The organism is Phragmitibacter flavus, assembly GCF_005780165.1.
Taxonomy (GTDB): domain Bacteria; phylum Verrucomicrobiota; class Verrucomicrobiia; order Verrucomicrobiales; family Verrucomicrobiaceae; genus Phragmitibacter; species Phragmitibacter flavus.
Window position 1 is genome coordinate 1 of sequence record NZ_VAUV01000011.1, and the last position, 57,671, is coordinate 57,671.

At 56.4% G+C, this 57,671-nt stretch carries 53 protein-coding genes and 1 tRNA gene (1 of these 54 running past the window's edge); 23 read left to right on the top strand and 31 right to left on the bottom strand.

The annotated features are described in order from the left end of the window. Positions 1-97: 97 nt before the first annotated feature. Positions 98-412, bottom strand: a complete 315-nt coding sequence (locus FEM03_RS15265) for a hypothetical protein (RefSeq protein ID WP_138087154.1) — start codon at positions 410-412, stop codon at positions 98-100. A gap of 440 nt (positions 413-852) precedes the next feature. Between FEM03_RS15265 and FEM03_RS15270 the strand changes: the two genes are divergently transcribed. Then, positions 853-1,065, top strand: coding sequence for a hypothetical protein (locus tag FEM03_RS15270; RefSeq protein WP_206171030.1), 213 nt, complete (start codon positions 853-855; stop codon positions 1,063-1,065). Positions 1,066-1,404: 339 nt separating this feature from the next. Here FEM03_RS15270 and FEM03_RS25245 read toward each other — a convergent pair whose 3' ends face one another. Then, positions 1,405-4,146, bottom strand: coding sequence for a sulfatase-like hydrolase/transferase (locus tag FEM03_RS25245; protein WP_138087156.1), 2,742 nt, complete (start codon positions 4,144-4,146; stop codon positions 1,405-1,407). 194 nt (positions 4,147-4,340) lie between these two features. Here FEM03_RS25245 and FEM03_RS15280 point away from each other — a divergent pair, with 194 nt between their 5' ends. From FEM03_RS15280 to FEM03_RS15290, 3 genes are all read left to right on the top strand, one after another. Then, positions 4,341-5,600 (top strand): mandelate racemase/muconate lactonizing enzyme family protein, encoded by a 1,260-nt coding sequence (locus FEM03_RS15280; RefSeq protein ID WP_138087157.1) that lies wholly within the window; start codon positions 4,341-4,343, stop codon positions 5,598-5,600. Positions 5,601-5,743: 143 nt separating this feature from the next. Then, positions 5,744-6,355 (top strand): FMN-binding negative transcriptional regulator, encoded by a 612-nt coding sequence (locus FEM03_RS15285; RefSeq protein WP_138087158.1) that lies wholly within the window; start codon positions 5,744-5,746, stop codon positions 6,353-6,355. Between the two features lie 275 nt (positions 6,356-6,630). Next, positions 6,631-7,686, top strand: coding sequence for a cytochrome P450 (locus FEM03_RS15290; protein ID WP_206171031.1), 1,056 nt, complete (start codon positions 6,631-6,633; stop codon positions 7,684-7,686). Positions 7,687-7,830: 144 nt separating this feature from the next. Here the strand turns inward: FEM03_RS15290 and FEM03_RS15295 are convergent, their stop codons facing one another. Both FEM03_RS15295 and FEM03_RS15300 read right to left on the bottom strand, forming a co-directional pair. After that, positions 7,831-8,118 carry a P-II family nitrogen regulator gene (locus tag FEM03_RS15295; RefSeq protein WP_138087159.1) on the bottom strand — a complete coding sequence of 96 codons (288 nt, stop codon included), beginning with the start codon at positions 8,116-8,118 and terminating at the stop codon, positions 7,831-7,833. Between the two features lie 25 nt (positions 8,119-8,143). Then, positions 8,144-9,124: a sodium-dependent bicarbonate transport family permease gene (locus FEM03_RS15300; RefSeq protein WP_138087160.1), complete on the bottom strand. Its 981-nt coding sequence runs from the start codon at positions 9,122-9,124 to the stop codon at positions 8,144-8,146. Positions 9,125-9,205: 81 nt separating this feature from the next. On the opposite strand from FEM03_RS15300, the gene FEM03_RS15305 reads away from it, so the two are divergent. Next, positions 9,206-10,090: a LysR family transcriptional regulator gene (locus tag FEM03_RS15305; protein ID WP_138087161.1), complete on the top strand. Its 885-nt coding sequence runs from the start codon at positions 9,206-9,208 to the stop codon at positions 10,088-10,090. Between the two features lie 178 nt (positions 10,091-10,268). Continuing rightward, positions 10,269-11,495 carry a glycoside hydrolase family 88 protein gene (locus tag FEM03_RS15310; RefSeq protein WP_138087162.1) on the top strand — a complete coding sequence of 409 codons (1,227 nt, stop codon included), beginning with the start codon at positions 10,269-10,271 and terminating at the stop codon, positions 11,493-11,495. A 373-nt stretch (positions 11,496-11,868) separates the two neighbouring features. Here the strand turns inward: FEM03_RS15310 and FEM03_RS15315 are convergent, their stop codons facing one another. Continuing rightward, positions 11,869-12,084: a DUF1501 domain-containing protein gene (locus FEM03_RS15315; protein ID WP_240772797.1), complete on the bottom strand. Its 216-nt coding sequence runs from the start codon at positions 12,082-12,084 to the stop codon at positions 11,869-11,871. Here FEM03_RS15315 and FEM03_RS15320 point away from each other — a divergent pair. Then, the gene (locus tag FEM03_RS15320) at positions 12,068-12,910 is read left to right on the top strand and encodes an autotransporter-associated beta strand repeat-containing protein (protein WP_138087163.1); all 843 of its coding nucleotides are present in this window, start codon (positions 12,068-12,070) and stop codon (positions 12,908-12,910) included. The two genes, FEM03_RS15315 and FEM03_RS15320, sit on opposite strands and share 17 nt — an antisense overlap. Positions 12,911-13,420: 510 nt before the next feature. On the opposite strand, the gene FEM03_RS24485 is transcribed toward FEM03_RS15320, so the two are convergent. Continuing rightward, on the bottom strand, positions 13,421-13,582 hold the full coding sequence (locus tag FEM03_RS24485; protein WP_166442891.1) for a hypothetical protein: 162 nt from the start codon (positions 13,580-13,582) through the stop codon (positions 13,421-13,423). A gap of 1,061 nt (positions 13,583-14,643) precedes the next feature. Beyond that, positions 14,644-14,718, bottom strand: a tRNA-Arg gene (locus FEM03_RS15325). 210 nt (positions 14,719-14,928) lie between these two features. On the opposite strand from FEM03_RS15325, the gene FEM03_RS15330 reads away from it, so the two are divergent. Continuing rightward, on the top strand, positions 14,929-15,708 hold the full coding sequence (locus FEM03_RS15330; RefSeq protein WP_138087164.1) for a transglutaminase family protein: 780 nt from the start codon (positions 14,929-14,931) through the stop codon (positions 15,706-15,708). 5 nt (positions 15,709-15,713) lie between these two features. Here the strand turns inward: FEM03_RS15330 and FEM03_RS15335 are convergent, their stop codons facing one another. From FEM03_RS15335 to FEM03_RS15355, 5 genes are all read right to left on the bottom strand, one after another. Next, positions 15,714-17,573: an ABC transporter ATP-binding protein gene (locus tag FEM03_RS15335; RefSeq protein ID WP_138087334.1), complete on the bottom strand. Its 1,860-nt coding sequence runs from the start codon at positions 17,571-17,573 to the stop codon at positions 15,714-15,716. A 2-nt stretch (positions 17,574-17,575) separates the two neighbouring features. Next, on the bottom strand, positions 17,576-19,423 hold the full coding sequence (locus tag FEM03_RS15340; protein WP_206171032.1) for an ABC transporter ATP-binding protein: 1,848 nt from the start codon (positions 19,421-19,423) through the stop codon (positions 17,576-17,578). 278 nt (positions 19,424-19,701) lie between these two features. Further along, entirely contained in the window at positions 19,702-21,711 is a 2,010-nt protein-coding gene (locus FEM03_RS15345; RefSeq protein ID WP_138087165.1) for an ATP-binding response regulator, read from the bottom strand. Continuing rightward, positions 21,711-23,210, bottom strand: a complete 1,500-nt coding sequence (locus FEM03_RS15350; protein ID WP_240772799.1) for an ATPase domain-containing protein — start codon at positions 23,208-23,210, stop codon at positions 21,711-21,713. The genes FEM03_RS15345 and FEM03_RS15350 overlap by 1 nt, the downstream gene beginning before the upstream one ends. Positions 23,211-23,318: 108 nt before the next feature. Further along, positions 23,319-23,687 carry a CoA-binding protein gene (locus FEM03_RS15355; RefSeq protein WP_138087166.1) on the bottom strand — a complete coding sequence of 123 codons (369 nt, stop codon included), beginning with the start codon at positions 23,685-23,687 and terminating at the stop codon, positions 23,319-23,321. Between the two features lie 74 nt (positions 23,688-23,761). On the opposite strand from FEM03_RS15355, the gene FEM03_RS15360 reads away from it, so the two are divergent. After that, positions 23,762-24,901: an AAA family ATPase gene (locus FEM03_RS15360; RefSeq protein WP_138087167.1), complete on the top strand. Its 1,140-nt coding sequence runs from the start codon at positions 23,762-23,764 to the stop codon at positions 24,899-24,901. A gap of 2 nt (positions 24,902-24,903) precedes the next feature. On the opposite strand, the gene FEM03_RS15365 is transcribed toward FEM03_RS15360, so the two are convergent. Next, positions 24,904-25,107 carry a hypothetical protein gene (locus FEM03_RS15365; RefSeq protein WP_138087168.1) on the bottom strand — a complete coding sequence of 68 codons (204 nt, stop codon included), beginning with the start codon at positions 25,105-25,107 and terminating at the stop codon, positions 24,904-24,906. A 228-nt stretch (positions 25,108-25,335) separates the two neighbouring features. Here FEM03_RS15365 and FEM03_RS15370 point away from each other — a divergent pair, with 228 nt between their 5' ends. The 3 genes from FEM03_RS15370 (at position 25,336) to FEM03_RS15380 (ending at position 28,507) form a co-directional block, all read left to right on the top strand. After that, on the top strand, positions 25,336-25,869 hold the full coding sequence (locus tag FEM03_RS15370) for an RNA polymerase sigma factor (RefSeq protein ID WP_138087169.1): 534 nt from the start codon (positions 25,336-25,338) through the stop codon (positions 25,867-25,869). 37 nt (positions 25,870-25,906) lie between these two features. Further along, positions 25,907-27,343 (top strand): YfbK domain-containing protein, encoded by a 1,437-nt coding sequence (locus FEM03_RS15375; protein ID WP_138087170.1) that lies wholly within the window; start codon positions 25,907-25,909, stop codon positions 27,341-27,343. A 120-nt stretch (positions 27,344-27,463) separates the two neighbouring features. Next, positions 27,464-28,507 carry an aldo/keto reductase gene (locus tag FEM03_RS15380; protein ID WP_138087171.1) on the top strand — a complete coding sequence of 348 codons (1,044 nt, stop codon included), beginning with the start codon at positions 27,464-27,466 and terminating at the stop codon, positions 28,505-28,507. A 78-nt stretch (positions 28,508-28,585) separates the two neighbouring features. On the opposite strand, the gene FEM03_RS15385 is transcribed toward FEM03_RS15380, so the two are convergent. The 5 genes from FEM03_RS15385 to plsY all read right to left on the bottom strand — a co-directional run bounded on the left by FEM03_RS15385 (position 28,586) and on the right by plsY (position 34,002). Further along, the gene (locus FEM03_RS15385) at positions 28,586-29,713 is read right to left on the bottom strand and encodes a hypothetical protein (protein WP_138087172.1); all 1,128 of its coding nucleotides are present in this window, start codon (positions 29,711-29,713) and stop codon (positions 28,586-28,588) included. Between the two features lie 29 nt (positions 29,714-29,742). Then, the gene (locus FEM03_RS15390) at positions 29,743-30,675 is read right to left on the bottom strand and encodes a hypothetical protein (RefSeq protein ID WP_138087173.1); all 933 of its coding nucleotides are present in this window, start codon (positions 30,673-30,675) and stop codon (positions 29,743-29,745) included. A gap of 93 nt (positions 30,676-30,768) precedes the next feature. Beyond that, positions 30,769-32,067 (bottom strand): MotA/TolQ/ExbB proton channel family protein, encoded by a 1,299-nt coding sequence (locus FEM03_RS15395; protein WP_206171033.1) that lies wholly within the window; start codon positions 32,065-32,067, stop codon positions 30,769-30,771. A 283-nt stretch (positions 32,068-32,350) separates the two neighbouring features. Next, positions 32,351-33,352 carry an NAD(P)H-dependent glycerol-3-phosphate dehydrogenase gene (locus FEM03_RS15400; protein ID WP_138087175.1) on the bottom strand — a complete coding sequence of 334 codons (1,002 nt, stop codon included), beginning with the start codon at positions 33,350-33,352 and terminating at the stop codon, positions 32,351-32,353. Continuing rightward, positions 33,349-34,002, bottom strand: a complete 654-nt coding sequence (gene plsY, locus FEM03_RS15405; protein WP_138087176.1) for a glycerol-3-phosphate 1-O-acyltransferase PlsY — start codon at positions 34,000-34,002, stop codon at positions 33,349-33,351. Before plsY ends, FEM03_RS15400 begins: the two co-directional genes overlap by 4 nt. 218 nt (positions 34,003-34,220) lie before the next feature. Between plsY and FEM03_RS15410 the strand changes: the two genes are divergently transcribed. After that, entirely contained in the window at positions 34,221-35,069 is an 849-nt protein-coding gene (locus FEM03_RS15410; RefSeq protein ID WP_138087177.1) for an LptA/OstA family protein, read from the top strand. A gap of 88 nt (positions 35,070-35,157) precedes the next feature. Further along, the gene (locus FEM03_RS15415; protein ID WP_138087178.1) at positions 35,158-35,526 is read left to right on the top strand and encodes a hypothetical protein; all 369 of its coding nucleotides are present in this window, start codon (positions 35,158-35,160) and stop codon (positions 35,524-35,526) included. A 7-nt stretch (positions 35,527-35,533) separates the two neighbouring features. Here the strand turns inward: FEM03_RS15415 and FEM03_RS15420 are convergent, their stop codons facing one another. From FEM03_RS15420 to FEM03_RS15450, 7 genes are all read right to left on the bottom strand, one after another. Continuing rightward, positions 35,534-36,373, bottom strand: a complete 840-nt coding sequence (locus tag FEM03_RS15420; protein ID WP_166442893.1) for a DUF502 domain-containing protein — start codon at positions 36,371-36,373, stop codon at positions 35,534-35,536. A 101-nt stretch (positions 36,374-36,474) separates the two neighbouring features. After that, entirely contained in the window at positions 36,475-36,786 is a 312-nt protein-coding gene (locus tag FEM03_RS15425; RefSeq protein WP_138087180.1) for a hypothetical protein, read from the bottom strand. Positions 36,787-36,792: 6 nt separating this feature from the next. Then, positions 36,793-37,884 carry a hypothetical protein gene (locus FEM03_RS15430; RefSeq protein ID WP_138087181.1) on the bottom strand — a complete coding sequence of 364 codons (1,092 nt, stop codon included), beginning with the start codon at positions 37,882-37,884 and terminating at the stop codon, positions 36,793-36,795. 18 nt (positions 37,885-37,902) lie between these two features. Next, the gene (locus FEM03_RS15435; protein ID WP_138087182.1) at positions 37,903-38,544 is read right to left on the bottom strand and encodes a hypothetical protein; all 642 of its coding nucleotides are present in this window, start codon (positions 38,542-38,544) and stop codon (positions 37,903-37,905) included. Positions 38,545-38,572: 28 nt separating this feature from the next. Next, positions 38,573-39,325, bottom strand: coding sequence for an RDD family protein (locus tag FEM03_RS15440; RefSeq protein WP_166442894.1), 753 nt, complete (start codon positions 39,323-39,325; stop codon positions 38,573-38,575). A 71-nt stretch (positions 39,326-39,396) separates the two neighbouring features. Further along, positions 39,397-39,801 (bottom strand): DUF4339 domain-containing protein, encoded by a 405-nt coding sequence (locus FEM03_RS15445; protein WP_138087184.1) that lies wholly within the window; start codon positions 39,799-39,801, stop codon positions 39,397-39,399. A gap of 60 nt (positions 39,802-39,861) precedes the next feature. After that, on the bottom strand, positions 39,862-40,620 hold the full coding sequence (locus tag FEM03_RS15450; RefSeq protein ID WP_206171034.1) for a SanA/YdcF family protein: 759 nt from the start codon (positions 40,618-40,620) through the stop codon (positions 39,862-39,864). A 109-nt stretch (positions 40,621-40,729) separates the two neighbouring features. On the opposite strand from FEM03_RS15450, the gene dtd reads away from it, so the two are divergent. Continuing rightward, on the top strand, positions 40,730-41,182 hold the full coding sequence (gene dtd, locus FEM03_RS15455) for a D-aminoacyl-tRNA deacylase (protein WP_138087185.1): 453 nt from the start codon (positions 40,730-40,732) through the stop codon (positions 41,180-41,182). A gap of 118 nt (positions 41,183-41,300) precedes the next feature. Continuing rightward, on the top strand, positions 41,301-43,001 hold the full coding sequence (locus FEM03_RS15460) for an N-acetylmuramoyl-L-alanine amidase family protein (RefSeq protein WP_206171035.1): 1,701 nt from the start codon (positions 41,301-41,303) through the stop codon (positions 42,999-43,001). A 12-nt stretch (positions 43,002-43,013) separates the two neighbouring features. Here the strand turns inward: FEM03_RS15460 and cutA are convergent, their stop codons facing one another. After that, entirely contained in the window at positions 43,014-43,337 is a 324-nt protein-coding gene (gene cutA, locus FEM03_RS15465; RefSeq protein ID WP_138087187.1) for a divalent-cation tolerance protein CutA, read from the bottom strand. Between the two features lie 12 nt (positions 43,338-43,349). On the opposite strand from cutA, the gene FEM03_RS15470 reads away from it, so the two are divergent. From FEM03_RS15470 to FEM03_RS15490, 5 genes are all read left to right on the top strand, one after another. Next, complete coding sequence (locus FEM03_RS15470; protein WP_138087188.1) at positions 43,350-44,483, top strand: two-component system sensor histidine kinase NtrB; 1,134 nt, start codon at positions 43,350-43,352, stop codon at positions 44,481-44,483. Between the two features lie 35 nt (positions 44,484-44,518). Next, the gene (locus FEM03_RS15475) at positions 44,519-45,913 is read left to right on the top strand and encodes a sigma-54-dependent transcriptional regulator (protein ID WP_138087189.1); all 1,395 of its coding nucleotides are present in this window, start codon (positions 44,519-44,521) and stop codon (positions 45,911-45,913) included. Positions 45,914-46,238: 325 nt separating this feature from the next. Further along, positions 46,239-46,610, top strand: coding sequence for a DciA family protein (locus FEM03_RS15480; RefSeq protein ID WP_138087190.1), 372 nt, complete (start codon positions 46,239-46,241; stop codon positions 46,608-46,610). Positions 46,611-46,678: 68 nt separating this feature from the next. Then, positions 46,679-48,055 carry a DUF2868 domain-containing protein gene (locus FEM03_RS15485; protein WP_138087191.1) on the top strand — a complete coding sequence of 459 codons (1,377 nt, stop codon included), beginning with the start codon at positions 46,679-46,681 and terminating at the stop codon, positions 48,053-48,055. Between the two features lie 26 nt (positions 48,056-48,081). Next, positions 48,082-48,588, top strand: coding sequence for a hypothetical protein (locus tag FEM03_RS15490; protein WP_138087192.1), 507 nt, complete (start codon positions 48,082-48,084; stop codon positions 48,586-48,588). A 450-nt stretch (positions 48,589-49,038) separates the two neighbouring features. Here the strand turns inward: FEM03_RS15490 and FEM03_RS15495 are convergent, their stop codons facing one another. The 3 genes from FEM03_RS15495 to guaA form a co-directional block, all read right to left on the bottom strand. Continuing rightward, positions 49,039-50,655 carry a trypsin-like peptidase domain-containing protein gene (locus FEM03_RS15495; RefSeq protein ID WP_138087193.1) on the bottom strand — a complete coding sequence of 539 codons (1,617 nt, stop codon included), beginning with the start codon at positions 50,653-50,655 and terminating at the stop codon, positions 49,039-49,041. 188 nt (positions 50,656-50,843) lie between these two features. Then, positions 50,844-53,846, bottom strand: coding sequence for a tetratricopeptide repeat protein (locus tag FEM03_RS15500; RefSeq protein ID WP_138087194.1), 3,003 nt, complete (start codon positions 53,844-53,846; stop codon positions 50,844-50,846). Positions 53,847-53,994: 148 nt separating this feature from the next. Continuing rightward, positions 53,995-55,524 carry a glutamine-hydrolyzing GMP synthase gene (gene guaA / locus FEM03_RS15505; RefSeq protein WP_138087338.1) on the bottom strand — a complete coding sequence of 510 codons (1,530 nt, stop codon included), beginning with the start codon at positions 55,522-55,524 and terminating at the stop codon, positions 53,995-53,997. A gap of 125 nt (positions 55,525-55,649) precedes the next feature. Between guaA and FEM03_RS15510 the strand changes: the two genes are divergently transcribed. Together FEM03_RS15510 and FEM03_RS15515 are read left to right on the top strand one after the other, a co-directional pair. Next, the gene (locus tag FEM03_RS15510) at positions 55,650-56,543 is read left to right on the top strand and encodes a ParA family protein (protein ID WP_138087195.1); all 894 of its coding nucleotides are present in this window, start codon (positions 55,650-55,652) and stop codon (positions 56,541-56,543) included. Beyond that, on the top strand, positions 56,540-57,166 hold the full coding sequence (locus FEM03_RS15515; protein ID WP_138087196.1) for a hypothetical protein: 627 nt from the start codon (positions 56,540-56,542) through the stop codon (positions 57,164-57,166). Before FEM03_RS15510 ends, FEM03_RS15515 begins: the two co-directional genes overlap by 4 nt. 83 nt (positions 57,167-57,249) lie before the next feature. Here FEM03_RS15515 and FEM03_RS15520 read toward each other — a convergent pair whose 3' ends face one another. Together FEM03_RS15520 and FEM03_RS15525 are read right to left on the bottom strand one after the other, a co-directional pair. After that, positions 57,250-57,666, bottom strand: coding sequence for a YraN family protein (locus FEM03_RS15520; RefSeq protein WP_166442895.1), 417 nt, complete (start codon positions 57,664-57,666; stop codon positions 57,250-57,252). Continuing rightward, positions 57,653-57,671, bottom strand: partial view of a ribonuclease HII gene (locus FEM03_RS15525; RefSeq protein ID WP_240772801.1) — the 3' portion only. It continues 632 nt past the right edge of the window; the window shows 19 of its 651 coding nt (coding positions 633-651); the start codon falls outside the window, past its right edge; its stop codon occupies positions 57,653-57,655. Before FEM03_RS15525 ends, FEM03_RS15520 begins: the two co-directional genes overlap by 14 nt.

A 57,671-nucleotide genomic window follows, 5' to 3' on the forward strand; every position in this document is an offset into this window, starting at 1 on the left:
AACGCCCCAGGTATTGGCAACCCATCATCATTAAGGGCTGAAGGCCCGCCCTATCGATCGATCATGAGTATCAGGAGACAGATAGATAGTCCGCCAATCAATATGAAGAGAGTTGGTCCAAAAACACCTCAAACTGCATTTCTCCATTTTTGGCCGAAACATCCCAAGGACGTTCGGTGTCAATAATGCAACGACTCCTCCCATTTTCATCAATCCACTCTCGAACCACCTCACAAGCGACAACACCCGGTAGTGGGTAGCAACTCTTTGCATCCAGAATCTCAGGCGTGAACACCGCATCTTTATCGATAAATGACCACTGATGCCCAAATGCATCGATAAGGACGCATTCGACAACACTCGGCTGGTGTTCCTCAACGAATCGGACAATCTGAACAGGAACGGTGTGCATGATTGTCCTACTGGTTGGTCGCAAACTAATGATTTGAACTCATTTGTTTTGAAACGACACATACACAATAACTCCGAAGGCCAGAGCAGAGGCCAGCAACGAGACGCCAGACGGCGCCATCGTGAAAGACTGGACGATCCCAATTACACCGACTGCGAAACAGCCGAAAACGGCCATTCCGGGAACCGCCGATAACTTGACTGATGGTTTTTGATCGCTGGACATAAATGATGCGGGCTCAACGTCCTTGTCTTGTTTCTGTGAACTCTGAATGGTTTGTAGCAACCAGTATAAATGGTAAGCCTATCGAAGATCAACGAATTAATCCCACCCGCCACTATCGCCTGTTGCCTCAAAAATTCTGACACCGGGGGCGGGTTGGGTGGGCGGAGGAAAAAATGTCGCTGACTCAAAAAGGATGACACCGGCACCCCATACTCATGCCGATGAGTCAAAAAGTGCAAAGCCGCAACCCCGCCGCCGCTTCATGGACCGACCTCGGCACCGACATGTTCAGCCCCTTCGTCGACACCCGTCCCATCGAAACCCCCGGTCAGCCCCAGGTCCTCGAATACCGCGCCTGCTACCTCGTCTCCGACCAGCCCACCCTCGAATGGAGCAGCGTCCTCGTCGTCACCGTAAGCCCTTCGTGATGTCAAACCACGCAAAACGCGTCATGTCGCGTCCCCCCCATCTGCGGTAGGGATGCGCTGCGTCGCGTCCCAAAAATCCCGGGGGCGGAGGCGGCACGTTAGGGACAGGATGAATGCAGGACATCCACGCCTCCTCCGCTCAATCCCATTTCGGACGCGACGCAGCGCATCCCTACCGTAACCAAAATCCGTCCACGGAAAAACATTTCACGGATTACAATTAGGCCCGATATCTAGAATCTGGACGTAACGCTTCACTTCTGCTGATATCGACCAAACATTTTCCCAGGTAACCGATGCCATGGCCCAATAATATCGCACCAAGAATCTACTGGTTCATCAATCAGGCTGACCCCAAACTTTGGGTGTAACATAACCACCAGGTTTGTCTGCCGATTTTGGAGGCACTGCCTGTTTCGCCAATTCATCGTAACGCGCCTGGAGATCCGCCAGCTTTTCTGGATTTTCAGCAGCGAGGTTCTTATTCTCGCCAACATCTTCCGCCAAATGAAAAAGCTCTACCCCTGCTAAGGTCCGCCTTGCCTTGCGACCCCTCTGCCCTGGTTCATTCACCACCAGTTTCCAATCGCCGACTCTGATGGCTCCCCCTTGCGGGCTGGTGTTTAAAAGGATCTGTTCATGTGGGGAAGCTGCCCCTTCCGTCAGCACCGCCAATACATTCCTGCCATCCACCGGCAGCTTTTGGTCCAATGACGCCCCGCCAATTTTCAGCAGGGTCGGATAGAGATCCATAATATGAATGGGCTCCTCGATCACCGATTGCTCCTTGATCTTCCCTGGCCAGCTGGCAAAGGCCGAGACCCGCACACCCCCTTCATACACCGTTCCCTTTCCGGCCCGGAGCGGCCCATTGTCGGTCAGTTCACCAGGATTCGGACCACCATTGTCACTGGTAAAAATCACCAGCGTGTTGTCGCCAATGCCCGCATCACTTAGTGCCTCGCTGATCTTGCCCACTGCTGCATCCAGTGACGCCACCATGCCTGCATAGGTCCGGCGCTTGGGCTTCAAGTGGGCATACGGCTCCTCAAAATGCGCGGGCACTTGCAGCGGAGCATGAACCCCATTGAAGGGCACATAAAGAAACAGTGGCTTGCCAACATCGCGCTCCTTGATCCTGCGCACAGCCTCCTCAGCAATCAAATCGGTGCTGTAACCTTCGTCATGACTTACTTGATCATTGCGATGCCAGTCAAAACCACCTTCGCGATCATGCGTAAAATAATCGATCGCCCCATTGTAATGTCCGTATTGGTGATCAAATCCTCGCTTCGTAGGCAGATAGGCGGGCTCAAAATGACCAAGATGCCACTTGCCTGAAATCGCGGTTTCATATCCCGCCTCCTGCAAACCTTCAGAAAGCAGTCTTTCTTCCAACGGCAATCCATACTGGGCCCAAGGTCTCACCACCCCAACCTGGAAGCCATAACGAAAGGGATAACGCCCTGTTAGAAGTGCAGCCCGTGTTGGAGAGCAGACCGGCTGAACATAAAACTGGTTCAGCTGCGCCCCGGAACGGGCCAGCTTGTCGAGGTTCGGTGTTTTGATTTCACTGCCTCTCCAACCCACGTCATACGACCCCAGATCATCGGCCACCATCACCACGATGTTCGGTCGGGCTTCATGGTTGGGTGAAGGAGCTGCAGAATCTTTTGCCGCTGCCTTCGTCTTGTTTTTGTTCTTTCTTGTCTGCCCCTGCGGTTTGGCCGGTATCTCCTCGGCATCGTTGCCCGGCAAATGGGCAGCAAGCTGTGCTTTGATCCCTGCATGCTCAGGATCGTCAGCAAGATTGGTCCACTCATAAGGATCCTTTTTCTCATCATAGAGTTCCTCATCGCCATTTTGATAACGGATGTATCGCCAATCCTCCGAACGCACGGAGTGGTTGCCTCGAAGATAAGTGGTGATCGCCGGTTTGTCCCATTTGGCTGCGGGATCGGCGAGCAGTGGACGGATGCTGTCCCCTTCCACATGTGCAGGTTTTTCGATTCCGGCAAGATCGGTCAGTGTTGGATAAATGCTCATCAAATCCACGGTTCTCTCTGACACGCCACCCGCCTTGGTCAGCCCCGGAACCACCCAAATCAAAGGCGTCCTGGTCGACTCTTCCCACAGGGCAAACTTCCGCCAGTGACTCTTCTCGCCGAGGTGCCAGCCGTGATCGCCCCACAACACGATGATCGTGTTGTCCGCGTAGGCCGATCTGTCCAGGGCCTCCAACAAACGACCGATCTGCGCGTCCGCATACGACACCGTCGCGAGGTAAGCCTGCACCGCCTCCTTCCATCGACCCGATTCCAGCATGCTCTTGTGATCGCCCAGAGGTTTTGCCATTTTCAAACCTGCAGGAGGCACATCATCCAAATCACCCTCTTTGGTGGGTGGCAGCTCAATCTGATCCAGTGGATGCAGATCAAAATACTTCTTCGGCACATACCACGGCATGTGTGGCTTGTGCAGACCAATGGTCAACAAGAACGGCTTGTCATGCTTCCTGCCGAGTTGCTCGATCCCGTAATTGACGATGCCGTAGTCCTCAATGTCCTCATCTTTGGCATCCACTGCTCCGAATTTGATCCCCCCGACCCCGTCACTTCCTTCAGGCACCGGTTGTTTGCCCTTTTTGCCCTTCAAATAATCATCCCACTCTTCCTGCCGGTCAAAAGCGCCATGATAAATTTTTCCCGCACCGAGGGCTACATATCCCGACTTGCGAAAAGTGCTGACCAGCGTCTTGTCAGCATCAATGAACGGCCTCCAGTCATTGCGATTTTCATAAACGCCGGTTGTCGAAGGGCGCATGCCCGACATCAATGCCGCCCGCGACGGATTGCAGGAAGGTGATGCCGTGTAACTGTGCTTAAAACTCACCCCACGGGCAGCCAGTTTATCAATGTTTGGCGTGATGGTTTGTTTGTTTCTTCCCAAATAACCCACCCAATGATTCAAGTCGTCCACCGCAATGAACAGCACGTTGGGTTTTTGCGCACCAACCCCCTCCGCAAATAGCGGGAGGCCGATCAACAAGAAAAAAATGGCGGAGAGGAATCGAAAGCGCATGGCGGCTGAATAACGATCAAAAACCAAACATCCTTCATCACAATGGAGCATTGTGAGAATTCGGATCGGCCTGGCCAACCCCCGCATTCGCCGACGCCTGTGCAGTGACATTGCTTGCAAGACTCTCCAAACCATAGCCTCACGTTTTCTTTCGTGCTAGTGATGGCCAATCCATCACAGAACAACCGAATCACATGCCTGCCTCCTTTTCACTCACCCGCCGCGCTGCCCTGGCTGGACTCTTCACGGCTGCCGCGACTCCAGGTTCGATGCTGCATGCGGCTGAGGTTGCGGCGACCATGGATGAACTGGCAAAGATTGCGGATGCACCGGTGTTGCAGCTCGATTTCATCAAGCAACCAGTGGTGGTGGAGTCCATCGAACTGCTGCGGAATGGCAAACACTGGCTGCTGCGCACGCGCTCGAAGGACGGACTGGAGGTCATCACGGTGCCACATCAAGATAAAATGGCGCTCGCGTGGCCGCTGCTTCTCAAAACGGTGATTCCCGCGTTTATCGGCAAGGATGCGCGGAAACTTGAGGAACTGCAATGGCAGGCCTACCGCTCGGGCAGCAGCTACAAGATGCAGGGCATGTTGTTGTGGATCGCCCACATGGCCGTCGAGACGGCGCTGCTCGAACTGATGGGACGCGCCAGCGGCAGGCCGGTGGCCGATTTTTTTGGCGGCAGGAAGCAAAGCGACATCGCGGTGTATTATGCCAGCGGGAACCGCGGCAACACGCCCGCCCAGGAGATTGAGCACCTGCAGAAACTCGTCGCTGATTCCGGCGTCAAGGCGCTCAAGTTTCGACTGGGTGCCCGCATGAGCCGCAATGCGGATGCACCGCCGAATCGCAGCGAGCAGCTCATCCCGCTGGTGCGCGAGAGTTTTGGCGATGCTTTCACGCTCTATGCCGATGCCAACAGCAGCTATCGCGACGCGAAAGAGGCCATCCGCATTGGCCGCATCATGGAGGAACATCGCTATGCTTTCTTCGAGGAGCCCTGCGAGTTTGACGATCTCTGGAGCACCAAGCAGGTCGCCGATGCCCTCACCATGCCGGTCGCCATTGGTGAGCAGGAGTATTCCATGCATCGCTGGCGTTGGTGCATCGCCCATCGCGCCGCCGACATCATGCAGCCCGACCTGCACTACGGCGGCGGTTTTATCCGGGCAACAAAGGTTGCGCGCATGGCCGCTGCAGCGGGCATGACCGTCGTTCCGCACATGAGCGGTGGTGGCCTGGGCTATCTCGATCTTGTCCATTTCGCCAGCTTCACGCCGAACATCGGCCCGCACATGGAGTTCAAAGGCAACACCGACCTCCCCGTCGTCTGCTCCACCTCCAGCTTGAAGTGTGAAAACGGCTTTGTCCGCTGCCCCGATGGTCCCGGCTTCGGAGTAGACATCGATCCCGCCTTCATCGCCAAAGCCAAGGTGGTGAATCCATAAACTCCACGGACATTGTTCTCTATGTCGGTTCGGTGCCGAGGAGGGTGCCTACGCAGATTTGGATGGTGTGCGGGCATTCGTTCCGGGTGATTTGTCGAAGTCGCTGAAACTTTCCACCCTTCATCACTTTACTTTACTGCGCTGTGTATTCCCCACCATCCTTCAAAGTTGATGATCTTGCCACGCTGCACGCCTTCATGCGGCGGCACAGCTTTGCGACGATTGTCACTCATGATGGTGAAATTCCACACGCCACGCACATGCCGGTGTTGTTGGATGCCACCGGAGCCACCCTCGTATCCCACATGGCGAGGGCAAATCCGCAATGGCAGCACTTCGCGGACGGGCACGAGGTGCTCGTCATTTTCACCGGTCCCCATGCCTACGTATCTCCCGCCTGGTATGCCACTGCTCCCGCCGTGCCGACGTGGAACTACACCGCCGTCCATGCTTATGGCCGTCCACGCATCGTGACTGATCACGAGTGCTTCGCAAAGATGCTGCATGATTTGATTGAGCGATATGAGAGTGGTCGGGAGAATCGCTGGCGGGGCGAATTGCCCGTCGACTTCCGCGACAAACTCATGCGCGGCATCGTTGGCATCGAGATCGAGATCACCCGTCTCGAAGGCAAATTTAAGCTCAGCCAGAACCGGCCTGAAGATGCGCCTGGTGTTATCAAGGCTCTCTCGGCGAGCACCGACCCCATGGACCGTGAAGTGTCTGAATTGATGCAGGCTCTCGTAAAATTTTAAGTTCCCCCGGATTGGTTTCCAAACGCCACGGCCCAATTTTCTTCACTCATCGCCATCATTCATGAAATTCGTCCGCGCCCCCTTTGTCTTGTCCACGAGCTTTCAGAGCGGCACGGGCGGATGCATGTTGGGCGGACTTTTTACCCCTTCTGTTTAAAGCCTGGCAGACTCTTGCTTCCATGAACCATCGCATCACTGACGAACCAGACCCTTTTCGCGAAGCGCGGAAGGCATCGCCCACTCTGCTATGTCCGTTTCAAGGAGAGACGATCCCCATGATCCTGCGACACGAGGATGTGCGACGCGCGGCGAAGGATTATTCGACTTATAGCTCGGATGCGCCCTGCCGAGTGCCGATTCCATCGGAGGAGGATGTGCGCTCGATGCGGCAGTTACCCCTGGAGATTGATCCGCCCGAACACGCTGAATATCGTGAACTTGTGGAGCCGTTCTTCCGTCGCGCCAAAGAACCGGCGGTTGCGGCGAAAGTGGAAGCTTTGATTGCGGACGCGCTGGATGACGCCCTTTGTCGCGAGTCCATTGAAGTCGTGCGCGAGTTTGCGTTGCCCGTGCAGTCGCGGGCGCTTACCCATCTCCTCAATGTGCCTGAGGCGGAGGCCGAAACGTGGATCAGTTGGGGCACCCATGTGTTCCGCGATGGCGAAGGCAAACAAAAGGGCGCCGCACTCGAAGCTTATCTCCAGGCGCAATTCGACCTCGCCCTTGCACATCCCGGAGACGATTTTTTCAGCGCGCTGACGCGTTCCACTTTCCGCGGGCGGCCTCTTACTCGCGAGGAGATGATGGGTTTTGGCAATCTCACTTTTGCCGGTGGACGCGACACCATTCTCAGTTCCATTTCGGGCGTCATTGGCTACATCGCCAGAAACCCAGATGCCCTGGAATTTCTGCGTGCCGATCCGAAGCGCATCATCGGCGCGAGCGAGGAGTTTTTCCGCGCCATCACCCCGCTCACGCACATCGCCCGTGTGTGTCCTTCGCACTCGGATGTCCACGGCGCAACGGTTGCAGCAGGCCAACGCGTCTCATTGGGCTGGGCCTCGGCCAATTACGACGAAACCGTTTTTGATCAACCCAACGAAGTCCGGCTCGACCGCAAACCCAACCCGCATGTCGCGTTTGGCTTCGGCACGCATCTGTGCCTCGGCGCACCGCACGCGCGATTGATCGTCCGCAGCCTGTTGAAGCTCCTCTGCGAACGGGTGGACACGATCACCGTGCTGCACGCCACTGAACATTTGGAAAACGAAGCCCGCTATCAGCGCGCAGTGGGGTTCGAGTCTCTGACAGTGGCGTTCACCAGTGTCTGACACTGCTGACTCGACCTGGTGATGCTCATTACCGTTGCGTGAATGTCCTTTTCCGTGGGATGTTCACACTGAGGAGCAGGGCAGCCATGCCGACGTTTTGTTCCAACCACACTGAATCAGCACGACCTACCGAACATCACCCGATTAAAACTTATCGGGCCGCAGCACCCGCACATCACTTTCGTAGGCGACCATGGCGTATTGCTGGAACAGTTCGCCCTGAAGCCGGGCGAGCACCGTTTCCGCGACGGCAGGTTTGACGATCACTTGAAGTTGCACGTTGGCCGTTTCGGAGATGTCGGCATGGCGCTCTCCCTGACCTCCGCTGCCGTGGACCGGAAAGGCGGTGTGACCATGGGCCCCGGCCTCCCGGAGCAGTTCCACCACGCGCTCTTCGAGGATCGCCTCACACACAATGGTGACCAGTTTCATGGGATGCATGTTCATGTCAATTGAATCAGGATTGAAGAAGTTTGGCCATTTCAAAAAACAGCGGAATACCGGCGGTGATGTTGAAAGGAAAGGTGATCGCAAGTGCTGCCGTCAATGAGTAAGTGGGGTTCGCCTCAGGAAGGGACAGTCGCACCGCCGCAGGTGCCGCAATGTAACTGGCACTACCGGCAAGCACCCCCAACAGCGTGGCACCACCAACACTCAAACCAACCCAGGTGCCGAGCAGCACCCCGGCACTGCCATGAACGATCGGTGCCGTGATCCCAAAGATCAAAAGGAAGACGCCCACCTTTCTCAGATCCCCCAACCGCCTTCCGGCAACCATGCCCATCTCCAGGAGAAAAAGCGCCAGCACCCCCTGAAAAGGCGTCACAAAAAATCCTTCCACCGAGTCCATTCCGCGCTTCCCACAGAGCGTCCCGATAATCATTGCACCAATGAGCAACAGCACCCCCTTCCCCAGCACGGCATCGCGCAGCGCATGACGCATGCTCTGGTCGGAGAAAGAAAACTTGCCGCTTAAAGCTCCCTTGCCGAGCATGACACCGACGATGATCGCGGGCGATTCCATCACCGCGAGAAATGCCGTTGCATAACTTTCGTATGGTTGATTGATGCTCTTCAGAAAGTTTGTCGCTGCGATGAAAGTCACCGCACTCACGCTCCCATAATGGGCAGCGATGGCCCCTGAATCCGCCATGCTCAGTTTCCCCAGCTTGCGCAACGCCGGATACGTCCACAAGGGAATCAGTCCACCCAAAATCATTGCCGCCAACGCTGGCAACCAAACGGCCCCGATCCCCGCCTCCTGGATCGCCACTCCCCCCTTGAAGCCAATGGCCGTGAGCAGATAGATCGTCAGTGTCGAATACAATGCTTCTGGAAACTTGAGATCACTTTTGGAGACCGCTGCAAAAACTCCGAGAACAAAAAACAACACCGGGGGGCTCAGCAGGTTCGATTGAATGGCGGCAATAAATTCCATGATGAACTGATTTGCGCCGGAAGTTCGATTCACTCCAATTCATGTTTTGTCATTGATCGTTCGTTCTGCTAAAAGCATGGCGTGGCTTTTTTGAACTACCATCACCTCCGCTATTTCCGGGCGATCGCCACGGAGGGCAGCCTTACCAGGGCAGCACAACACCTCAAACTCTCGCAGTCCGCACTCAGCGTGCAGCTTCGCCGTCTTGAGGAAAGTCTCGGACAGGCGTTGTTTGAACGGAAGCACAAGGCGCTCGTGCTTACCGAGGCAGGCCGCATTGCCCTGGAATATGCGAATTCCATCTTCCGCAGCGGCGAGGAACTCACCGACCTGATGCAAAACCGCGCGGGCCGCAGCCGCAGCTTTCTTCGCGTCGGCGCATCCTCCAACCTCTCACGGAATTTCCAACTGAACTTTGTTCGTCCTCTCATCACGCGGGATCATGTGGAACTGGTCCTTCACTCGGGCACCTTGCGTGAACTCCTGGCACAACTTCACAACCACACGCTTGACGTGGTGCTGTCCAACACACCGGCGCGCAACGACGCCGACACTGGATGGCGCAATCATTTGCTCGATGAACAGTCGGTGAGCCTGGTCGGACGCAAAAGACGCGGCTTGAAGCCCTTTCGATTTCCTGAGGATCTGCGCACCACGCCCGTCGTGCTCCCGAGCCTGGAAAGCAGCATCCGGGCGGCGTTTGATGTGCTCATGGATCAATCCGGCATCCACCCGATCATTGCCGCCGAAGTGGACGACATGGCCATGCTGCGTCTCATGGCCCGTGAATCGAACGGGGTAACACTGGTGCCACCGGTGGTCGTCAAGGACGAGCTTGAAAGCGGTGCCCTGGTGGAGCGACATCGATTCCCGCAGATCAAGGAATGCTTCTACGCCATCACCCCCAACCGGCGTTTTCCCAATGCCATTTTGCGGGAGCTGATGACGAAGAAAAAGCTGGCATGACGGCTTCGATCAGCCAGGGACGGTTGCAGTATGGCCGCTTGTATTGACCTAAAAAGCACGCTTCGACACGGAGTTTAGCAACCGGCGCTACTGGCCAGTGTTTACCAGCACGCCCATGATCGCCCGACTTCAATTCCACATGCGGAACCTCCTCACTCCCTGTTCCCTCCTGATGCTCATGAGCGCTGCAACCCCCTTGAGTGCCGATGATCCACGTGCGGCATTGCAGGCCGCCATGCTCGACGAAGATCTCGCCGCCATCAAAGCTGCCGTTGGGAAAGGCCGCGAACTTTTGGGAGATCAGGCGGGCGTTCCTGAAGCAACCGATGACCATCGTCCCGTGCCTGACAGCGCCCGACGCCTCACCGCTGACGAGGCTCGTTTGGCAGCACAAAAAAGTTTCTCCAAACTGGATCAAATGGCGTTTTGGAAGATCGGTGTTGATCCCACCAGACTCACGTCACCATTGCGTGCTCCGGCGAGTGTCGTGGCTTGCATGATCGCCTTTCATCGCGCGAAGCTCGGTGACGACACGAAGGCCCTGCAGCGCGCCACCAATGCGGCGGATTTCCTCATCTGGGCACAAGAACAGGCAGGCGCAGGTTGCTTCCCCTTCCCCGCCGCGAAAAACACCTCGCAAGATCGCGCCATGCAGGTTGCCACGCGATTTCTTGAACGTGCCGGGGAGGCCGGAAAGCTCGACGAGACCGTTCGCAACGGCTGGGCCTACGAAGATCACGGTGACGGCGGACTGCAGTTCGACAACGGTGAATGCGGCGTCGCCTTGCTGGAGCTTTATGAGGTCACACAGGATCAGCGATACCTCGACTCCGCCCTCAAAGCCGCCGACTGGACCATCACACGTCCATTATGCACCAACTGGAACTACAACAGCTTCAGCGTCCATTTGCTCGCCAAGGCGCATCAGGTCACCAAACAGCCCAAATACCTCGAAGCCGCTTTGAAAAAAGCACTGCTGGGAGTCATTCCCGGCCAGCTCACTGATGGTCCCCAGGCAGGACGTTGGATGGACCCACACAATGCCCGCCCCGCTTATCATTATGTCATGATGAGTTCTCTCGCCCGTCTTGCCAGCGAGCTTCGCGAGGATCATCCCGACTTCCCCGTCGTAATGAAATCCCTCCGCCTCGGCCTCTCCTCCCGCAACCACGAAATCCTCACCTTGGGAGTGATGAACAAGGACAAGTCAGCCGAGTGCCTCACTCTGGTGAAAAATCTTTTCGCTGCCGACGAGAGCTTCCTCGTCGAAACCCACACCGTCGGAGCACTGGACATGGTCCATCGCCTGGCCTCAGAGGAATTCAGACGCGGCAAGTTCCCCCTCGGCCCGCGCGGCTGGGGCGAGCTCCTGGAGAAATGTGCGACCGTTGACAGCCTGCATTGAAATCGCCCAACGGCCAGCAGAAGATGTCGCAGCAACGCGACGAAGACGTCGATGGAATAACCGTGCAATTTTTCGATCAAACTGCACTTGGCGTTGCGCCCCACCGAGCCAATCAGTTGATCTGAATCCTTTATCCGCAGCTTTGAAAAAAGCCTTCATGCTGGAGCATAATCGTGTATTTACGTAACAAGTTGATGCATCAAAAAACTGGGCGTTATTGAATCAACAGCAAGAATTTCTTCGCGACTTTGGGCATCTCGGCGATTTTTCAATCTCAACGCTATTCACTCAGTCCGTCGCAAGCCGCCCTCCGACGATTCAGGTGGTGAAACTTCTCGGATGAACACCGTATGCAGCGATCAACATTGGCCAGCTATGCCATGATCTTCTTGATTACTTTTGCTCCGTCCACGCCGGTGAGGCGGGCGTCAAGGCCCTGAAATTTGTGACTCAGCCGGCTGTGATCGATGCCAAGGCGATTTAGCATGGTAGCGTGCAGATCGTAAACGCTCACCGGTGGCGGGGCTACCACCAGCACCATCAACGTGACCAAAGCCGGGCAAACGCTCAGCATGAGCGGTGCCTTCACCAGTGGCAGTGGCACGGGAGGCTGGACGTTCGGTGGCGCAGGCAATCTGGCCTTGTCGGGTGCCATCAGTAACAGTGGTGGAACCTCAGTCACCAAGACCGGCGCTGGTAAGCTGACGCTCTCCAACGCATCCAATGCCTATGCTGGAGCCACCACCGTGACCGGCGGGAGTCTTCAAGTCGGCAGTGCTGGCGTAGGTGCCACGGGCACCGGCGCGGTGACGGTCCAGAACGGCGGCACCCTTCTTGGCACAGGCACCGTGAAGGGCAGCAGCTTTACCGCGCAGAGTGGCTCCACCGTGCATGCTGGTGACTCGATTGGCACCTCAGTGGCAGGCGGGGACATCCTTACTCCGGGGAGCTTTGGCAATCTGAATTTTGCTCCAGTGTCAGGTGGCGGGAATTTTGATTTCCAGTCGGGCAGCATGATTCTCTTGGGGATCAATCCTGGCGGTGTTGGTGACTCGTTAAGTTTCGATGGTCTCTCAACGGTAAATTTGAAATTGAATGGCAACATGACCGTCCAGGCTGACGGCTATACCCCGATCGGTGTCGATACCTTCAATTTGATCGAGTGGGTTAATGTCCCGTTAGCAGAATTTGACTCACGCTACAGCGCCGCTTCCTACAGCGGATATCTCTATGGGAATGGTGACGACAATCTTGGTTTTGATCTCCCGAACATCAGCGGATCCGGCTATGCTTGGGACATAAGCACGTTTACCACTGATGGGAAAATTAGAACCGTGCTGGCGGTTCCAGAGCCCAGCTGCTCACTGCTCATTTTTTCCGGGATGTTGGCCCTGGCGATACGTCGTCGCCGGTAGTTCGCCCTTGGAATCTCAAAGCTACAACCTTCCGGGATGTCTTGTTGTGTCGAGTTCCTCGTGGCGAAGAACCTTGGATCCACCGACTCCTCAGGGGCTGCGAGAGTAGTCGTGGTCCTTCGCTCGCGAGCATCTTTGCTAATCCACGACTTGCGCTGGCTCCCGGGCGACGACTGGTCAAACTGGATTGATGGGCACCGGAAGCAGTGGGCGAGTTGTGCGAGCCCTATGAGGGCGAACTGGACACCTGCAAAGTCACTCCGCAAATGAACAATGGGCGCTTCGAAGATCCAGAGGCGGCGGAGCCGTTTCGCGAGGTCTTGTGAGGCTTGGATCAACAACGGATGATAATTTTGAGAGCTTCATAAAGATGATGGCCGACTTATGCCGACACTGTTGTTTTTGATGTCAAAGTGCGAACCAAACCGGCCACCGCCACCCGGTGAAAACAACGGGCTGGGTGGAAGGTATGGCTCTCTGCGGGGAAAGGTGACGCCAAGGAATGCATTGTTACCAGGCGTTGAACTTATCGTCGATGGAGACGAGTTCGGCCAGGTGGTTGACCGGCATTCCTTCGGCGTCGGTGATGGCCCACAGCGCTGCGATGTCAGCAGCACGACGGGCGGCGGTAAGGATGTCAACGGCTTCGGCGGTGCCGGTGATTTTAATCACGGTGACGGCGCTGGAGCTGCCTGCAAAATTCGGGGCAATGACGACGGCTGTGTGAATGAAAAGTCAAGGACGCAGGAACTCGGTCAACCGGCGTTTCAGATCGAGATCGATTTCGATCGGGGAAGTCTTCGCATGCTGCAGCAATGCTTCAGCAGCGGTGTGTCCGGCGGCGTTCGCGGTGTCGGAGAAGCACCTGAGACGCTTCCGACGGAGTCGTGGATTTTTTCAGCCAGACAATCCCGTCGACTATGTCAATCCGAGGAGTTTTTATTCTAATGAGGTCGGTCCACCCAGCGAATGAAAGCAGACGCAACGGAAGCCACCAAGAATACGGCTAAGAGCGCGACAGACGCGTAGGCGAGTGATGCTGTGACACCTCGGAAACTGATAACACCCCGAGAGAGTCCGAGCACCGCAAATAGGAGTGTGATTCCGTAGGAGGCGAATGTTGCCATAAGCAGGCCAAACGTGGCGCGGCCGAGCTGGCGATAGAGTGCGTCGAATGTCGTATTCATAATTCTATCGGTGTTGATTTGTGCTGGGACCGGCCCAGGTGGCGGAACTGGAAGGTTCAAGCGTTATCAAGACCATGATCCCTGATTGGCGTGAACAAACAAGAAAAATCCACTGCTCTGAGTTGCGGTCCACGATCCACATTCCGCACACCACCCCATTCCTACAAACATCCGGTGGCGAATTAGTCTTTCTATATCGCTCCGGCAGGGCAGAGAATCCACCCTGAAAGCTGCTGATTTCACCGGTTGAACGCCGAGCCAGCACCATGCAGGATTTCAGAGAGGCGAATCAAATGGCGATCAGTTCACAGCTTCAACTTTTATTGCAGCGGATCGTCAGTGGCATTGCGAAAACTTTGGTTGCTTAATCAGCCTACTTCAGCTTCTGCGAGCAAGGCGCCTACCAGTTTCAATATACAATCAACGATTTCCTGCATTAAAAACCTAAGCAGTTTTTGATTCAATTATGCGCATTTTGGCGCAATTCCGCGCATTTCGAGGACTCCTAGAATTAGACACGAACCGTTCATTATCAACACTTTAACCTGGCGTCCCCGGCGGTAATCGAAACCACATCTAAGGTTTAGGAAACCCTTGTTCTATCCGTTGAACTACGGGGACAATTTTAACCAACTGCTCGCGGTGGTCGCCAGTCAAAATCTCAACCAGGTCGATCGCGGACGGTTACTATGTTCAAGGACGGCAGTTTGGCAAGAAGAGCCTTTCATCAAATGGCTGGCACGTTGCACAGAGCAAAAAACGCAGAGTTTTGCTCATTCTGACGCGACCAAATGGTTTCCGCGCTCCGTTAGAGAAATAAAATTCAAAGACATGATTCTCAACGCTGGCTGCAAAATCGAACTCACGGCAATGTCGACCGCCCCATTGGTGTTGATGCTCCGCCCCCTTTCCGGCGGTGCGCAACAGGTGAATGCAAGTTTTGTGCAGGTCGAACCACCCACCTCACTGCGAGATTACACCGACACTTTCGGCAACAGTTGCCAACGGCTGATTCTTGAAGCGGGACCTTCCACCATCACCGCCACCTGCACGGTTGCGGTCGCCGACATGATCGACGCCGACCCGCAAGCGGGACTGATGCTGGTGTCGGGTCTCCCCGATGAGGTCCTCCAATACCTTCTGCCCAGCCGATATTGCCCGTCGGACATGATGCTTGCTGACGCGCAAAAGATCGTCGGTCAGGCTCTGCCCGGATACGGCCAGGTGGACGCGATCAACCAGTGGATTAAACGCAAAGTGCGCTACAAATACGGCGTCAGCAATGCCTCGACCACCGCATTGGAAACGCTGAAAAAGCGCAAAGGCGTTTGCCGCGATTTCGCGCATCTGGGCATCTCGTTGTGCCGGTCGCTGGGCATGCCGGCGCGCATGGTCTCCGGGTTTCTCTATGAACTTGATCCCATGGACCTTCACGCCTGGTTTGAGGTTTATGTTGGCGGACGCTGGTTCACCATTGATCCCACTCAAAAAGAGCCACGCGGCAACCGCATCGTGCTCGCCTATGGACGCGACGCGGCTGACATCGCCTTCTTGAGCGAGTATGGTCCCATCCAGATGGGAAGTTTGCAAGCGTGGGTGAATCTCGCGTAATACAATCAGCTCCCGACGGGCAACCTTTCCAACAGGCTGTCCGCCTGCTCACTCTGGAACTGTCGGGTGTAGAGCGCGTAATAATGGCCCTGCGCTGCCATCAATGCCTGATGCGTTCCGCTTTCCAGGATGCGTCCTTTTTCGATCACCAAAATACGATCGGCCGTGCGGATCGTTGAAAGCCGGTGAGCAATCACGAAACTGATCCGGCCACGAAAAATCGCCTGGAGCCCCTGCTGGATCAGCTGCTCCGTCTCGGTATCGATCGATGACGTTGCTTCATCCATGATGAAGATTCGTGGATCCGCCAACAAGGCACGGGCAAAGGAAATGAGCTGCTTTTGTCCTGTCGACAAACGGTTGCCGCCCTCACCCACATCGGTGTCATAGCCGTTCTCCAATGCGCGGATAAACCCATCCGCGTTCACACTGCGCGCGGCCATTTCCACCTCATCATCGCTCGCATCCAAACGCCCGTATCGAATGTTCTCACGCACGCTGCCGCTGAACAAGTGTGGCCCCTGCAACACGATGCCAAGATTCGATTGATACCATTCGAGACTGCGGTCTTTCAGATCCCGGCCATTCACCAAAATCCGCCCGCCGGTCGGTTCATAAAAACGCGCCGCAAGGTTCACGATGGTGCTTTTCCCACCACCACTCGCGCCCACCAGCGCAATCGTCTGACCGGACTGCACCTCAAGATTAAAATCCTTCAACACCGGCTCGCCGGTTTCATAAGAAAAGTCGACATTCTCGAAAGTGATGCTCTCAATGTCACGCGCATCCCCATCCGGTGCCAAGTCCGCCGCGCGATCCGGCCTGTCCCACTCCGCAAGACGCGCACGCACCGCTTCGCTATCACGGATGGTCGGCACGGTGGCGAGCAGGCTGAGCACCCGTTCACCGGCTGCCTGGGCACCCTGCATTTGCACCAGCACCTGCGCGATCTGGTTGATCGGATTGAAAAACTGACCGGCATAAAAGATGAAAGCTACCAGGGTTCCCAGGCTCAGACTTCCATCCAATACCACCACGCCTCCACGCCACAATGCAATGCCCGCGGCCACACTACCCAAGGTCAAAACGATGGGGATATAGACCGCCGACTGCAACGCATTGCGGATCGACACCTCATACATTTGCGAGGACAAATTCTGGAATTCACGCAGGTTGTCTTCCTCTCTGACCAATGACTTGGTGGTGCGCAATCCTTGCAGCGACTCGGCAAACGAGGCGGTGATCATCGAGTTGAACTTGCGAGTCTCGCGTGAGCTCAACAGCATCTTCTTCTGGAAAATCGCGCTGATAAAAATGAGCGGTGGCACCACGGAAAGCACCAGCAGTCCGAGCACCGGTTGCATCACCACCAACACTACCGAAATGACCAGCACCAAGCAAACCGCCCACACCAGATCAAGGCTTCCCCATGCGATGATGCGGGCAAGTTTGTCGCAATCGGACGTCAATCGCGAGATCAACCAGCCCGTCGGACGGTAATCAAAATAAGCAAACTCAAGCTCCTGCAATCTTTTGAAACACGCTGCGCGGATGTCGTGGCTCATGTTGTTGGAAAGTCCGCCTGCCGAGTTGATGAACACCCAGACCCCGATCGACAACGCCAGCGTCAATCCCGTGTAAACCAGGATGAACGGCCACAGATTGATCTCGGTTTTGCCCGCAACCGAATCCACCGCCCAGCGCGTCACCAGTGCGAAGCTCGCATCACAAAGCGCAATCACCACCGCAGCGACCGCCAGCGGCACCAGCAACCGACGGTGAGGCAGCGCATGTCGAAACACCCGCGACCACAAGCTCAGATCAAGCCGTTCGCTGAATACATCCTCCTGGGGTTCGTCTTTCATCATCAGTCGGCGTTCGTAAGTTCCTGTTGTGAGGCATTTTGAATCGTCCAAAGCCTCTGATAAAGACCTTCACGACTCAGCAATTCCGCATGCGTGCCTTCTTGAATGATCCGACCTTTGTCGAGAACGATCACCCGGTCCGCATGCGCCAGCGTGGAAAGACGATGGGCAATCACCAGCGTCGTCCGCCGGCCATGACGACTCCGCAACGCCTGCAAAATGTTCATCTCCGTTTCCGCATCCACTGCGCTCAACGCATCGTCCAACAACAGCACCGGCGTCTCGCGCAGCAAAGCCCTTGCAAGCGCGACCCGCTGACGTTGACCTCCCGACAACGTCACTCCACGTTCGCCCACCAGGGTTGCATAGTCAGAAGGAAACCCACTGATCGTATCGTGAATATCCGCCAGACGGGCTGCATCACGAATCGCCTCATTGGCCGCACCATTGCTGCCGAGACGAATGTTTTCACCAATGGTTTTGGAGAACAAAAACGGCTCCTGCATCACCACGCTGAACTGCGAGCGAACCCACTGCCGGTCCAGCTCATTCAACTCGCGTCCGTCCAGCCGGATCGAACCCGATTCGTAATCATACAGCCTCAACAGCAGATGCATCAGCGTGGATTTACCCGAACCGGATGGACCCAGTATCGCCAACGTTTCTCCGGGCTCCACTTTGAACGAAATGCCGTTCAGCGCAGCGCCTTGCGGTCCGTGACCAAACACCAGATCGGTCACTTCAATCCGTCCTTCAAACTTGAAAGGCATCTCCGTCTGATCCTTTGATTCCGGCTTGCTCTCCTCCGCCTCGGCAAGAATTTCGCCCATGCGATTGAGCGCGACGATGGATTTGCCCAAGTCGGTCAATGTCCGCCCCATCTGGCGCACCGGCCACAACAGCATGTTAAGGAACATCACAAACGCGAACAAAGTCCCCACCGTCATCGTGCCTTGAGAGATGAACCAGGCACCCGCAAACAACACCAGACCCTGCTGCATCAGCACAATGAAATCCGACGACGACCAATACCACGACATCAATCGCAGCAGTTTCAAACTGCGATCCCGATAGAGCCGGTTCGGTGCCGCAAATTTGTCGATCTCAAAGCTCTGTCTGGCGAAGGCACGAACCACCCGCAAACCCGTCAGGTTCTCCTGCACCACCCGGGTCACCTGCCCTTCCGCCTCGTCCACCTCACGGAACAAATGCTTCACCCGGCCAATGTAAAAATATCCAAACAGAATGATCGGCACCACCAAAGTAAAGGAGATCAGCGTCATCCGGCCATCCAACAAAACCATCACGGGCACTGCCGTAATCAGCAGCAACACCGCGTTGCTGATGTCGACCACTTGGGTGGAAAGTGCCAGCCGCAAAGTTTCCACATCCGACGTGCATCTTTGGATCAAATCTCCCGTTTCTGCACGGTCATGATACTTGGCGGGAAGCCGCTGCAAATGATCATAAAGCCGGTCCTTCAGACGACGCGCAATGCCATCCGAAGCCTTCGCCGCGAAGCGTCCCTTCAGGTAACTGAACCCTCCCGAAACAATCGTCAGCGCCACCATGATCAAGGCAGGCCACCACAAGTGATTCTTCACATACTCGGCCCCACCGATCCACGCAATAAGATGCGGCATCAGCATTCCCCCCTGCGGTTCCTGAGATAGAGCGAAGTCAATGGTCGCACTTGCCACCAACGGCGTCAGGTAGTTGATTGCTGTAACGATCAGCAGCGAGCCAATGGCCAGTCCATACAGACGGCGAAAACCGCGCATGAGCTGCCACAACAGCACGCTGGGTTTGGGTTGATCAGATTCAGGATCAGATGGAGGAAGGTTTCCCATGGGAAGATGAAGAATTGGAGAAAAAAGACCGCTTGTTGCGGGCGACTTCCAAAACTCATCTGGTGCTCAGCCCGCTTTTTGATTTCGGGGCTGGCAGGACTGGCTTTCACCCATCAGTCAGCACCCACTCCTGCAACCCAGGAGAAACGCATGCGATTGTGGTGAAGGACGTTCATGAAACGAAGTGGGCTTGAATTGGTTGCGAGCGCCAGATATAGCAGCGGCCTCACGATCTAGGCAAGCAAATAATTTGGCGATCTACCGTTGAAGCAAAAAAATCATTCTACCAACGAAGGCATTGGCTCTCCACGAATGAGTCGTTTGAGCTCGTCAATGTTGACCGGTTTCACCAAGTGATGATGACAGCCGGCATTGATTGCCCGTCGACGATCTTTTGGCTGACCATAACCCGTGACCGCAATGATGACGCATTTTTCGCAACTCGGTTCGAGGCGCATCCGCCTGGCCACTTCAAACCCATCCATGCCCGGAAGCCCAATGTCCAACAATACGATCTCGGGTAAATGCTGCCGCGCTTTTTCGAGGGCCTGGGGACCGTCATACGCGACTTCAACCCCATGGCCAACCCGCTTCAGAAGACGCGCCATGCTGTTGGCCGTGTCCACGTTGTCATCCACAATCAGCACCCGACGTGTCGAGGTTTGACCATTCACTGGACGCTCAGTCTGCTGGACAAAAGGTGCCGCCACCATCGGAAGATGAATCACAAAAGAACTTCCTTGATTGAGTCCCTCGCTTAGCGCTTCGATCCTGCCACCGTGCATCTCCACCAGACGTTGCACAATGGTAAGTCCAATGCCCAAGCCGCCTTCACTACGGGCAATCGAGCGTTCCCCTTGTGCAAAAAGCTTGAACATCTCCGGCAACAAGTGCGACGCAATCCCCACTCCATTGTCTTTGACCACCACCCTCACCTCTCCTTCGACTTTGCTCGCCATCAATTCAATGCGACCACCTGAAGGCGTGTATTTTGCTGCATTGGTAAGCAGGTTGAGGGCGATCTGCTCCATTCGCGTTGGGTCGGCCTTGATCCATAACTTGCCCGTTTCATATTTCTTGATGAGCTGATGCCCCCGCTCATGGATCAAAAGGTGGGCACCCTCACAAGCGCGATCCAGAACCAACGCCACATCAAGGACCTCCTCACGCAGTCGTATCTTGCCAACCGTAATCCGCGACACGTCCAGCAGATCATCAATGAGATGCGTTAGTTGACCGTTCTGTCTTGTGATCACATCCGCTGCCCAGCTTCGGTCCTCAAGATTCGGACTTTCCAGCAGCGCCGCCGCGTTGGTCACTGCTGCGAGAGGATTGCGCAGTTCATGCGCCAGCATGGCCAGAAACTCATCCTTGCGACGATCCGCCTCCCGTAACGCCTCCTCATTTCGACGTCTCTCCGATGTGTCCCGCGTCGAGGCCGCGACAACCTCAACCTCACCGTCATTGCCCAACACCGGAGTAAAGATATACTCATAATAACCCGTTCTCCCAGCCGGATTGGTGTAGGCCGTTTCATCCCTCAATATTTCGCCCGTTTGGAACACATGCTCAATCTGCCGTTCAAGACGAACGGCCAGGCCGCGCGGATAAGGCAGTTCCGAAAAAGTCTTACCCACCACATCTTTCAACTCCAATCCCAACAACTCCAGCGTGGCACGATTCGCATAAATGAAGCGCAGCGAGCGGTCAAAGATATAAGTGAAGTCAGAAATGGAAGACAGCGTGGTGTCAAACACCCTGGCCTGCTGCTGAATCTGCAGCATCATCCCCTCCAGCTTGCTCAACAGATCCCGCACCTGATACTGCCGTCTTCGGGATCGCAGGGCGACCTCACAAGAACTGACCAGTGTTTCCGGCCGCACCGGGCGCTCAATCATCGAAACGTTCCCCATCTCCCCAAGCGCCGTGATCTGTCTGGCACGAGTTTGCGGCGTCACCCCCGAGGCAGTTATCAGCATCAAAGGCAAGTCGGACCACGAAGGTTGTTCTTCGAGAATCTCAATCAACTTGTTTCCCGCGCCATTAACCAGAGCCTCTTCTGCCAGCAGCATCGCCCCGCAGCCAGCGCGAGACTGATCACAAAGGTCGTCGACACTGGGACAGATCTTTGCTGTAAATCCCGCCTTCTCAAGAAAGCGCGCCGTCAGACTCGCATCATTGCTGGTCGGCGCAAGAATCAACACCCCCAAACCGTCCTCGGTCCTGGGCGCAGCCTGCTCGTCCCCTTCGTCAAATGGTGACGGCGTAAATGGTGGAGACGCTTCCATCACAAATCGGCATCCTCCTCATCCGCCTTGCCATCGACAAATTCAGGAACACCTGTCAGCACTCCCTGAAGATTCCGCAATGGTTTGCCCAGCGAAATACCGTTTTTGCCCAGCCACATCTCACGGATGGTCCGCTCATGGTTTCCGCTCCGCTTCTTAATCACCGAGAGCGCCCTCTTCACCTCACCTCGCGATTCATAAAACCGCGAGAGCACCACCATGTCGGCAAGATAGGTGAGATCCACGGTAGACTTCATCAGTCCAATCAATCCCTGCTGGGCCAGCACCATGATGGTGACAATCCCCTGCTGGTTGAGATAGGCAAGCAACTCGTGCAACTGAAGGGTGAGATATCTCGCTTCAGGCATCGCGTTGAGATAACCATTGATGCTGTCGATCACCACCATCTTCACCCCCTCCTCGGAAACACACTGGCGGATGCGATGAACCATTTCGCCGGGAGATATCTCAGCCGGATCGATCTGTTGTATCTGGATAAGTCCATTTTCCTCATGCTTCTCCAGATCAAGACCCACCTGCGCCGCCCGGTTTTTGAGCGTTCCAGTGGTCTCGTCAAAAATAAACATCATCGACTTTTCCCCACGCTCCGCCGCAGAGATCGCAAACTGCAACGCCAGCGTTGATTTACCAGTTCCTGGAGGGCCCATGAACATGTTGCTGGTGCCCCGGCCCAGCCCCCCACCCATCAAGGCATCCAGTTCCTTGTTGCCACTGGCGAAATCCTCCCGGACGAAATCACTGTGATGCTCCCCTGCGACAAGACGAGGAAAAACCATCAGGCCGCCCCGGCGCAAAACAAAGTCGTGCGTTCCCTCGCGGTATTCTGATCCGCGTATCTTCAGCACCCTCAACTGCCGGCGCGACACGCCATATTCCGGCGACTCACTCGTCAGACAGAGCACCCCATGGGCAATGCTTTCAACCTGAAGGTCATGCTTGCCAGAAGACCGGTCATCCAAAAAAATCACCGTGCAATTCCGTCCGGCGAAAAACTGCTTCAATTGCAGAATTTGCCGACGATACCGCAGCGGCGTGTCCGCCAGCATGCGCATTTCCGAAAGCGAATCAAATACGACACGAACGGGATTTACCCGTTCCACTTCCGCGATCAACGCGCCAATGGTGCGATTCAGTTCCACTTCGGAAGGATGAAAAAAGGTGCTCTCGCTGTCACCCCGAATTTGTTCTTCGATGGTGGAGAGTTCATACAATTGGATTTGCGACAGATCCCAGCCATGCGACCGCGCAACAATCTCAATCTCCTCGCGTGTTTCGGACAAGGTTACATAAAGCCCCGATTCACCCTTGCGCACCCCTTCGAGCAAAAATTGCATGGCAAGCGTTGTCTTGCCCACTCCGGGATCACCCTGGACCAGATACAACCGCCTTGATGGCAATCCACCATCCAATACCGCATCCAGCCCTGGAACCCCCATGGAACTCCGTTCAACATCCTTTGAAGCTGCTAAAGCACTCATCACCCATTAAATCGTAAATTCCTCGCGAATGGATCGCACAAATTTTCATCTTTGGACCTGCATGCGTCGAAAAGTCTGCCCCACCTCCCGTCGGGTCTGTGGACGCAATTAAAAAGTCCCCGTGCGCAACATCACCAAGGTGCAGCCATGAACCACCTCGATGCCCGCCGATTCGGCCTGCCGGGCAAGCTCCTCGTTTTCTGCCCCGGGATTCATCACAACTCGCTGCGGTTTCGCCGCGAGAATTTCGTCAATCAACGGCGACGAGCGCGCAGCTCCCAGATACAAAGTCACCGTATGAATTGGACCCGGAACTTCGGCAATGCTGGCAAAACACTTCTCACCCAGAACCTCTTCAAACGCCGGATTCACCGGCACCGCATGCTCGCCATGCTCCATGAGCTGGTGCATCGCCATGTTTGCGTAACGATCTTCCTTGGGCGAAGCCCCCAGCACGACAATGGTTCTCCCGGACATAACAAGAGTTACGCTCGTCATTTTGTTTTTTGAATTGCAATGCTGAGCATCCACACGTTTTTGCTTCTACTCCGATGCTGAAAACCCTGCACATCCGCCATTGCCGATCCCTGCTCGATTTGCGACTCAGATTGGGACGAGTCACAGTCATCACTGGCGAGAACGGTGTTGGCAAATCCAACGTCTACCGCTCACTCGCCATGCTGCAAAGACTGGCCGCCGGACGATTTGCTGAAGCCATTGCCCAGGAGGGCGGCATGCCGAGCCTGCTGTGGTCGGGCAAACGAGACCTCAAGAAGCCTCTGCGTGTCAGTTGGAAGATCGAACACGACTTCTTTCTCTACGAAATGGAGTGTGGCCTGGTCCCCAACGCGCCCGGTGACATCACCAAGTTCCGCACCGATCCCGATGTAAAACTGGAAACCCTGCAACTTCATCAGCGCGGAAAAAGCCACGTCATTGCGAAGCGCAAGGGCCCGATGATCGATCTGCGCGATGCCGACGGTCGCTTCGAGACCGCTCCGTTTCCTCTTCACTCACCGGAATCGATGTTGTCGGAAATCCGCGACGCCGCCCGTTATCCCGGTCTGGCTGCCGCACGTGAGATCCTGCTGTCCTGGCGGTTCTACCATCAGTTTCGCACCGATGCCGACTCCGCCCTGCGCCGTCCTGTGATCGGTTCCTGGTCACCCGTATTGTCCCACGATGGCGCCAATCTCGCCGCAACCTTGCAAACCATTGTTGAAGCCCGTCGCGGAGAACCCCTCGATGAAATCGTCGAAAACGCCTTCCCGGAAACCCGATGGCGCGCCTGCGACGACCAGGACCGGTTTCAGCTCCAGATCCTGCGTCCCGGCCTCAAACGCTGGCTGGATGCCTCGGAAGTTTCCGATGGCACCCTGCGTTTCTTCTGCCTCTTCGCCGCTTTGTTGAGCCCCAAACCGCCACCCCTGCTGGTGTTGAACGAGCCAGAAACCAGCCTTCATCCCCAGCTGTTTTCCACCCTTGCAAATCTGGTGGCCCAGGTGCCGGAAGAAACCCAAATCATAATCGTCACCCACTCCCAAACCCTGGCTGAGGCACTCGATGCCGTCCTCCCCTGCAAACGTATTGAACTTGTCAGCTACGAAGGAGAAACCCGGCGGGCCGTTGAAGGCACCGGACCCCGCGTCCAAGTCTTCGATGACGGAGACGAAGACGATCAGGAAAACTAAAATCAGCAGGCAAACACCATCATGTCCGCATCGCGGGTGATGTGTTCGGTGCGCGCCCATTCGAGCAAGGTGCCCACCAGCATGGAAGGGCTGATGCCCATTTGCGCGGACTCCTCGTCCAGCCATGAAGCAAGTTCCGCATCCAGGTGGATGCGTTTGCTGACAAACTCGCCAGCGTGGGTGGGATCAATCTCTAAAGCAGTCATTATCGTAGGGAATCTGACCCGTAAATCGCCACATCGTTCGACGGTGCGCTTGTTAATCTTTGCAAATTAACTGTGATTTGATTCCGCCGAATCGCTTCATCAGCCCGGTATTGCTTGCCAGCCGACGCTTTCCTGTGGAAAATGCCTCCTTCCTGCGCAGCCTTCCCAAACCGTTCATTCCCTAAGAAAAACACCTGCTGATCCGTTCTTGTTGTGAGCAATGCCAACATGCCATCACAGCCAAGCAAACACCCAGCCGGCGAACTGGTGCAGGAAGCCCTTGCCCAGCACGAAAGCAACCTCATTGCCTACGCCTGCGGCATTCTCGGTGGAGACGAAGAACGCGCCCGTGATGTTGTGCAGGACACCCTCCTCAAACTGCACCTCGCCGATCCCGATCGTGTCCGCGAAAACCTCAAGGCCTGGCTCTACGCCGTCTGCCGCAACCGCGCCTTCGATGTCCTGCGCAAGGAACACCGCATCCGCTTCACTGACGACGACGACCATCTCGACTGGCTCGACGAATGGCAACCCGACCCCAGCGAGGACGCCAGTCGCGATGAAATGCTCGAACATGTGTGGGCCGCCCTCGAACAGCTCCCGCAAAACCAGCGCGAAGTCATCCGCCTCAAATTCCAACACGGCCTCAGCTACAAGGAAATCAGCACCGTCACCAGCCTCAGCGTCACCAACGTCGGTTTTCTGCTGCATACCGCCATCAAACGCCTGCGTAAACTGATGAACCACGCCTGCGCCGAATAACTCACTTTCTCTCCCCCATCCTTCCTTTTTTTCTTTCATGAATCCCTCCTCCGACTTCGATTCCTACGACGATCCTGACTTCACCGCCTATGCCCTGGGTGAAGCCGATCTGGAGCAAAGCACCCGCGTGCGCCAGCGTCTCGCCAACGACCCTGTCGCCCGCGCTCGCTTCGACGACCTCCAACAAACCATTGACGCCCTTCAGCAGGCTCCGCTGCCTCCCCGCCGCGCCCTTCATCCTCGTCAGCGCGAGACCGTCCTCACCATGGGCCAGATCAAGTCGCTGCCCGCCTCCACCCTGCGTCCCCTTCATCACCCGAAACGGTCCAAAAACGTCGTCTGGCAGATCAGCAAATTCGCAGCCGCCGCCTGTCTCGCCATCGGTGCCTTCTTCGTCGGTCAACGCGTCTCTTCAGCCGACAAAAGCCGTCCAATGCTGGCGTCGAATGTTGGCCTCGATCAAACCCAAACACCCCCGCCCTCCAAGCCAGCCCTGATGGAGCCGGCTGCACCAACCGTGACCTTGATCGCCGCGCCGGAACTTCAGAACCACAAGCCGGAAGTCCCGACCGACAGAGCCCTGCTGCCACAGCCTGCGATGCAACCACCCTCCATGGTGCAGCTTCCTCCCGCATCCATGCTCAATTCCCCCCCGTCCGCATCCGCCCCTCCCGCCGCGAAAGTCGAAATCGCCGCCGCCGCCGCCCCCCAAAAAGCAGTCTCCACCGCTGGTTTCATCCTCACCACCGACGTTTCAGAATCGCGCTTCGTCTTCAAACCCAACGATGCACGGCCCAAACCCGCAGAATTCGCCGGGATCATCCTTGCCTCTCCCACCCCCATCATCACCGCTCCTGCCCCTAAAAAATCGACCAAACGCGAGGCCCCCCAGCCACCACTTCAAGTCCGCTCGTGGAAAGCCGAAATTGCCTCGTGCCCCTGGGATACCGACCGACGTCTGATGCGCCTCGTCGTGCAGATCCCCGTCGACCAGCCCGCCATTGAGTTCAACGAAGCCGAATACCAACTTCAAACCACTTTCGATCCCAAACAGGTCAGAGCACACCGTCTCGTCGCCGAAAAACACATCCGCCCCACCAGCGGTCGCAACCAGGCCACCCGCATTGTCTGGTATGAAATCGTTCCCAATACCGGATTCAGCGCCTCCGACGATGCTCCCGCCACTCTTGGCCGACTGAATATCATTCAACCCCGCAACAGTAAATCTGCCGACGAAAGCAACCTGCCTCTGATGGATCGTGGCGCCATCTGGAAGGACGCACGCGAAGATTTCATTTTTGAAACCGCCATGGTTGGCTTCGGTCTCCTCCTTCAAGGCAAGGAGAACATCGGCCATCTCAATCACGATCTCGTTCTCAACCTCGCCGAAGAAAGCAGCAGCGAAGTCCCCCAAGGCGAACGCGCCCGCTTCATCCAAAGCGTCCGCCAAGCCCAAAGGGCCGCAGGGCTCTAAAAAATTGGCAGAGGAAAACGCGAGTTGGCCGAGCGGGTGACCCGTCACGTTACGAAACAGGGAACTGTTCGCACCTCCCGGGATTGGATGTAACCTCATCGCCACCTTCCCAATTTCCCCATGAAACGCAACCGGCTCGGCAAAAGTGGCATCGTCGTCAGCGAGATCTGTCTTGGCACCATGACGTTCGGACTCCAGGCCGATGAAAAAACTTCATTCGCCATGATGGACCGCGCCGTTGAGGCCGGCATCGACTTCTTCGACACCGCCGAAATCTACCCGGTCCCGCCCGATGCTGCCACGTTCGGCATCACCGAGGAAATCATCGGCAAATGGATTCAATCACGCGGCAATCGCGAGCACCTCATCATCGCCAGCAAAGTCACCGGTCCCGGTCACGGCTGGTTCAGACCGCCAGTGCGAGGCGGATTCACGGCGCTCGACCGCCGCCAGATTCACCGCGCCTGCGAAGCCAGTCTCAAAAGGCTCAATACCGACTACCTCGACCTATACCAGACCCACTGGCCCGACCACGGCATGCGCCAGCAGGACACCCTAGAAGCCCTCACCGAGCTCATCCAGCAAGGCAAGGTCCGCACTATCGGAGCCAGCAACGAAACTTCCTGGGGCCTCATGAAAAATCTCTGGGAGTCCGAAAAGCACGGCTTCGCCCGCTTCGACACCGTCCAAAACAATTTCTCGCTGATCAACCGTCGCTGCGAAAGCGAACTCGCCCAAGTGTGTCGCCAGGAAGGTATCAGCCTGCTCCCCTACTCTCCACTCGGAGGCGGCGTGCTGACCGGCAAATACAACGACGGTGCCCTTCCTCAGGGAGCCCGCTTCAGCGACTATCTCGTTACCGGCGGACCGCGCCAGCAACGCATGGCCCGTCGCTTCGTCAATGAACGCACCACCGAGACCACCCATCAACTTTCCCTCATCGCCGCCGACCTGGGCATTTCAGTCACCACCCTCGCCGTCGCCTGGAGCAAACAACATGATTTCGTCGGCTCCACCATCATCGGTGCCACCACTGTCGATCAACTGACCGACTCACTTGCCGCAGCCGATCTTGTCCTCGACTCGTCCACTCTCGAACGCATCAATCAAATCGACGAAGCCATCCCCAATCCCATGACCGAAGACGGCCTGCGCCGCCTCTGACAGGTGAGTTTCCGCCATCAGCTACGATTCATCGTAGGCTGGGGTGGAGCCCCAGTCATCGAACAAACCCACAGCCGATCAATCCAATCCCGTCTTAGGGGCTGGAATACGGATCTGCCCAGGCGGAGGAGGCGGTGGCGGCTTGGCCGGCACAAAATCCACCTCAAATGTCGTCAACTGTCGCTGATAAAAATCATTGTTCGTCAGCTCCCACGCACAAGCCGCGTTTGCTGAATCGGCGATCTCTCGAGCCGCCAGATAGGTAGGAATCGCGTCTTTGAACACATAGAACCAAACCACCGTGTTCGGCTCGCTCCCAAACTTGCGCATGGCCCGCTGAAACACCGATCCCGGTTGTTTCATCGTTGCCACATCCTCGCCACCTCCCGGCTGCATGCTCAATTTCATGCTCAAGCGACTGCCGTTCGGCGTGCCTGTCAGTTCCACCTTCAAATCCCGCGTGCTCAACCTCATCCGGTCCGCGAAAAAGGCCGCCAGCTTGCGGCGATCCACAAACTCTTTGGGTTTCCCTCCAGCCATGATGACTTCCCCAAACAAATCCTTGATCTGCCCTTCAAACATCAGAGACTTTTTCTGTTTTTCTATACCATCAGTGATCACCCGGTAGAACTCCTCGTCATTCAGATAGACCACCTTGGTTCCCACCACCAGAAACCTTTGGATCAAAGCATTCTCTGGGATGGGTCGCGGATTGGGCAGTTTTACCACGGTCGCTGCTGGCGGAATGTAAACAGGCGTGGTGTCCAGCAGCGCCTTGGTCTTTTCCAGCTCCTCCAACATGTTCTCAATCACCACCTTGCGCTCATCCCGCACCTTGGTGTTTTTCTCAAGTTGCGCCCGCAGCTCATCGATGTCCACCATCTTCGTTACCTGGGACTCATCCGTCGTATCCAGCGTCTTCAACTCTTCATCGGACTTTTTGAGATTGTCCTTCGTCAGCAACATCTCCTCCTCAAGCTTCTTCGGATCAAGCTGCGGTTTCTCCTTCACCAATTCCTCCTTCAATGCTTCAAACTGCTCAACCGTCACCGGTGGCAGTTCGGACAGGATCTTTTCGATCGACACCGCAATGTTCAAACTGACCATGATCAACACGATCATCAACACCCCCACCACGTTGGTGACGGTATCCATCAGCGAATCCAGGTTCAGTGCGCCATCGCCGTCTGATTTGCGTTTTGCCATCGAAGTTTAGTTTGCAGGTAGGAGGTTGATTAGTTGGTCACCGATGCGGTGGGTGCCGGAGCAGCCGCCGGCGGTTTCGGCTCGACCAGCTTCACGCCTTCCGGAGGCGGAATGGTGCCAAGAAATTCGTTGAACATCTTCAAATCCACCTCACCACGTCCCGGCAAGGGCAGGCGGCCAATCTGGTCCGCACTGAACTGGTAGGTCGACATCGCCCAGCCCGCCGCCTTGTTAAATGCGTTCATGCCATCGTCCCTCAAAAGGAAAATGATCTTCGATTTGGGCATGGCCTTCACCTGTTTCAAATACTCGTTGAAGGCAACGTCCGCCACCACCACCTCATCTGCCGCACTCAGCACCGTCTTCTTCTCGGCATCCCAGTAAACCGTGATCCTGCCTCCAGAAACCTCCACAAAAAACACCTTGCTCCCCGCCGCCAAACCTGAACCACCTGGCTGCACCACCACCGGCGGAATTGGCTTGTCTTTCGGAATCTGACGCTTGTTCAACTCCGCCATCAAAAGCTCAAGCTCTTTCTTGATCTCCACCTCCTGTTTCTTGAACCCGTCAATTTCCAACAACAGGTTGTCCAGCTCCTTCAGCAATTCCTGACTGATCTGCTGGTTCATCTCCTTGATGCTCGCATCCGTCGTCAGCAGCTTCCGCAACCGCGCCACACGCTCCGACTTCTGTGCCAGCTCAGCCTTCAGCTTCTCCAGTTGCTCCACCTTTTGATCCACATCCTTCGTCAACTCCTGCTGCTCCTTCTGCTGCTCCAGCATCTTCTGGTAGTCCTGCGCCAGCTTCATCTCTTCCGGCGTCCTCCCTCCCGTCTCCTGGGATTGTGACACCGCAAGCACCACAATGATCATGATCAACGCGCCAATGAGACACGCCAAGATGCTCAGGAACGGAAAAAGCGACACCTCATCACCAGAGGACTTGGAACGACGTTTGGCCATGATCGATTATGCGGGACTATAACAATAGGGGTATCTGTCAGATGGAGTTCCCGCCGGGCGCCTGCCCGACTGGAACACGGCATCAGTCAGTCATCAGTCGCGGCCGAACCAGCCCTTCTTCTTGACGGTCTGCTGCACGATCACCTGTTTCTCACCAAGCTCCTTCAACACCGTGTTCAACCCGCGAATTCCAGTCTCCAGACCACCAATGTATTGGGAAGTCTGACGCAAGGTGTCCTTGAGAGACTCCTGCATCTCAGAACGCATGAGCGTCGTGTTGTTGATGAATTCCTTGGTGACCACAGCTTGAAAAGTGTCAGAACGTTTGTCCAAATTATTGGCATATTCGTTCATTCGTTTTGAAAGCTCGTTCAAATCCACCAAAAATTCCTTCTGCGCACCAGCCACTGCCTGAACCAGCGCATCCGCCAGACCGGCAGGCTCCTGATTCCCACCCATGGTCTCCTCCAAACGCGGCAGCAGGATGTCGTTACAAAACGCATCAATGTCGTTGAGGTTGTCATCTTCCTTCTTGGAGAGCGAACTCATCGGGAACTGAAGAATCATCGCCAGAACCAGACCAAGAAGAGTCGTATCAAACGCCGTGCCCAAACCGCTGGTCACCTGGCTGATGGAACCGATGATCTTGTCCACGTCTTTTGCATCCGACAAATCCATGCTTCCGATGGCCTGCGACAGACCGAGAACGGTTCCGATGAAACCCAGAATTGGAATTGCCCAAAGGAACACCTTCAACAGCGCATAACTACCGCCCACGCGGTTGGCATCAATGTCCGACTGGCTCGACATCATTCCACCCACAGCCGAGGTGCTTTGCTTGATCTCAAACAACTCCAGCCCCTTGCGAATGCGGTTCACCATCAAGCTGTCACGCAAACGGTGAGGAAGGTTGTAAACGTGGTCAATGAAGCTTCCGATGTTCTTGGAGTTGATCTCACGACCCAGCTCCATCGGCAGCACATCCAGCAACAACGCCTCACGCTGATGACGCAACTTCTGCAATTTCAAATACACAATGCCCATCGCCCAGGTGAAGAAGAACGTTTCTGCAAAGTTCACCCAGGTGCGCTGAATGAACATCGCCGCCAGATACTGCATGAAATTGTATTCTGAAGACGGCGTCTCAGGACTTGGATTGAACGGATACAAGATCCCATACCATGCCACGAACAACACCGCGCCAATCCCCAAGCTCAACCAGATGCTCGGGTTCGCAGGATCGGCCTCTTTCCAGCCCTCGCGCTGCGGTTTGGATTGTTGAAAACTCAAATCACCACCTGAGGTGGAAGAATAATCCCCGTGTGTGGTCGACGCAGCCGCCGGAGCGCTCGCAGCTCCCAAAGCAGGACCCGCCGCATCAGGAGCAGGCATCTCAGCCGCCGGATCTCCAGGAATTTGTAGCTTCGTGTTGCAGCCAGGGCATCGCACAACTTTACCGACCCATTCAGGCTCGGCCTTCAAACTCATTGAACAGGAGGGGCACTTAAACTTCATATATCGGGTTGATTTAGGGAAACTGACCAACAACTCGCTGGCCGAGTCGGGCAGTAAAGCTACGAAAGACGTTGCTCTGACACAAGAACAAAACGTGTTCTTTTGAAGATATTGTGACCTTCGCCATCACCCGCGCCAGCCCCTTTCACCCAACTGTCAATTAATCTACCTCAGGACGCGGGTCCCGGCTGAACAATTCCCGCAGCGCCTCGCGCGGCGATTTTTGCTCATACAGAACTGCATGCACCTCGTCCAGCAACGGGGTGCGCACGCCGCGACCTCTCGCGCAAAGCCACAAACTCTCCGTGTTTGGGACACCTTCCGCCACCATTCGCATCCCGCCCATGATGTCGCTCAAACTCCTGCCCTGACCCAACATCAGTCCCACGCGGTGATTTCGACTGTGCTCCGAATAACACGTCGCCACCAAATCCCCCACCCCGCTCAAGCCATAAAAAGTTTCCGTCCGCCCCCCGCTCGCCACCCCGAGCCTCACCATCTCCGCCAACGCTCTTGTCACCAGCGCCGCAATGGCGTTGTCCCCCAGTCCCAAACCCTTCGCAATCCCGGCCGCGATCGCATACGGATTTTTCATCGCCCCCGCCCACTCCACCCCCAGCACATCCGTGCTCGTGTAACAACGAAACCACGGCAGCGAAAACGTCTGCTGCAACCTGATCGCCATTCCTTCATCCAAACACCCCACCACCGCCGCCGAAGGCATCCGGCGCGCAATTTCCTCCGCATGATTCGGCCCTGAAAGCGCCGCCACCGTCACTTGCGGAAACACCCCATGCAAAATCTCCGTCATGCACCGCCCTGTTCCCAACTCCACCCCCTTGCTGCATGACAACAACACCGTGCTTTCATCCACCAATCCAAGCGAACCCATTTCCGCCGCCAGTGCCGCCATCGATTTCGAGGGCGTCACAAACACCACCAGGGGTGCCGGGCGCAGCGCCTGCAAAGACGACACCGGCTCCACCTCCGCCGGAATCTCCACATCCGTGAGATACCGGCCATTGCGACGCGTCACCGCCATCTCCGCCATCAACGCCTCATCACGACCGTAAAACTGCACCCGCAAACCGCGCGCTGCCAACATCGCCGCGAGTGCCGTTCCCCAACTTCCCGCACCCAACACTGTCGCCGATTCCATCATGGCTTCTCCTTCTTATTCTTTTTCTCAAAACGGTTTTCCTTGCCCTGCAACAATCTCTGAAGGTTCGATCGGTGACGCACCACCACCAACACCCCCAGCACAATCCCCAAACCCAGCAGCACCAGATTCCAGCGCTCGTCGATCGTCATGATTACCGCCATCGCCACCGGCAGGGAAATCGCCGAGACCACCGAGGCCAGCGCCACATACCTTGTGGTGTAAAAAATCACCAGCCACACCACCAATGCCACCACCAACGCCCAGGGTGCAAGCCCAATCAGCGCCCCTGCCGACGTCGCCACGCCCTTCCCTCCTTTAAATCCCAGCCAAAAGGTGAACGAGTGCCCCAAGACTGCCGCCGCAGCACATAAAACTTCCACCAATCCCACGGTGTTGGCCTCAGCCCCGTTCAACCAACTGCTCCATGATACCAACAGCACCGGCAACAACCCCTTCAACATGTCCAACGCAAACACCGGAATCCCCGCCTTCTTGCCCAACACCCGCAACACATTTGTCGCCCCGATATTGCCGCTCCCATGCTTGCGAATATCAATCCCATGCCACTTCCCCATCAAATAACCAAATGGCAGCGACCCGCAAAACCACGCAATAGCGATCAGCAACACAGCGGCAGGGAGAAAAGACATTCCCTATCTCTAAACAGGTTTCAGCAATAGGCAAGCGCACTCAAAAAACCCCCGATCGACACAGCATTTGCCAGCATGACCACTCTTATATTACCCAACCACACCACTGCATTCTAGAGAATCCATAAAAACACACATCTGTTAAACAATCCCATATCAGCTATTGACACAATCTGAATATTCCTTAACAATTAACATAAATTAGCCGATTCCCTGCCGTGTCCCCGACAAGTTACCTCATCGCGCTGCCCGTTAGCATCATCGCCGTATCCGGTTGGATGGTGAAAATGGAGAATGACACTTTCCTCCACAACCAAAGGTCGGAGCAATCCTTTTACTCTCCGGAATCCAATTACCGGGCGGTCAACTCTTCCCACAGCGTTCATAACGCTGCCCGTCTTGACCACGATCGTTACGGTCAAAACTTCGACAGCGCCAATTCCCTCGGCGAATCCATCATCAGCCGTCCCATCGGCGAACGTGCTTCAAAAACAAGCCAGCCATGGCTCGCTTCCCATCAAACACGCGCCCATTCCTCCAACCCGGTCGAGCTGCTGGACATCCCCGGGTTCATTCCTCCGACCGATAAAGTGGACGAACATTTTCAAACCGTCCCGGTTGAATCTGGATTCCACATCACCGCCGACGAAGCCACGAAGGTCGACATGGCCGGTCAGAACGTCATCTTCAACGGCAACGTCACCCTCACCTCCCCCCAATTCAAAATGTCATCGAACCGCCTCAAGGTTCACATGTCCGATGACAAAAAGAGTTTCCGCCTGGCCGAAGCCGAGGGCAACGTTCATGTGCAACTCACCGGCGTGACCGACGACAAAAAATACCGCGGCCAGTCCAACGCCGCCATCTACGAGCCAGAAAAATCCAAACTCACCATGACCGGCTGGCCCCGCATTCAAGGCCAGGGACAAGAACTCATTGCTGCAGAAGCCAGCACCAAAGTCTTTCTCTACCCCGATACCGGCAGAATGGACACCCAGGGTCGCGCCCAAACCCGCGTCGCCAAACAGTTCATGGTCAATGAATCGCCCGTGATGCAAAACCGGTAGCCCCCATCTCCAGGTGGTAGACTTCGACGACTACCCTTACTCCCAGATCCGCGCCGCTGGCAGCACTTTGTTCGGTCGCCTTATTGTCTTGGCCGCCGCCTTCATTCTTGGAGCCATGATCGGCGTGATCAGTAGCGCTGACTCATGGGCAGAGATTCGGGACAACATCATTGAGATACCCTTGATCATTGTTTCTTCTCTTCTTTTCGGTCGCGGACTCATCGTGTTTCCTGTAATGCTCGTCCTCGCCGTTCTCTTTATCCGGTGGGAATGGCCGCTTTGGATCGCGATCGTCGTTACTCTACTGATGTGGTGGAACACTCACAAAACTCTGCAGTTCGTGACATTCAGCGACCCCATCGACAGGGCGATGAAAAAATACGACGCCGACAAGAAAAAAGCCAACGAACAAAGGGAAGCGAGACGCGCCCTCGACGAAGGCAAAGCCGAGAATTGATTCAGCCTCACTTCTTCCGCCAAGGCAGGAAAGATGACTTCTCCTGTGGTGCCGCCGCTCCCGCCAGTTCGCGCTCCTCGCCTTTCATTCCAGTCTCATCCACCTCCTCCGGTTCCACATAATCCTCCGCCTGCGGCAAACCCGCAAACTCATCCCCACGCTTCCGTCCCTTCACCCGCTTCGGCACTGGACGCACCAACGGCGCATTTGCCGAATCCGGACCAATCAACCCGCCTGAAAAAACCATCTTCATCGCCTCCTCCAACGTCAGGGGAGCATCAATCAACGTGTGCGTCTCCGCCACAATCAAAAGTCCCGTCATCGGACTCAAAGCCCCCGGCACAAACACCATCGTCATCGACTTCTGCGTCTTCTCATCCATGAACTGACCCGTCACAAATCCCACCAGTTTCATCCCCGGCGACGGATACTCCACATACACCACCCGCTTAAAATTGCGCGTATCGCCAAACCCCCGAAACGCCTCAATCACCTGCTTCAACGATTTATAAATGAACGAGATCATCGGAATGCGCAGCAACAGCTTGTCCATCGCCGAAACCACCCGCACCCCCAGCACGTTGGTCGCCATGACCCCGAGCGCCACCAGCACCACCACCGGCACCAGGAAACCGACAAAACGCGTCAACATCAGGAACGTTTCCCCGGTCAAATCGATCTGCAACGCCGGTCCCACCGTCTGATTGTAAATGGACCCCATCGAAATCAGCAACGGCGTGCTCATTCCCAACAGGAACTCATAGACAAACCGTAAAATCCAAAACGTCACCACCAGCGGCACCACCAGCGCCAACCCGGCCAGGAACTTGTTACGAAGCCAGATCACAGGGTGGCGTATGGGAGAAGTATCAGTCATGCAAAAAAACGAAACCTAAGAGCACAGACAACCTTAGCTCCCCGTCATTCAATCCACAACCGACATCTCCCTTATCCTTTCCCAAACGTCTCCCACATCGTCCCCTCATGAAAAGCCGCTGGCATCTCCGCCAGCCATTTCCCTACCAGCCACGACATCAACCAAAGCAACCCCATTCCCATAACCACCTGCATCGCGACGGTCAGTAAATACCAATCCTTCTTTGCCACTGCCTCAACCGTCGTCTTCTCCCGATAACACGCGCCGCAAACCATCTTCCCCTCCAGACTCGTCACGCACTCACGACAAAAAACCTGCGCACAAGCCGTGCAACGGGCCGCCGCCTCACGCTTGGGATGATTGAGACACTGCACCTGAGCCATACTTCCTCATCCTCCTTCATTTGAATCATCCTGCAAAGGACGCAGTTCCGTTTGGCCACCCGACGCCACCATCGGCGGTGGCACCGCCGCCTGGGGCACTTTTCTCCACCAGCCGCCCGCCACCATCAACACGCCCAATACCGCTAGCAATCCGCCCAGGCCCATCATCAAAAAGCCCCAGACACCCGCCTGCTCCATGGAGAAATTAGCCGCTCCCTCCGCCATCTCGGGCAGTGTCAACGTTCTTCCCCCACTCCCGGCATTGACCCCCGACATCACACTTACGGCAATGAACATCACATACAACCCCACCCCCGACAACACCTGCAACACCACTGATGTCCACATCAATCCTTTCAAACCCGGAGAAGTGGAAAACGACATCACCCTCACCAGCCCCACCAACACCAGCAAGAATGCCACCAGCCCCAGCAAAACGTCGGTCACTAAAAACGCCACGCCATTGACCCACAGTTCACCCGCCACCGCCAGCCCCCAAAGCAACATCGTTACCCCCGCCGCCATCACCCAGGCCGATCCCGGCCACGCCGGTTTCCCATGAGCCGTTGGCAATCCTGGTGGTCCGGGAACCGCAGTCGCCAAAGGCACCGCTGACACTTCCGATGAAGGCATCTCCCCCTGCCTCTCCAAACAGATCTTCTCCAACGCATCCATCACCCGAAGCGCCTGCCGCTCCCGCTTCAGCGCCTTCAGCTTCAACACCTGCACGGACGTCTGCACCATGCACCGGCACGAAGGCCCCTTTTGCAGATGCACCACCAACACGAGCAACAATCCCAGCGCCGCAATGGCCAAAGTCAGCGCCAACCCCGACATCTCCCCATACGCCAACCATGCGCCCATCCCCAAACCTGCCACCCCCATTGCCTGCAGCACGCCCAGCCAGATCCACGAAGAAGTCCTCACCAAACTCAGCGCCTGAATGTTTTTGTAATCGATGCGCCGATACCGCTCCACAAACGCCCAAAACACCCCCCGTCCCTCGACCACCAACATATGGTCCGTCCCCTGCCACAAACTACCTCGAACTCCATGAGTCCCCGCCAGCCATCGGTAGTCTTCAAACGCCTTTTTCATTTTGTTCAACTCATCAACTCACAGCTCCGTCCAGAAATGCACCAACGCAACCACCCCGACCACCCAGGCAAGCAACTGCAACACTGCGAGACCCACTCCCATCATCAGCCGACCGCGCCCTCTCGGCACCAAACCCCTCGGTGCATTCCAATACCTCAACCCCAGAAACAACGCCGCCGGAGCCGCCACCAACGTCAGCATGATCGAAAATACCGCGAACGCATAAAACAATACCGTGAACACAAAAATCAGCGACAACAGCCATGGCCCCACCGACAGCCCCAGCACCACGTTGTCCCATAACACCCGTTTCGCCTGAAACTTCGTATCTGCCCCCTTCGTCCGCAATTCATCCAGACACTTCAAACAGACCACTTCCTCCCCCCACGTCGCCACCCAGGCGTCCGAAACAAAAACCCCGCAATGCGAGCAACTCTTGGTCGCCACCCTGACAGGATCATAAAAACACCGCGTCTCCCCCAACTGAATTTCGCCTTCATTTGATGGAAGCGCCGGTGGCCGGCTCGCCACTCCAAACACTGCCGGCAAAACCCGCACCTCCAGCCGACGCCGACACGTGCCGCAGCTCGACACCGGCTGACCGCGAAAAATCGCCGCCTGCTGCGTCGCCCCGCATCCCGCGCATCTCACCCAGGCCATGATCCAAAATAAGGCTCACCAACTGGGACTACTTGCGCACCACCCGCGTCGCGCAGATGTGATCATGCAACGCCCGCTTCTGCGGCTCGTCAAATGCCACCATCAAATACAGCAACTGGCAAACGGCATAGCTGATCAAGTCCGCAAAAGCCCGTCCAACCGCACGACCGAACGTCACCTTGCCGCCATCCGCCGTCACCACCCGGATTCCCACTGCCAGTTTTCCTAGAGTGCCCCCCCACATGGCCACCATCACGGCATTGTAGGCAACCACTGCCCCCCAGATGACCACCATGAAGCCAAGCTGAAACATCGCCATCGCCATCGCTACTTCTGGATCGTTCTCCATCCTTCCCGAAGACAGGCTCTCAAAAAATTCCGCACCCACTCCCAGCCCCATGACCCCTATCAACGCCACGATCACCATGAAAATTGTCAAAACCACCCAGTCGATCAACTTCGCCCCCACCCGAATCCAAAAACCCGCATAAGGCAGATCCGTTGCCGATCCAGTAGCGCCCACCCCAATCACCGCCCCTTCGCGCAACTGCTGCACCAAGACATCCTTGTTCTCCTCCGGAACCGCCACCCCGCCAATCACCGGTGCATTCGAAACCACCATCAGATCAGGTCGCGCCTTCTCCAATGCCTGCCATTCCGGCTGCCCTTCCCGCCAGACCAGCGTCTTGGGAAGAATGACACCATCACGAACAAGCGTCGTGAACTCCATGTCCGAAACCGGACCCTTTTGTTGCCCACCGAGCGCGTAATACCAGTTCATAAGATCGAGTAAATCCAGGTGCATCCAAGCGCAAGTCGGTGACTTGCGCCATCAAAAAATAGCCAGTGTCCCTACCTCTTAAAAATCTTACCCCATAAACCCTTCTTCTCCTCCAGCTTTTCCGTCTTCACCCCCACCGGAATCGCCCCCATGCCTCCTCCTTTTGAAACACTCGCCCCACTTCCCGCCTTTCCACCTTTTACCAACGACTCCAACACCACCTTCCCCGTCTTACGGATGTCCGGCGCTTTCTTCTCAGATGCAACGACAACCGCCGCCACTGCCACAGGCTCCGGCTCCGTTTTCAACCAATCGGGACTGACCTTCTCCACCTCATTCCACCTGTCCATCTCCGGCTTCCAAATTAAACTTTGAGCCGAAACCTTGCCCTCCTTGATCAATGCCTTCATCTCCGTCTCCGAAACCGGCCCCAAAGCCTTGCCATTCAGAGCATGATACCAACGCGTTTCACTCATGAGACTGGATAATACCTAAACCATCAGTCGAAAAGCAAAATTCACCACATCCCAAATATCTCAACCACCCGCATCCACCGGCGGCGAAGATTTCCCAATCCTTACCTCCGGCCCCAAAAATCTTGGATCAGTCTTGAAAACTTCCACATCCAGCACCGCCATCATCCTCGCGCCCACTTCCCGAACCCGCACCTTCCAGCCCGTGTTCACCGCAGGCATCGCCGCATCAAACGCCACCACGTCCGGCATCCCGTTGCGACGCGCAATATACAAGGCCCGCTCATTGTGAAACCGCTGCGCAATCACCATGAACTCCTCCATTCCAAAAACCTTCTTCGCCCGCACCACACTGTCCAACGTCCGAAACCCCGCATAATCACAATACACCCGCTCCGCCGGCACCCCCGCCTTCACCAACGCTTTTTTCATCTCTGCCGGTTCATTGTAACCCGCCCTCGCATTGTCTCCGCTGACTATCAAATACTGCACCTTGCCGGCATGATACAACTTCGCTGCCGCCTCCATGCGCGTGGTAAAAAACAAATTGTCCCGAATGCCCACCTTTGGCGCCGTCCCCAGCACCAGCCCCACCAGTCGCGCCGGCACCTCATCCACCACTGCATGACAACGACCGCGCGCCATTCCATAAACCACCAGATAACAGGCAGCCACCACCACCACCACGTGCAAAAGAAAAAACATCGTTCGAAACATCCAAAGCTTGATCAATTCATCCAACCACACCATCCAGCGCCCTACCCCGTCCACACAGCGCCCCCACCACGAACCCTTTCGTCCTGCCGAAATTTTCTGATTCATCGACTATGAAAACTCCCCCTCCGTCACAACGGTATCCTTCCAGCCATACATCCATCGACATTCTCGTTGCGACATAACCATCCATCAATTTCGAATCCACCCTTGCCTCATGCGACTCCTAGTTCAACGAGTTTCTCAAGCCAGCGTCCACATCCATGGTCAGCTTCACGACCACATCCAGCGCGGCCTCCTCATCTTCGTCGGCATCGAAGCCGTCGACACTCTCGAAGACGCCACCTGGCTTGCCTCCAAGATTGCCAAAATTCGGCTCTTCCCCGACGACCAAGCCCCGATCAACGCCGACCTCGCCGCCGTCAACGGCCAGCTTCTCGTCATCAGCCAGTTCACCCTCCACGCCAGCACGCGCAAAGGCAACCGCCCCTCCTTCATCCGCGCCGCCCGACCCGAGCACGCCGAACCCCTTTACCAAAATTTCCTCCAACTCCTTGAAAACCTCACCAACACCGAAGTCAAACGCGGCGTCTTCGGAGCCGACATGCAAATCAGCCTCATCAACGACGGACCCGTCACCATCTGGATCGACTCCCAAAATCGCGAGTAAAAAAACCCGCGAAAATTGAACCCCAATCCCCCCATTGGCGTCTTCAACTCTCTCCATCATTCGTTGCAACAGCACTGTTCATTGCCAACTCCCCCTTATCGTGTAAACGTTTCCGCTCGTGAATCCGCCTGCCAAGCCCACCCCACTCCACATGATCGCCGTCTGTGCCGGCCTCATCATGCTCTTCGTGGGCACCTGGTTTCTCGTCAAGAAAAGCAGTCCCAACGACGAAACCCCATCATCCGCTCCCGTTGCAGCACCTGCCATCGTCTCGTCTCCATCTCCAGTTCCGGCTCCGTCTCCAATTGCATCACCCGCTCCTATTCCTCCTCAAGAATCTCCCATTCCGCCAGTAGAGGAAGCCAAACCAACGCCGCCGCCCCCCGCCATCACCATGCGCGAACCGGACCTGGCGATCCCCATCACACCGCCCCCAGCCGCTGTTCCTGCTCCTGCTCCAGCTCCAGCTGTCGAAGCCATGGCGGCGGCCCCTGCCCCTCCGCCCACACCTGAGATCCCCGAGCCCATTCCCGCTGCTTCTGCTCCTTCCGATCCACCAGTCGCCATCGCAGGCCCCTTTGAAATCCACGGCCCTCTCAAGCCCGCCGACCAACCCCTCCTCGTCATCGCGCCCATCACACCCGATCCCGCCACCGTCGATCCCAACGCCGTCCCTTTCCCTCCTGCCGCCGAATCCCCCACGCAAATGCCCATGTCCGAAACCGGCATGGCGAACAACAGCACCAACACCGCCCCGGGCGGCATCAGGGACGTCACCAATTCCCACGCCACCGACCACGATATGGAAGGCGATCCCGAAGACGGTCCCGTCAATCCCAAAAACGCCGTCGCCGAAAAAACCACCGACATCAAACCCACCACCAGCGCCGCCATGCCCGGTTGGGAACTGCTGAATTACCAGTCCCGCGACTACATCACCGCCAACAGCATCCAGCGCTTCTACCGCTTCAACAACCTCAAGGTCGAGAGCAAAAACGTCTGGTTCACCTCCCCCGTGCTCATCATGAAGGCGAACCTTGGCAGCCACGAACTGCTTATCAACAACATCAAATTCGTCCTGAGCTACCCCGTGGTAATGCTCAACAACAAACCCTGTTTTTCCCGACTCGACCTCTGCAAACTCATCGATCCCGTCCTCCGTCCCAGCTACATCGGCAACGCCAAACTCTTTGACACTGTCGTCATCGATCCCGGCCATGGCGGCAGCGATGGTGGAGCGCGCGGCATCTACGGCCACGAAAAAGATTTCGCCCTCAAGCTTGGCCTGCTTCTCAAACGCTCCCTCGAACAACGCGGCATCAAGGTCGTCATGACCCGCAGCACCGACGTCTTCCTCTCCCTCCCCGCCCGCGTTGCCATCGCCAACAAAATCCCCAACTGCATCTACGTCAGCCTCCACTACAACTCGGGCCCGAGCACTGCCACCGGCATCGAAACCTTTGCCCTCTCGCCGCAAGGCAGCTCCTCCATCTACGGTCGTCGCAGTGTTGACGCCGTCGCCTTCCAGGGCAACCAGCTCGACTCCGAAAACATCGCCCTCGCCACCGCCGTCCATGCCGGCGTTGTTCATCACTTCAAACTTGTCGATCGCGGCGTCAAACGCGCCCGCTGGCGCGTCCTCACCGGCCTCCAACGTCCCGGCATTCTGTTCGAAGGCGGCTTCGTCACCAATGCCAACGACGGCAAACTTATCGCCGCCGACAACTTCCGGGTGGAACTCGCCAACACCATCGCCCAATCCATCATCAACTACCGCAACGCCCTAAAACCCCGCGCCCGCACGACTACGAGCCGATAGTCGGAGATCACATCATCCTCCCGTCGCGCCAGTCACCCAGTGCAGGTATTCCGGCAAACCCGCCACCACCGGCACCGCCACAATCTCCGGCACCTCATACGGATGCAGTTCACGGAGTCGAACTTCAAGATCGGCATACCTTTCGCGCGTCGTTTTCATCACTGCCAGCACCTCCGAGGCCGTTTCCACCTTACCCTCCCATCGGTAAATCGATTCCACGGATGGACACAAATTGACACACGCCACCAGTTGCGATTCCACTAGAACTGTGGCAATTTGTCGCGCTTTCTCGACCGACGGCATCGTGCAAAAAACGATCAAAATCTCTGTATCCATGCCTTCCACTATATGAAATCCGGCTTCTTCGACAAGCTCGTCAAACGCATGGACCACCTGGAGCCTGCCGACATGCAGCGCTATCTCCAGCGCCTCGTGCAGGAGAAAGGACTGTTTGAAAAAGTGTTCGAAGCCTTGCAGGAAGGCGTCATTCTCCTCGACCAAGAAGGCAAGGTCACCTACGTCAACTCCGCCGCCTGCAACCTCTTTGGACTTCAACGCGACAACATCCACGGCCAGCAGCTGACCCAAGGCCTGCAAGGCTTCGACTGGAATGCCCTCCTCAAATCCGGCGGTGCTGTCAGTCGCGACCTGGAAATTTTCTACCCCGAAAATCGCTACCTCAACTTTTACGTCACCCCCATCGACGAACACGAAGACCTCGGCTTCGTCATGCTCATCCGTGACATCACCCTTACGCGCAAACTCACCGAGGAAAAAATCGAAAGCGAACGCATCACCGCCCTCACCATGCTCGCCGCCGGTGTTGCCCACGAACTCGGCAACCCGCTCAACTCCCTCACCATCCACCTCCAACTGCTTTCCCGCCGCCTCCGCAAACTCGACAAAAAATCCAGTGGCAACCTCGAAGAACTCCTCGAGGTGGCCCAGGGAGAAATCAAACGCATGGACGGCATCATCAGTCAGTTCCTCGCCGCCATCCGACCCACCCAGCCCCAGCTCCAGCGCCTGCACCTCAACGATCTTCTCCACGAAACCCTCAAGGTCCTTAAACCGGAAATCAAACAGGCCAACGTCCGCATCAAACTCGACCTCCGCAGCGACCTCCCCGCCATGCTTCTCGATGGCGATCAAATCAAGCAAGCCTTCTATAACCTTATCCGCAACGCCTGCCAGGCCATGCCCAACGGCGGCAGACTGACCATCAGCGGCACCTTTACCGATTTCGAAATCCGTCTCAGCTTCCACGATCAGGGCAAAGGCATCACCTCCGAAAACATGGGCAACCTCTTCCAGCCGTTCTTCACCACCCGCAAATCCGGCACCGGGCTCGGCCTCCTCATCGTCCGTCGAATCATCCGCGAGCACGGCGGCGAAATCGAAATCGAAAGCAAAGTCGCCGAAGGCACCCGCATCAATCTCTACCTCCCCCTCACCGAAAAACGCATGCGGTATCTTGAGTAAACCACTCGCATCAATCCTTATCCTCTAGCCCCTTCATGGATCCCACAATCCTCATCGTTGACGACGAAAAACACACCCGCGAAGGCCTTCGTCTCTCGCTTGAAGACGACTTCGACGTCTACGTCGCCAGCAACAGCGCCGAGGCCATGGAGATTCTGCGCCACGACAACGTCCAGCTCATGCTCACCGATCTCCGACTCGGCGGTGAATCCGGCATGGACCTCATCCAAAGCGCCCTCGCCCTCCCGCAGCCCCCCATCTGCGTGATGATGACCGCCTACGGCTCCGTCGACACCGCCGTCGAAGCCATGAAGCAGGGGGCCTACGATTTCGTCACCAAACCCCTCAACCTGGACGAGGTCGAAATTCTCATCAAGCGCGCCCTCAAAAACCGCGCCACCGAAAAAGAAAACGTCGAACTCAAACGCCAGGTTGAACGCAAATACACCATCGACGGTATCCTCGGTCAGGCCGAGAACATGAAACCCGTTTTCGAGATCATCGAACAAGTCGCCCCCACCCGCGCCACCGTGCTCATTGATGGCGAATCCGGCACCGGCAAAGAACTCGTCGCCCGCGCCATCCATAACCTCTCCGGTCGCCCCAAGGCAAAACTCGTCACCGTCCACTGCGCCGCTCTCTCCCCCAACGTCCTCGAATCCGAACTCTTCGGCCATGAAAAAGGTGCATTCACCGGAGCCCAGGACAAGCGCATCGGCCGCTTCGAACTCGCCGATGGCGGCACCTTGTTTCTCGACGAAATCGGCGAGATCGACGCCAACATCCAGGTCAAACTCCTTCGTGCCCTTGGCGAACAGACCATCGAACGTGTCGGCGGCTCCAAACCCATCCACGTCGACGTCCGCGTCGTCACCGCAACCAACAAAGACCTCGCCGCCCTTGTCAAAGAAGGCAAATTTCGCGAAGACCTTTATTGGCGCCTCCACGTTGTCCGCATCCATCTTCCCCCTCTTCGCGAGCGCAAACCCGACATCCCCGTCCTCGCCGATGCCTTCCTGCGCGAACTCGCTGAGCTCAACAACAAACCCTACAAACCCCTCAGCGAAGAAGCCCTGCAAGCCCTCCTCGCTTACAACTGGCCTGGCAATGTGCGAGAACTCCGTGCCGCCATCGAACACGGCATCGTCATGTGCAACAGCGCGCGCGTCGGCCTAAAAAATCTTCCGCCTACCGTCACCGGTGGCAGCTTCATCTCCTTCAACTCCACTTCATCAACGACTGCACCAGCGGAAGTTCCTCTCATCGACCTGAACCTCGAAACCATGGAACGCCGACTCATTGACGAAGCCCTTGTCCGTTCCGGCGACAACCGCACCGAAGCCGCCGAACTCCTCGGCCTCAGCCGCCGCACCCTGCAACGCAAACTCAAAGAAATGAACCGCGTCAAGCGCATCCGCCGCTCCGAGTAACGATCCTACTCTTACTCTTACTCTTACTCCTCCTCTTACTCTTACTCTTACTCTTACTCCTACTCCCCACACTAAATCCCGCCACCTTCCTCGTCCCCAAATTTCCCCACTCGTCCTCGTCCTCGTTCTCCTACTCGTCCTCGACACTCAACGCCTCAATTTCACCCGCGCAAAAAAACACCCAAACCTCCCTACACCCGCCATCCCCACTCGTTCCCCGTTCTCCCAACACCCACCACCATCGGGGACGAGTAGGAGAACGAGGACGAGGACGATTACCTCTCCTTGACCCATCACCCCAACCCCCTTACCCTGTCCCACATCCATGCGCTACGCCACCCGCGAACAACGCCTGCGCCACCGCCTCATCAATCAATGGCGCAACGCCGAAGGTGCGCCGTTGCAGGACCTTCCGACTCTCACTCCCGACAACCTTCTTCCACAAATTCTCAAAACGTGGAAGCTCGATGACCGCCTCCGGGCCGAAGAAATGACAGCCGCGTGGCAGGACATCGTTGGAGCCTTCGTCGCCCAGCACACCGCGCCCGATGGTATCAAACGCGCCGTCCTTACCATCCGCCTTGCCCAACCCGCCATCCATCACACCCTCATGATGAAAAAAGCCGAACTTCTCCAGCGCCTGCAGGATCGTTTTGGCGAAAAAACCATCAAAGACATCCGCTTCCGTCACGGTTGATGACGTGAGTTCAGGGACAATCTGCACCCATCGAATCTTCCATCTCCGCGACACCGTCGTTTCCGCTCATGTGGCATCAACTGCTAAAAACCTCCCATGTCAGAGCCGTTGAAGAAACGGATCGCGAAAACCACATCTGGCCGCAAGAAACCCGCCGGGCCGCCACCCAGCAAACCAGAAACGAATTCCCCAACATCGCGCTGCCGAAGTTCCTCACCGAGCGCTCCCGCATTCTTCTTGAAAAACCTTCCGCCAAACCCGTCCCACCCCAGCTAGACCTCCCACGCATCCCCTCCTGGCTCGGCTTCAATGGTTGGATCGCCGCGATCATCGTCGGATGGTTCCTCGCCGCCCTCGGTCAGGAAAGCGAAATCAATCTCCTCGCGCTTCCCCTCATCGGCCTGCTGCTTTGGAACGGCATCGTCATGCTCCTCAGCCTCATCTCCGGCGGCAAATCCACAGCACCTGATGCCGTTGCCAATTATCTCATACAACGCGCCAGAGCCCATCAATCCCCGATCTCGACCCGCTTCATCGAACTCATTCAACGCCCCTGGCTGCAACGTTTCACCTACCGCTTCCGCGCCTGGCTGCACATTGCCGCCGCCCTCCTTGCCCTCGGCAGCATCAGCGGCATGTATGCCCGCGGCTGGTCCAAAGAATACCGCGCCGTCTGGGAAAGCACCCTGCTCAACGACCAAAGCGCCACCACCTTCTTCAACACCCTCTTCCAACCTGCCTCCCAACTCCTCAACATCCCCGTTCCCACCTCCGACATCCGTGCGATGCGACGTGGCATCAACCTCACCGCCCGCCAGCCCGCCGCCGCCCTCCCCTGGATCCACCTTTACGCCGGCACCCTCGCCCTTTTCATCATTCTTCCTCGTGGACTCCTCGCCCTACTCGAATGGCAACGCTCCCGACAAGCCATCGCGCGCGCGCTGCAAACCGAAGACTGGCAAAACTACGCCACCCGGCTCCTCGCGCTCACCGATGGCTCCGGCTCTGCCGTGCAAATCCTTGTCCACGGTTTCATCAGCACCGACCGCGAATCCCAGGACCGTTGGCGCCTCATCGCCCATCGCCAATGGCCCGACATGGGACACTGCCAGTTCGAGCAGGTAACGGTTGGCAACGAAGTCGCCTTCATCGAATCCTGGAATCCCCCCGCTAGTTCAACCGTCCTGCTCATCTTCAACCTCGCCGCGGTGCCGGAAATTGAAATCCATCGTTGGCTGGCCGAATCCATCCTCGAAAAATGGCGCACGGTAAAAAGCCATCCCTCACTGATTGTCGCCCTCGATGACAGCGCTCTCTCCAAACGCTGGTCCAGCTTCGGAGACTATCCCCAACGCCTCGACCAGCGCCGACAGAACTGGAGTCAAATTCTTGAGGGACTCCCCATCGAAATCGTCTCGGATCGGAACGTGCATATCCAGCCATAACTCACCAACTCCAAATGAGAAACTGTATGGAGATCAGCCGCTGGACTCTGGTAGTCGGAGTTGCCTGCCTAGCGCTACTGCTGACAGGATCGTGTGTTTCCCATGTCAGTCATGAGAAATGGTCATCAAACAGCAGCTTGATTCAACTCAAGGATGGGAAGCTTGGTATCAACTTCGTTGGCGCTCCAGGCGGAAACAAAACAAGTGCCCCATTCAAATTGCAATTCACCCTTACCGCCCGACCAGAGGCTTATTCACAAGTTTTCATCCGGTCGTTGAAAGTAACTTTTGCCCCTAACCGTACGATCGAAACAAAGGATCTCACCATTCTGATCGGTAAGTCGGGTTTTGGTCAGAGCCTCACTGAACCAATCGTCAGCGAACTGTTCCAAACGAACAGCGACCTTACGATTTCTTTCAACGCAATCGTCGTGGGAAAATCCAGCGCTGAAAAATCTCGTGTCAAAATGAAGTTTGTGAAAAAAGTTGAATCCGGAGTTGTTATATTCAATCCACTAACTGATTTCACTTAAATGACTCGCTGGACGCTCAATGAATGGCGGCGAGGCCTGGGGCTTCAATTGATCTGCAAGTTTGCGTTTCGCCACGATTCAACAGTTTGAAATATGACCACGCCAATCTTCGGAGTAGTGACTGCTGTGGTCGCTTTCATCGCAATTCTGATTCGGGATCGGTTAAAAAATCGGACACCGACAGCTTGGACTTTCCTTACTTCACTCTGGGTGATTGGATTTTTCTTTCGTTGCTTGTTTGATATTCTCGATGGCGATTGGATAATGGCATCGCTGTTTATAACTCTTTTTGCAGGTCTATTCGCAGTGTATTGGTGAACCCTTCAAAAAGCTTCACAGTTCAGAACGCTGCCTCATCGCCTCCGCAGATATCCACTTTGGGACGAAAAAAGCGCTGACACCTTCGTGCCAGCGCTTCTCAAATTAAATAACTTCGTCTGCCAACTCGACTCAGTTCTTCACCGGAAGAAACTTCGTCTGACCTTCACGGAAGATCTCCAACAGCATCACCGAACCGGCTTCGCCACGCAGCGATTTGGCTTCCGCCGTGGTCTTGACCGCTTTACGATTGACCTTGGTGATCACATCACCCTCAAGCAGTCCGACCTTGCCAGCGGGACTGTCTTCCTCCACCGAAGTGACCACCAGACCTTCAACCTCTTCGGGCACGCCGTAATCTGCACGCAGTTGCTCATTCAAGCTAACGACTCGCACCCCTTTGAGGAACTCGTTGCCTTTCAATGCTGGAGCATTCTGACCGCCAGGACCTCGTTGCATGCCAGCCAGCACCTTCTCGCCATCCAGCGATTGAAGCACGGCCTGGAGCTCAATGTCCTCAGGTTTTTTGGTCTCTTCGTTAAAGCGCTTCGCTCCAAACTTCACCGTCTCGCCCGACCGCTTGGAACCAATCAGCAAACGCAGCTTCACATAGTCTTCCACCTCGCTGCCATCCACCGTCACGATCACATCGCCGCTTTGGAATCCCGCCTTGGCCGCCGGTGAATCATCCACCACTGCCGTCACTGTCACGCCTCGATCATCCTTCAGACCGAGAAATTCCGCCATGCCGGAATCCACGTCACCCATCTGGATGCCGAGAAAACCACGTTCCACTTTTCCATCACCGGCCAGATCAAGCGCAATCGCCACCGCCATGTTGGAAGGAATGGAGAGGCCAATGCCGGCAAACATGCCGGTGCGGGTTTGGATCGCCGTGTTCACGCCAATCACCCGACCCTTCGCATCCACCAAGGGCCCACCCGAGTTGCCCGGATTGATGGCGGCATCGGTCTGGATAAAATCCTCATACCCCCCCATCTGCCCCTGACCACTAAGAATCTGCAATTGCGAACGCCCCTTGGCACTCACGATTCCCTGGGTCACCGACTGATCGAGCCCCATCGGAGAACCCATCGCCAGCACCACATCCCCAACACGCACTTTCGAACTGTCGCCAATCTTCGCAGGAATCAACCCCTTCGCGTCAATTTTGATCAGCGCCACATCCGATTGCGGATCTTTCCCGACCACTTTCGCCGTGTATTCGCGGCTGGCATTCCCGACCGTAACTTTCAGTTCATCAGAGTTGTCGACCACGTGATTGTTCGTCACGATGTAACCATCTTCCGTCAACACAAACCCTGATCCCAAACCGGTGCGCACGGGAGCCTGCTGGCGCTGCCGACGCTGATTGCGAGGGCTCTGCTGCTCCTCACCCTGCGGCCCGTTCCGCTCCATGTAATCGCGGAAAAACTCACGAAACATTGGAGGCAGGGCTTCCAGATCCTCTTCATCCAACTGACGCTGTCCACCAGGACCGCGCTGCTGACCCGGCTTGGCGAAAGTGCTGATGCTTGCCACACTTGGCAGCACCTGTTCCACCACATCGGCATAACTCATCACCAACTGTCCGGAATTGGCAATCTCCGAGTGATCATAAGCAATCTTGGACTCGATATTTTCAACCTTCGCTTCTTCAGTCTTGACCTCCTCCGCATAGAGGAAGGCTGCCAGTCCGGCCAGGCCAACTCCAGCATAGGTCAATGTTCTAAATCGTGGCTTTTTCATAGATATGGGTATTAGTTTCTCAGTAAGTATACGCACAGGTCACTCAAGTCCTGCTGCAACATAACAGACGAATTTCATTCAAAAGCGTTGAATCAATTTTTTCTCCTTTTGTTTGAACAAACTACAACCGTCAAGGTTGCATCATTCGTTGACACAAAAGCGCCAATTCGACGCGACCTCTCGCCCGCTCAATAGGCCACCCGCTTCTCGCTGCACCATCGCACCGCTTCTGCATTACCCTTTCGTGCAGCGGCACGATACCACTGGGTCGCCTGCTCCAGATTCACCCTCGTGCCGTTGCCATATTCCAGACACTGCGCCAGTGCGAACATGCTTTCCGAATGTCCGAGCTCCGCTCCTTCCGTGAAAAGCAGCACCGCTTTTTCCGCATCCGGTGCCACTCCCTGACCGCGCAAATACATCGCCCCGAGATTGCCCCTCGCACTCGTCACTCCGGCACGATAAGCCTGCTCCGACAACTGAAAAGCTTTCACATCGTCCTTCTGGGTGCCTATCCCCCGCGCGTAACAAACCGAAAGCTTGTCCTGTGCCTCAGGCACCCCCTGATCCGCCGCCCCCTGCAGCAACTGCACCGCCCTTGACGGACTCACCGCCACACCGCGCCCCTGCAAATAAACATCCGCCAGCGTCACCATCGCCTGGGGATTGCCAGTATTTACCGACTTCTCAAGCCATTCCAATCCCGCCTGCTCGTCCACCCGTCCCGCATCGCCCCTCATCAGCGACTGGCCCATCGCCAGCATCGCCTCACCATTGCCCGACTGCGCCGCGCTCTCTGCCCGCTGCCTCATCGCCGGAGACAATTTCTCCCCCCTCTGACGCGCGTCCCGCAATTCCTTCGTCAAACCATCTTCCGCCTCTTCCTCCACCGGCAGCGCCACCGAAGGGGCCGCCATCGGAGCAGAGGCTGGAGCTGGCGTTGGATTAGGAACTGGAGCCGGAGTTGGCTCCACTACCGACGGCGGCGACATCGGTTCCGCAGAGCTGGAACCGCTGCTATCCGCACCCGGTTTAGGCGCCTCAGGCACGGTCGGCACCGGCAAATCCAGCACCAGTTCCGCCTTCACCGGCTGCGCTGGAATTTCCGTGCGCTCTACTGGCACTGGAGCCATCTGCCAGATCGCGCGGCCCGACCAGTGCGCCAACGCCGCACCGACGATCATCGAACCCGTCAACATCAGCAAAAAATTGAGCAAAAACGGACGCTCATCACGCATGTTCACCCACGAACTATCCGTGCTGTAGGCATCGTCATCCCCATTGTCACTCCCGGCATGGAAGATGGACCGCAATCCCTCCCTCGGAGCCTCCGCGGACGACTGCCCATTGCCAATCAACATCTCCGCAAACCCCATTGACCCCTCATGCACGGCCTCATGCTCAGCCACCGTCATCATTGGCGCTGCCGTCGCCATCTGCCTCAACCCCTTCTTCACCGGGGCGGGGGCCGGAGCAGGACGCGCCACCTCTCTCGACACCTCCTCCGCACGGTCCTGCGCACTGGTTGAGCCACTCAGTTCCGTCCAAAATCCCCCTGCGTGGGTAAACTGCGCCAAATGAAATTGCTGCATGACGCGCGCGAATCTGGAAAGAAACGCCGCCCTTCCCGAAGCTTCTCCACGAGCCGCCCGACCCAGCTCATCATCAAAAAGCCGGAACACCGTATCAATCTCCGCCACCCCCGTCTCGCGTCTCATCGCTGATCGCGCCGACCCTGACATCCCCGCCATCACACTGCCCAAAGCCGCCATCCAGCCACCATGCCAGACCGGCTCCACCCCGGCACCTCCACCCTGGTTCAGCGGCATCAACGTCGCCGGATCAAACCCACGTCCGCCCATCGAATGCAAACTGTTGTGCACCCGCAGCACGATCGAAAACCCTGGCCATTCATCAAGCTTCTGCACCAACAATTCCGCCACGCCTTCAGCCTCCTTCGCGGCCCCCGTGAACAAAAACACATCTTCCACCCGCAATCTTCTCACCCCCAGCTTGGCCTTCTCCAACTGGGTCAAGGCCGCATCCACCCCAGCCAGCACCAGATACGTCTCCTGCACATCCAGCTTGCCCCGTGCCTCCAACAACTCCTTCAAAGAAACGCCATTCACCGCCGCTTCCGCCACACAACGCACACCCTTGTGCTCCTCCACAAACACCAGGGGCACCAAATTGGGAAACTTGCCCGCCTTGTGCAAATTCTTCACCTCATCCAACGCCTCTACCGCCGGCGGACCAGTTAAAGAAGCCGAAGGAAGCGGCTCCACCATCACCGGCTGACCGCTTTTCATCAGCAGCCCTCTCAACGCATACGGCTGGGCCGGATCCACACGCTGACTCTGCATCTTCACCTGCAGCGCCGCACACTGCGCCACCTGTTGCGCAGTTGGCAACTGCGATCCCAGCAGCGTCACCGGCTTCAACGCGCCTTCCAAATCCGGCACCTTCGTCAACGTCTCCGCAAACGCCCGCCACTTCCCAAGCCACTCCTCAATCGTTCCTTCAACCCCGGGCTCACAGGCCAGCAGCAACGCCTTCAACCATTTCGCGAACTCAGCCGCCGACACCCCATCAGCTCCCCCTTTTTCCTTCTGCGCCTGCAAAAGTCCCTCATGCAGCACTCCCGCTCTACTCTTGAACTCCGCCTTTAACGCCGAACTTTTGGGGGGCTTGCCGCTCTTCAAGGCGTTCAATCGAAAATCCGCCACCCGCAACTCCAAACTCGATGCCCCGCTCTGCAACACCCCAATCGCCTCCAGTGGCTCATCCATGATGAAATCCCCGACCGATACCAGCGATTGCGCCGCCTCCATCGCCTCCATCGCCAACCCTACCGCGAGCCTCAATGGAAGCTTGTCCTGCCTGCCCAAATATTCTCCCAACGTCTCGCCATCCACCAACGTGGTGATGTAAAACGTATTCCCCTCGTCCTCACCCGACTCGAAAACCTTCGCCAGCTTCGGCAAGCCGCTCGACTGCAACTTGCGCAGCCTCTCCGCAAAATCCGCCGCGTTGTTCAGTTGCTTCAGCAACACTCGACACACCACAAACAGCTGCCTCACTCCGTCAAACGCCAGCACCGCCACCTGCTCATCATTGCGCACGACCTCGATATGATGGCCCTCCGCATCTTGAGAGATGTGATATTGTCGAAACTGCGTAGGACCTGCCATGTTTTTTGTAAGGATGTGACCCCCGTCACACCAGTTTAAAATTGCAGCATCATCCTAGCACAGAACACGCCATCCAATCAAATGCCGAAGCAAGAATTCAGGCTCTTGAACCCTTATCCTTTATCCTTTAGCCCTTATCCTTTCAATCTCACTCCCACTCAATGCTTGCCGGTGGTTTCGTGGAAATGTCATAAAGCACGCGGTTGACCCCTTTCACCTCGTTCAAAATCCGGTGTGAGATCACCCGCAATACTTCATGCGGCAACTCCACCCAATCCGCCGTCATCGCGTCTTCGCTGATCACTGCCCGAATCGACACCGCCGCCTCATAACTGCGCTCATCCCCCTTCACGCCCACCGTTTTCACCGGCAGCACCGCCGCATAAGCCTGCCAGGTCCGCTCATACCAACCTGAACGCCGCAATTCTTCGATGAAAATCGCATCCGCTTCACGGCAAATCTCCAATCGCTCCTCCGTCACCTCGCCAGGAACACGCACCGCCAGACCAGGCCCGGGAAACGGATGACGCCACAAAGCCTTGTGTGGAATTCCCAACTCAGCGCCTAAGGCGCGCACCTCGTCCTTGAACAACTCCGCCAACGGCTCAATCACCCGGCCCTGTTTTTTCAACTCCATCGCCCGGTCCACCCGATTGTGATGCGTCTTGATTTTGCTGGCAATCGACCCGCTCGTCGCACTCTCAATCACGTCCGGATACAAAGTCCCCTGCGCCATCACCTCAATGTGATCCGCCGCGCCAAAAAACACATCCAGAAACAAGTTCCCAATGATCTTGCGCTTCGCCTCAGGATCAGACACCCCGCTCAGCGCATTCAAAAACAGCTCCCTCGCATCCACCACTTCAATCGGCACCCCCACTTCTTTAAACTGCGCCACCACATCCTCACGTTCGTTCTTGCGCAACAAACCATTATCCACAAACAAGCATCGCTGCTTCACCCCCGCCTTGTGCAAGAGCACCGCCAAAACCGTCGAATCGACCCCACCCGAAACCCCGCAAATCACCTCGCGATCCGCCACCTCCCGACGAATCTCCTCAATCATCTGATCCTTGAAATCCGTGATGCTGAACTTCGCCAGTTTGCCTTCCGCCAGGCTCAGGAAATTTTTGAGAATCTTGGTCCCCTCATGTGAATGCGTCACCTCTGGGTGAAACTGAATCCCAAAACACGTCTCACTCCACTGCAACGCCACCGGCACGCTGTCCTGGTTTGTCGCAATCACCTTCGTTCCGCTCGACAAATTCTGCACCGTATCACTGTGCGACATCCAAATCTGCGAATCATGCGGCAACCCATCAAACAACGGCGCCTTGTTGTCCTCTTTCACCACCAGCCGCGCCGGACCATACTCCCGAGTCACCCCCGGTTTCACCGTGCCGCCATGCTTGATGTTCAGCAATTGCATCCCATAACAAACCCCCAAGATCGGCACTCCAAACGCCATGAGCGCCTCAAAATCCACATCCGGCGCCCCCACCTCACTGGTGCTGCGCGGACCTCCGCTCAGAATCACCGCACCCGGCTGGTTCAGCGTTGCGAGCTGATCCGGCGGATACAAATGTGAAACAAAACCCAGTTCGCGCACACGCCGAACAATCAACTGGCTGTATTGCGAGCCATAGTCCAAAACTGCCACTTCGCCTTCGGTAATCATGAGAAGGCGGTATTCATTCGCTCGGATTCCACCCATGTCAAAAAAAGAAAAGATGCCGCCCAACTGCAATCCAAGCCTTGCCACCCCCTCCATTTCCCTGTAGCTTGTCGAGAAATTTCTTTCCGATGGCCGCCAAAGCAATCGCCTTCATCAACTTCAAAGGAGGTGTCGGGAAAACCGCCGCCACCGTGAACCTCGGCGCCGCCCTCGCCTACCACGAAGGCAAAAAAGTCCTCATCGTCGACCTCGACGCCCAGTGCAACTCCAGCTTCTGGCTCATGCAGCCCCACGCCTGGCGCGACCACATCAAAAACGGCAAACACTCCACCTACCAGATCTTTCAAGACCACCTCCAGGGCACCAAACTCTTCAACTTCGAACAAAGCACCCTCTTCGGCATGCCGCGCCGCGAGGTCCCCCTCATCAAAAATCTCGACCTCCTCCCCGCCGCCGTCGAACTCATCAAAATCGAAGACAGCATCCAGCAAAGCAAACACACCCGCTATTTCGAGATCCTGCAAAAGACCCTCGAACCCCATTATCAGGACTACGACTACATCTTCTTTGACTGTCCACCCAACATCTATTCCGTTACCAAAAACGCCCTTTTCGCTGCCGACTACTGCGTTATCCCCTACCTTCCCGACTTCCTCTCCCTCGCCGGCTTCCAGGTCTTCGCCAAACTCGTCGACGAGTTCAACGACAAGGTCGCCAGTCATAAAAAGCACTACAAAAAAGCCAGCATCGCCGCCGTCATCGTCAGCCATTTTCGCATCGGCCTCAAAGATCACGAGCGCAACCTCATGGACCTCAGCCTCATCCTCTCCCACCTGAGAGGCCAGAAACTCGTTCACAACAAAGCCGCCCTGCTCACCCCTCCCGTTCGTTACAACGTCAAAGTCGCCGAGTCGACCAACGCGCACCAGCCCGTCATCCTTTACGATCCCGGCAGCATCGGTGCCGACGACTACCGCCACCTCGCCAAATCCTTCCACTACCATTTCAACAGCCTGCCATGAGCGACCTCCTGAAACAGCTTCAGACCGTCACCGACGCGCTCCAAAAACACGGACCCAACCTCGACGGCCCCGTCTGGAACAAAACCGTCGCCACCTTCGGCAAAGCCCTCGAAAAATTCGACAGCGCACTGCAAGCCAGCATCCAGGGCACCGCCCCCGGCATGCGCGAACTCGAGACCCTGTTGACCAAATCCTCCGACAAAAAACTGCTCGACGAATCCTTCATCACCAAACTCAGCAAGGAGATCCTCGGCCACAAACCCGAAAAAACCACCGCATCAAAAATGCGCACCGATTTCCTCAAAGAAATCAAGTCAGGCAACGGATCCGCCAAAAAAGCCCTCGCCTACACCCAGGACTTTCTGCACACCGCCAAAGCCCCCAAACAAAAACTTCCCACCAAAGACGACGAAGCTTTGCGTCGTGAATGGACCCGCCTTGGCGGACTCGACGACGACCAACTCAGCTACGAAGTCAAAAACCGTTACTCTGGCGTCTCCGATCTCAAACTCCTCGCCAAAGCCTCCGGCCTCCCCCTTCCCAAAGGCATCGCCAAACCCGATCTCATCAAACTGATCGTCACCAACGCCCGCCGCGTCCACTCCCACATCCTCTACCCCTAAGGCCAATCATGGAGCGCCGATGTGTCATCGGCAAAACCCCCGTATTGGACAACCGACGTTCCGTCGGCCTCCATTCGCACCCGTCACCAATCCAGCTCCCTGCCCCTCTCCCGCATCTTCAACGCCCCCTCAATCACCGTCACCTTCGGCAACTCCCCCTCCCTCAACAGCACCTCCACAATGTCCACCCGGCGCGGAATCTCCTTCGTCTCGTCCAACATCCTCAACCACGCCTGCGCCCCCTTAAGAATCAGCTTCTCCTTCGCCGCATTGACCGCCATCGCCGCCCGCTCCCTCCCCTCAAACGTCCGCGTTTTCACTTCCACGAACGTCAGCATCGCTCCATGGCGGCAAACAATGTCCACCTCGCCACCACCTGGTGCCCGGTAGTTCCGATACAACACCTTCCGGCCGTTTCTCCGCAACCACTGCGCCGCCAGATCCTCCCCCCATTGACCGATCGCCGCCGAATCCACCCGGCTCCCATCAGGCTGCGTCAAACGAG

What these genes read in the sequence shown, in the direction of transcription:
- FEM03_RS15265 (WP_138087154.1), bottom strand. Translation starts at nt 412, where the DNA reads ATGCACACCGTTCCTGTTCAGATTGTCCGATTCGTTGAGGAACACCAG.
- FEM03_RS15270 (WP_206171030.1), top strand. Translation starts at nt 853, where the DNA reads ATGCCGATGAGTCAAAAAGTGCAAAGCCGCAACCCCGCCGCCGCTTCA.
- FEM03_RS25245 (WP_138087156.1), bottom strand. Translation starts at nt 4,146, where the DNA reads ATGCGCTTTCGATTCCTCTCCGCCATTTTTTTCTTGTTGATCGGCCTC.
- FEM03_RS15280 (WP_138087157.1), top strand. Translation starts at nt 4,341, where the DNA reads ATGCCTGCCTCCTTTTCACTCACCCGCCGCGCTGCCCTGGCTGGACTC.
- FEM03_RS15290 (WP_206171031.1), top strand. Translation starts at nt 6,631, where the DNA reads ATGATCCTGCGACACGAGGATGTGCGACGCGCGGCGAAGGATTATTCG.
- FEM03_RS15295 (WP_138087159.1), bottom strand. Translation starts at nt 8,118, where the DNA reads ATGAAACTGGTCACCATTGTGTGTGAGGCGATCCTCGAAGAGCGCGTG.
- FEM03_RS15300 (WP_138087160.1), bottom strand. Translation starts at nt 9,124, where the DNA reads ATGGAATTTATTGCCGCCATTCAATCGAACCTGCTGAGCCCCCCGGTG.
- FEM03_RS15310 (WP_138087162.1), top strand. Translation starts at nt 10,269, where the DNA reads ATGAGCGCTGCAACCCCCTTGAGTGCCGATGATCCACGTGCGGCATTG.
- FEM03_RS15320 (WP_138087163.1), top strand. Translation starts at nt 12,068, where the DNA reads ATGAGCGGTGCCTTCACCAGTGGCAGTGGCACGGGAGGCTGGACGTTC.
- FEM03_RS15330 (WP_138087164.1), top strand. Translation starts at nt 14,929, where the DNA reads ATGATTCTCAACGCTGGCTGCAAAATCGAACTCACGGCAATGTCGACC.
- FEM03_RS15335 (WP_138087334.1), bottom strand. Translation starts at nt 17,573, where the DNA reads ATGAAAGACGAACCCCAGGAGGATGTATTCAGCGAACGGCTTGATCTG.
- FEM03_RS15340 (WP_206171032.1), bottom strand. Translation starts at nt 19,423, where the DNA reads ATGGGAAACCTTCCTCCATCTGATCCTGAATCTGATCAACCCAAACCC.
- FEM03_RS15345 (WP_138087165.1), bottom strand. Translation starts at nt 21,711, where the DNA reads ATGGAAGCGTCTCCACCATTTACGCCGTCACCATTTGACGAAGGGGAC.
- FEM03_RS15350 (WP_240772799.1), bottom strand. Translation starts at nt 23,210, where the DNA reads ATGAGTGCTTTAGCAGCTTCAAAGGATGTTGAACGGAGTTCCATGGGG.
- FEM03_RS15355 (WP_138087166.1), bottom strand. Translation starts at nt 23,687, where the DNA reads ATGTCCGGGAGAACCATTGTCGTGCTGGGGGCTTCGCCCAAGGAAGAT.
- FEM03_RS15360 (WP_138087167.1), top strand. Translation starts at nt 23,762, where the DNA reads ATGCTGAAAACCCTGCACATCCGCCATTGCCGATCCCTGCTCGATTTG.
- FEM03_RS15365 (WP_138087168.1), bottom strand. Translation starts at nt 25,107, where the DNA reads ATGACTGCTTTAGAGATTGATCCCACCCACGCTGGCGAGTTTGTCAGC.
- FEM03_RS15370 (WP_138087169.1), top strand. Translation starts at nt 25,336, where the DNA reads ATGCCATCACAGCCAAGCAAACACCCAGCCGGCGAACTGGTGCAGGAA.
- FEM03_RS15375 (WP_138087170.1), top strand. Translation starts at nt 25,907, where the DNA reads ATGAATCCCTCCTCCGACTTCGATTCCTACGACGATCCTGACTTCACC.
- FEM03_RS15380 (WP_138087171.1), top strand. Translation starts at nt 27,464, where the DNA reads ATGAAACGCAACCGGCTCGGCAAAAGTGGCATCGTCGTCAGCGAGATC.
- FEM03_RS15385 (WP_138087172.1), bottom strand. Translation starts at nt 29,713, where the DNA reads ATGGCAAAACGCAAATCAGACGGCGATGGCGCACTGAACCTGGATTCG.
- FEM03_RS15390 (WP_138087173.1), bottom strand. Translation starts at nt 30,675, where the DNA reads ATGGCCAAACGTCGTTCCAAGTCCTCTGGTGATGAGGTGTCGCTTTTT.
- FEM03_RS15395 (WP_206171033.1), bottom strand. Translation starts at nt 32,067, where the DNA reads ATGCCTGCTCCTGATGCGGCGGGTCCTGCTTTGGGAGCTGCGAGCGCT.
- FEM03_RS15400 (WP_138087175.1), bottom strand. Translation starts at nt 33,352, where the DNA reads ATGATGGAATCGGCGACAGTGTTGGGTGCGGGAAGTTGGGGAACGGCA.
- plsY (WP_138087176.1), bottom strand. Translation starts at nt 34,002, where the DNA reads ATGTCTTTTCTCCCTGCCGCTGTGTTGCTGATCGCTATTGCGTGGTTT.
- FEM03_RS15425 (WP_138087180.1), bottom strand. Translation starts at nt 36,786, where the DNA reads ATGGCTCAGGTGCAGTGTCTCAATCATCCCAAGCGTGAGGCGGCGGCC.
- FEM03_RS15430 (WP_138087181.1), bottom strand. Translation starts at nt 37,884, where the DNA reads ATGAAAAAGGCGTTTGAAGACTACCGATGGCTGGCGGGGACTCATGGA.
- FEM03_RS15435 (WP_138087182.1), bottom strand. Translation starts at nt 38,544, where the DNA reads ATGGCCTGGGTGAGATGCGCGGGATGCGGGGCGACGCAGCAGGCGGCG.
- FEM03_RS15440 (WP_166442894.1), bottom strand. Translation starts at nt 39,325, where the DNA reads ATGAACTGGTATTACGCGCTCGGTGGGCAACAAAAGGGTCCGGTTTCG.
- FEM03_RS15445 (WP_138087184.1), bottom strand. Translation starts at nt 39,801, where the DNA reads ATGAGTGAAACGCGTTGGTATCATGCTCTGAATGGCAAGGCTTTGGGG.
- FEM03_RS15450 (WP_206171034.1), bottom strand. Translation starts at nt 40,620, where the DNA reads ATGAATCAGAAAATTTCGGCAGGACGAAAGGGTTCGTGGTGGGGGCGC.
- dtd (WP_138087185.1), top strand. Translation starts at nt 40,730, where the DNA reads ATGCGACTCCTAGTTCAACGAGTTTCTCAAGCCAGCGTCCACATCCAT.
- cutA (WP_138087187.1), bottom strand. Translation starts at nt 43,337, where the DNA reads ATGGATACAGAGATTTTGATCGTTTTTTGCACGATGCCGTCGGTCGAG.
- FEM03_RS15470 (WP_138087188.1), top strand. Translation starts at nt 43,350, where the DNA reads ATGAAATCCGGCTTCTTCGACAAGCTCGTCAAACGCATGGACCACCTG.
- FEM03_RS15475 (WP_138087189.1), top strand. Translation starts at nt 44,519, where the DNA reads ATGGATCCCACAATCCTCATCGTTGACGACGAAAAACACACCCGCGAA.
- FEM03_RS15480 (WP_138087190.1), top strand. Translation starts at nt 46,239, where the DNA reads ATGCGCTACGCCACCCGCGAACAACGCCTGCGCCACCGCCTCATCAAT.
- FEM03_RS15485 (WP_138087191.1), top strand. Translation starts at nt 46,679, where the DNA reads ATGTGGCATCAACTGCTAAAAACCTCCCATGTCAGAGCCGTTGAAGAA.
- FEM03_RS15490 (WP_138087192.1), top strand. Translation starts at nt 48,082, where the DNA reads ATGGAGATCAGCCGCTGGACTCTGGTAGTCGGAGTTGCCTGCCTAGCG.
- FEM03_RS15495 (WP_138087193.1), bottom strand. Translation starts at nt 50,655, where the DNA reads ATGAAAAAGCCACGATTTAGAACATTGACCTATGCTGGAGTTGGCCTG.
- FEM03_RS15500 (WP_138087194.1), bottom strand. Translation starts at nt 53,846, where the DNA reads ATGGCAGGTCCTACGCAGTTTCGACAATATCACATCTCTCAAGATGCG.
- guaA (WP_138087338.1), bottom strand. Translation starts at nt 55,524, where the DNA reads ATGATTACCGAAGGCGAAGTGGCAGTTTTGGACTATGGCTCGCAATAC.
- FEM03_RS15510 (WP_138087195.1), top strand. Translation starts at nt 55,650, where the DNA reads ATGGCCGCCAAAGCAATCGCCTTCATCAACTTCAAAGGAGGTGTCGGG.
- FEM03_RS15515 (WP_138087196.1), top strand. Translation starts at nt 56,540, where the DNA reads ATGAGCGACCTCCTGAAACAGCTTCAGACCGTCACCGACGCGCTCCAA.